Consider the following 57671-nt stretch of genomic DNA (forward strand, 5'->3'; position numbering starts at 1 on the left):
CCAACGATAAATCGTGGTGTGGTCAACATTAATGCCCCGTTCAGCCAGCATTTTCTGGAGTTCGCGGTAGCTGATACCGTATTTACAATACCAGCGAACAGCCAAGAGGATGATTTCACTCTGAAAATGCCGACCTTTAAATGGGGTCATACGCTCCCCTTCAGCCGAAATGGCGCTTTAGCTTATCATCACCAGATTTTTGCAACAGTGCCCCTTTATTTTTACTGAAGAGCAGACAAGAAACCGTAAACACCGGCGTTGACATGCCGAGGAAGCCCTATAGTACAATAATTTTCGATATCCAAAGTGGCCCCAATTAGCACAATGCCTTTGAGAAACAGACTGCCTCATCTCTGCCTATATATGGGCCATAATTCTCAATACGGACATACCCATTTTTCTCGTAAAAATTTATGGCCCGATGGTTGATATGCCGGGTTTCCAGCCTCAGCTCGAGATACCCCATTTCTTTTGCGGAGGTTTCCAGAAAAGTGAGTAAAGCGTTACCAACGCCTGTCACACTTCGGTCTGAAAACATTCTTTTAAGCTCGGCTATATTATGCGTTAATGGCCGGATAGCGCCGCATCCTATCGCATCGCCTTCGGCATTCTTTGCCAATACCCATAACGCTTTGTCACCATTCATTGCATCAACAGTGAAATTGCTTTTGCCGTTATCACCAGTAATAGCGGCAAGTTCTGCTGATAGCATTTCGATTAAGCGATGGGACTCTGAAGAAAATGGATCTGATTTATCTAAAGTTATCATGGTTATATCCTATAAAGAGATTATGACCAGCATAAAGTATCCTGCCTGGAAAAGCATCATCCCGAAACGGATGATGGGACAACTCGGATTCCTGGCTATTCCGAGGATGCTATGTCCGTTTTTCGCTATGAGTTCAACGGGTCGATTCAAAGCTATCCTTAAAGAAGGGGGACGTTGCCATGAAACGAAGAACGCGCATTTACTACACGCCAGAACAGAAAGCGATTATCTGGGACAGGTATAAGCAAGGTGATTCTTTACATGACATCGCCAGAATGTTCGACATATATCACTCTTCTGTTATGCCCACTATTCACCAAACTGCTGGGTATCGCCCTCCTGTCAGAAAGCGGCATCGGTTAGCTCTTTCACTTGATGAAAGAGAGAGAATATCCAGGGGGCTGGTAGCAAAAATTAGCATCAGGGACATCGCTGACAAATTATCAAGAGCTCCTTCAACTATTAGCCGCGAGATCAAAAGGCATGGAAGTGCAAAACATTACCGAGCTGCAAAAGCTGATAAGGACGCGTGGGACAGTGCCCTGAGGCCAAAACCTTGCAAGCTAATTGAATGCCCCGCATTGTGTAAAATCATTGCAGAGAAGAGGTATCAGGACTGGTCGCCGGTTGGCTTAAATGGATGTAGTAGACGGCGATAGCGCACACTTTTTGTCATGCCTAGTGGTAGAACTGTTTAGCGGGGAGGAAGAATAAGGAAATGAGCCCTGTCACGTTCACAGCGGAAATACGAAAAAACTGAGCTGTCTGTTTTTTAGGTGGCCAACAGATAAAATTGTTCCGCAAGTAATAAACGGGCTCCAGAGGGATGATAATATTGCCCTTTGCGTATCTGTGGACTAACTCAATGCCGGTCAATATCGTCAGCGCCAGGCAGAATGATTTGAATCCCGAAATTGTCCGTATCTGTCGTTTGATATTCTCATGGCTCTGCTCTATCAGATTGATCAGGTATTTACTCTCCCTGATGGTAATCGTTTATTCTTTGTCGGCGTTAAGTATGGTCATCACTGCCGGGTTGATACCACTGATATCCATAGTACCCCTCTCAGGTTCGCGGTGATACCGAATGGCTTTGCGAAAGAAATACAACGCGGATGCACGTCTTGATTAGCGGTCAGCAGAAAGCCGAAGGTCTGGCCTACAATATCCACAGCATGGCACAGATATTTCCATTATATTTGATTTTTATGAAGGTTGTATTCGCCATCGCCGATCCAGAGTAAGTTTATGTCGGCGAAATGTTTTATCTAGCAAAGGCACCAAGTGGATGATCTATCGGTGAAACGAGGAAAAAACCAAAAAGTTCGCCAAAAGTATTTCATCTATTGTAGTAGAGTAACCGCACTGAAACCCTGGCGATTTCAGGCTGAAATCGCCACTGAATTGATAGAATTATTGTGATAAATGTTTCTTCATTGTGTGCAAAATAAGTCGGTCAAGTTCTACCTGCAACTCTTTTGGCAAACGGCTAAACTCATAGCTAAAAGCGCGCCCCTTTATACGTTTTCGAGCGTATTTATCTTTTTCTTCAAAGTCCCATAATTTTTCAACAACAGCAGTAGCCTGTTTTCCAGGTTTAGCTAAAACCCCGTCTAAAACAAGTCGGAACGATTTTATTATTTCATTTTTCAGTTCATCAGAGACTAACTCATTGGCATTAGAAATTGTTTTTATTTGCTTCCTAACTGAATCAACAAATGTCTCTGGTTCGAGACAACGCAGCCGTAATTGTTCATCAATATCGAGCAAAAATTTATAATCTGGATAGGTTAGTTCATATTGAATAGGGAAGAGCTCTAACATCATCTCTGGTACCGATGCGGCCTGAATAGCTCTAGTCACTTTCGCGGGCGATAAGTGTTCCGATTGGGCTATATCTTTCTGGTTCATGCCTGAATCGCGGAGAAGTAAAAGCCTTAATCCAATCTCACGTAAATTATGTTCTTTTGCGGTTTGAATATCAGCGGCGAGTTTTCTCGCATCTTCTATATCAATATCGTCCTGAGTAACCAGAACATTGAGGTCGACGTGACAAATCAATGCGGCTGCCCTGCGACGCGAGCCATCGAGGATTTCAATCTTTCCGGCAATCATACGTCCAATTGCAGGGAAAAATTGCTGGAGTCGAATTGTCCTTATAATGTCCTGAAGTGATTCTTCCGTGACACCCGCTGGATCTCTACCATTTGTTGCTAGAGATACAAATGAACGTTCAGCAATATCTTTTGCAGGAATGGTTTCAAAAATGAAGACGGCTTTTCTCCCTGACGCAAGAGTAAAAATCTGACGATAATTATCAGTTGATGCATTGGACAAAGGGGAAGCACTAAATGTCCGGCCGATGGTTGGGCGTTTTTTTGTCATGGATTACCTCAGTTCACCCGAATAAATTCGATGCGATCGAATACAGCTTTAGCAAAATCTTCAGCAGCAGCACGAGCATTTTTTAATGCCTCACAGCTACCAACATAAGTAGAGGGATTAGCGGAAATAACAGTATCAAAAGACTCACCACATCGTTCAAAACCATCAAGGCGGGGTAGGGCAACATCTAACATATCGCCACCAAATATCTCCTTAGCCAGACTATGACAAAGTTTGTGATCAGGCTTGTTCTGCAATTTGGACATAAATCCTATATTGCCCTGAAGAGGATACTTAGCGCCTGATTTTTCAATCATCTCAATAAGTTCCGGAAGACGAGTAAGATACTTTAAAGTCGAGTGAAAATCGACTTGGGCAGGGGGGATTGGTGTCATAAGTAGGTTCGACGCTGCAATGGCATTACTTAGGAAGGCATCGAGATGTGGGCCGCTATCAATAAAGATAAAATCATAATCTTTGTTGAGTTTATCAATGATGTTTTCTTTAAGAACGGTATAGATATTCTGACCAGGTAGATGTTCGGTACACAGTTCTTTCCATTGAGATGCAATAAATGCATCTTCAATAGATGCAGGGATAACATCAACACCAGGCACAATAGAAGAAATCACAAATTCAGATAGAAGTTCTTCGCGAGTGGTATTTTGTAGCATTGCTTGAGCAGATGTAGTATCTACAGCGCCAATAGAACGAGAGTGATTAAGAAACATCGTGGCTGAAGACTGAGGATCAAGGTCGATAACCAGAATTCTTAAATCTTCATAAAGTAAGTGAGGGTGGGCACGTAATCCATGAGCAAGCGAAACTGAACTTACTGTTTTTGATACACCACCTTTCAGATTACCCACAAAAATAGTGAAAGCTTCATCGTGTCGATCACGATATTTAGGAACGCCACGATGATGATAAATATCTATAATATTTTGCAGTGACATCGCATACTTTATAGAGGTTCCAGCCGGCTTCTTCAAAAACATGTAGCCTTGCTCTTCCATTTCACTGACAGCATAGTCAACACTTGCACGTGTCAATTTAGGTAATTTGGCAACTGCAGCTTTAGCATAAGTCTGGAAATAAGTAGTTTCTTCAAGTTCCTCCTTTTGTTCCTTGATCTGTTTGGTCAGGAGACCAAGCATGCGTTCGGAACGCTCGGCCACTCTATATATTTGTTTAGTATTTTCCGACATAAAATGCCTCAATATGTAACATTTTAGAATTTAAACAATAATGCTACACATAGACAATAATGTAAATCATTTACCAAAAAACAAACTTAATTTTATTTTTAATTGCAGATTCACATATAAGAATGAGAATCTGTGCAGGAATATCGATCACGCTACGCGAAATTTGAGAGTTAAAAGGTCGTTACATTTTAATATAGATCTCGCCTAGAATGATTTTGATATACGTTTATGAAGCTGGCGATATGGTTTGGTTTTGGGTCATGAGTAGGTAGGGCATCGTTCAATCCTTGTATTTAGGCTGGAGTTCTATCGCCGGGGAATGTGACGACTTACGTTCTGTGATTGATTAAGCATACGAATTACAGTGATAGAAGGCTCGGATGGAACGAAAAAAATTACCTGCTTTTCAATAGGAAGTTAAAAATATTTTCACCTAACTTAATGTGCCAGTTAGTTTTTTAATTCAAATTCAAATTCAAAGTAGCAATACAAAAAAATACATGAATTTCATCCTAGCCGTGCAACGCAATCACGTATCCACTACTACCAAATTCAATGACTAGCTCTTGATATTCCAGCAGCAGGTGTTCCTGCTCAATACTCGGCAATACGGTCTGCCCATTGAAAGGAGTGAATCCCAGCATCGGGCGTATCCGACGTTTGATATTGAGGAAATCTTTCTCTACAAGGTAGTTCAGGTAGGGGTCAGTTTGGATATCGGAAATTTTTGTACGTTTAGAGCATTATTTTACCAACGTTGGTGAGTAATTTATTGATCTTGCGTCAGCGGTTATCGCATTTAAATTATCGCGCATTCTGTATCGCATTTAGGTTATCTCATTGGCTAAAAATGCTAGCCAAGCAGGCTATAGCGCAGGATTACACCCTATTGCGATAACACCACCTGTTCAAAAACAGGCCTACCGTACAATAATTCTCGATCTCCAAACTGCCCCTAGGTACTTACATCGTTTCCTCATCGGGTTTATCGGCATTGAGCGTGGCCAAAGAAGCGGTGTTAGCACCACTTTTATCTATAGTGACCCTCTCGGGTTCGCCGTGATAACGAATAGCCTTGTGAAAGAAGCGCAATGCAACTGCAGCATCCCGTTTGGCGGCCTGCAAAAAGTCGATAGTTTGCCTGCGGTATCGGCCGCGCTGTACAGATAGCGCCACTGGCCTTTGATTTTGAGGTAGGTTTCATCCATTCGCACCCGCGGACCAACTATCTCATTGCTCATCTGAACGCATTAACGCCATCGAAGCACTGACTTTATGCGCATAGCGCATGTAAAGCGGTGCTCTGGAGAAACATGTTTCATAGAAGTTAATCCGCTGAAACCCGGCGTAAGCCGGTAGAGGATCATCAAAGATCCTAATACTCCCTTTGGCCTGCTAAGCCTTGCGGACTGATTGTCAATGAAGGAGTGATATAAGCCCTTTTAACCCCGTTAGCGCGGCATAGCCGCGATGTACCGGGGCCTTAGTGCGGACAGCTTGCTGGCAGCGCTTAGGGGGCTGTAAGTCAGGATTTACAGATATCTCTTGAAGAAGGTTTTAAAGTTTAACTAGGATTTGTTTTTGGACATTATTGTTAAGGTGCATATGGTGATATTGAAGTTGTAGCGTTATATTGCCCGAAGGCGTAGCCGTAGGGAGGCAGTATAAAAGCGAAGCGAATAAGAGAGAAGCATCCGGCTTTGCCGGATAGCGACATCCTTATTGTATTTTCCTCGCCTGAGTAGCGACTTATGCACATATACACTGCTTATTTTTAATAGATCTTTTTAAGATCCTTTTTAAACCTTTTTAGAGTACTCCGGGGCTTTATATTACGGGGCTCTCAGTGGAACCTGCGTGACAAATCACCCTCATTCCGTGACAAATCACCCTCAATATAGGGTTAAACAGTGACAATTTGCCCTGAGCAGCGTGACAAATTGCCCTGACGAATAGACTTTATTCACAGGAATTGACAGAGACTCAGACCCGTGACAACATCCAGAGATGTCACAGTTATCACAGAGATAAAGATGGGTATAGTGCCTGAATTAAAAAATAAGCCCCGTAAAGTTGGCCAACGTATCGTTCAATCCAATGAATTGACAGAAGCCGCATACAGCCTGTCTCGAGACCAGAAACGTATGCTTTATCTCTTTGTTGACCAGATCCGAAAAGTGGACAGTGTCCAAGGAATTGATCAGCATAACGGCATCTGTGAAATTGCCGTGTCAAAATACGCCGAGATATTCAATTTAACATCAGCGGAAGCCAGCAAAGATATTCGTAATGCATTGAAAAACTTTGTCGGAAAAGAGGTCACGTTCTATAGACCTGAGGAGGATTTTGGGGATGAAAAAGGCTATGAGTCCTATCCATGGTTTATTAAGCGTGCGCACAGTCCGGCTCGCGGCGTTTACAGCGTACATTTAAACCCTTATCTCATTCCCTTCTTTATCGGTTTACAAAATCGATTTACGCAGTTTCGTCTCGGTGAAACGAAAGAGATCACCAGCCCCTATGCCATGCGACTCTATGAGTCATTATGCCAATACAGAAGAAGTGATGGGACCGGGGTCGCTATTCTGGGGGTGAAATGGATGATTGAACGCTATCAATTGCCACAGAGCTATACGCGAATGCCTGATTTCAGGCGCAGATTCCTCAATCCAATTGTCGAAGAGATCAATAAACGAACGCCAATAAGTCTTGATTATATTGAAAAAAAATCAGGTCGTATGACGACTCACATCGTATTTTCCTACACTGAAGTGTGACAAATAACCCTCCATGTGTACGTCGTCAGGTTTTTTTTCCCATGAAAGACCAGCACATATCGCAATTATCTAACATAGCTCCCCAGAGTGAGGGTAATATGTCACAGTCATCCAGAAATCCTGATTGCTCAAGGCAATATGTCACACACCGTTCAATATATTGAGGGTAGATTGTCACACTATTAGCCCAATTCAAGGTTCGAAAAACACTCCAAGAAAAAAAATCTTATAAACTATTAACACCCAAAATTTCATACTTCATATTTATTATTTTATCACTCCATTTTAAAATACGCGTCTATGGCTTCGCGAACCAACGCACTGACATTTTTAGGCGCGACTCCCGCACGCTTATTGGCCAGAGCCCTATCTTCAAGCTCACGCAGCAAGCCTTCAGGTAACGATATAGTGGTTCTGGTTAGCGCTTCAGGCTGTAAGGACGGTTTTTTCTCTTCACCGTAAGGTCTGTCAGCCAACCGGTTCGCCAGTGCTTCGGCGTCAGCTTCAGTCACTTCTTTACGCAACTGGGGCTTTTTAAGTGCCATCAGAAAACCTCCTGTAACAAAGCCAAAACTTCCGCTTTCGCATTCTCATTGTCGGCTTCCAGTACTGAGCGTCCATCGGACATCACATCACGATAAATTTTTCGGTAGCACCCGACACTACTCAGAGGAACCAGCCCATCGAACTCTTTCACATACTCAAGAAACTCATTGCGTTCCGTACCCCGTATCAAGGGATTAGTTGTCGCCATCGTCTGATAACACCAAGCTTTTAATTCGGGATTCAAATCTCGCATACTCTCCAGCTGCTGCTGAAGTTCCATCAACGTATCCAGATCCAACTGGGAACACTGATGAGGCGCAATGATTTGATGGGCAACGGTACCGCCGGTGATCAGTTCCCGACTGTTACGACCAGCGACATCGACAATAACCTGACCAAACCGGCTCTCCAGACTTTTTAGCGTCTGGGAGATATTGTCACGTTTCTCAATCAAGGTGATGGCCGGTATAAGTCCCGATAGCTCCCGTTCGGCATACCAGCGAGAGGCGGAGCGCTGAACATCTGCATCAACCAGACAAACGTCCTCCCCGCGCAGTGCCAGGCCAATGGCGATATTGATGGCAGTCGTGGTCTTGGCCGCGCCACCTTTGTTACATCCGACAATCGTGATCATCGTCCACCCTCAGTTTAGGTCAATTATCCGTATTACATCATAAGTATGAATTGTTATCTATAATCTATTAAGTATTAAGTATTAAGTATTAAGTATTAAGTATTAAGTATTAAGTATTAAGTATAATGCTACTATTAATCAATAAGTAACTATTTTTTATTTCACAATTTCCTTGCGAACATCGATGGGGACAGGCCTGAATTCACCATCACTGCTCATGGGAATAGCACAGATCAGCCGTCGTGCATCATCCGCATTCATACTGAACTTCACACCAAACTGCTGGCCTACCTCAAGGGTAAATACTTTGGTATACACTTCGGTACTCTTCAATTCTTTATGACCCATAAAAGCCTGGACCACTTTCAAGGGTACACTGTGCTGGATCAGGTGCATGGCATAGCTGTGCCGAAAAGTTTTGGTGGTCACCGGATTCACCCGAAACACAATCCCGCCACGTTGAGCACTGTCCACCGCGCGGGTCAGCCAGTTACGTGCCGTGTCATCGGTGATCGGCCACAACGGTTCATGCCGTTTCGGTTTGAATGTGGCCAGATATTCTCGTAAGCGCAGCGTATAGGTTTGGTCTGATAAGGGGATTGCTCTATCAAATCCCTGAATTTGCTCTACTTTCGTGGGCCGTCCCGGTTTACGCCGGCGCTGCTTGAGTGTCCGCAGCACAATAAAAGGGCGGCCTCCTTCCAGCTCAATGTCGGCTGGGGTGATAGACAGGGCTTCATTAATCCGGGCCCCGGTATTCCACAGCGTTTCCATCAGCAACCGTTGATGCAAGTCAACAAAATACCCGAGCAGCACCGCCACTTCGGGTGCCAACAGGTATGCCGGCGTGCCAAGATTGGCCCGGAGCGCCATATTGCGCAGTTCGGCCGCGCCCTGCCAGTCAAAATAGTTGCCGATCGCGCTACGCGAAAAGTTTTCCGGTTCGTGGGGGATAAGGCTCAAGTTTTCAATCTCCGCGATCGTTTGGCTAATGACCTGTCATGTGACAACGCGCCCTCGATTTTGCTAAGTGTCATCACCATTGTGCCGTAAAAGTCACGTGCAGCCGAGCGCAATAATTCCCTGATCGGATCCGGGATCATTCGGGTATTTTTCTATAATGGATTAAATACCGAGTAAAGAAAACAAAAAAAGGGTCGCGACAGACGCCCGTCATGCCGTGACCCTGTGCCTCTTGGCACCTCATAGTGTATGAATATGAGATTAAAAACACAAGATATAGTCTTACACACAGAAAAGGGGATAACTTAGGGAGGATTCGGGGCTTTAACGCAAAAACCGAAAGGATCTTAATCGGTACTCATTGAGCCAGAACGTCACCAGAAGGTGAGAGTTACCACATGGACTTCCAAAGGAAGCGAGAATAGTGGAAGAGGATTGAGAAATAGAAAATTCTTTCATTGATCAAAAAACGCATAACACGTCAACATTACAGAGCACCAAATAAATATCAGGAAAAACCCTATCAATCCATCAACCAAACAGATCCGCATGACTGCCAACACGATACAATTTCAATTCAGTTGCCGTTTGTTGGTAAACTAATAATAATTTTGGCGCACCATGACACTCTAAATACCCGATATAATTTCCCACTGGTAGACAGATCCATTCCCAAAGCCTGAGTATTGGCTTTGGCTGCAGCCTTAATATTAGCATCAACGCGGGCTCGAATAACAGAAGCGCTCATTTCATCTCCCCTTAAGGAGTTTATAACTTGACCACATTGTAGCTATAATAATGTAGCTACATATCAAGTAGGGCAATACATAATATTGGTGTTTCAGTTCGTTACCTCAAAAACCGAAAAGGATCCCAAATGAAAATAAAGGAAAAGAAAGACGGGAATTAATAAGAAGGCGTTCTTAAATCTCTAGGATCAAGAAATCAATCGCGGCAACCAGCTCGTCACGCAACCGACGTACATCCTTAACCTGATTATCTGAATTCAGGCTTTTAACATCTATTGTAGTCAGTAAACTTGTCATTATTACATAATCTATCTTATCTACTGTTAAGATAGGAGACAGCACCTTTACTTATGAGTTTACCGGTTGCTTACAGGCCAAAGGAATGACCAGTCGGGCACTAAGATGGTATATAAAATCTGTCTGAACATCAATGGAATAGAGGTATTTTTGTTTGTTCCTGACCGTGTTTTTGTAAACAAAAAATAGTACAGGGTAACTTAGGGGCTATAATCAGGCCCCAGAGAGTGGCCGAATAAAGTTTCATAAAATGGTTAATGATAATTAATTACTCCAGAAGTCAAAAAATTATTAGGGGACAAAATAACATGATTATTAATGAAAACTGTTTTTATATTTATTATTTAGATTTTCGTTACCGCTATTTTGATAATTTTCAAACTAACCACCCGCTCAATTTTATAAAATGTCGACTATTAAAGAATGTAATTTGTTATAATAAATAAGCTCACGGCGCATGGTATGCGCCATGAAATTTACAGGTAAAGTGAAAGAGAACATTATAGTGTAATGCCCTTTTCGCTGAAAGCTCATAGATCATGATATAGGTCCATTATCATATATAGATATTGGCTTATCAACATTATCGGGCGAAATATACACAGCCCTGTTTGAAAAAAGGTTATTACCTGAACCAGATGCCAGTGCCAAAAAACTTCCCGACCCAAGCCATTCATAGCTTATAGGATATCCAGCAGTACAAATGTTATTAATAAAAGCGGATCTTTCACATATATACCAAGCTGATGCAAAAGAGAATGTGAATGAATATACGTGGCCCTGAGTAATAAAAAATGGACTTAAAATACGATCAATCCCCCTCCAACCGAAAGGAATGGTAGGATAAGGGGTTATACTGCCTAAAAACAACGGGTAGTTAACAATCGAAAAGGTAATGATTGCTTCGGCATACACTGTTCGATCATCGCTGACCTCGGCTCTGGCTACGAACTCGCCTGGCGAGCTACTCTTGTAATAGATGATCGCATCACCATTATTATCGGTGCGTCTAGCGTAGGGTGCTGAGATTGGGTCGATAGGATATATTCTTAAATTCCCTTCGATAGGATTGCCGTTATATGTCAGGTGGAACAGTACGGAGTTTTCAAAATTGGGATCGGCAAAGGCATCATTAACAAATATTCGAGCCGTTAAAACATAACCCGGCGTTATTACGGGGACAAACTCCAGCAAAATAGATTCTTCAACCGTGGGATCCTCATCCAGCCGAGCAGTCAGAATCACTTGCTGCGGTTGGCGATTCGTCAAACCCACATCAACGAGGCCGTTAAAATTGGTTTTAGCGTTAGTAATGGTAAGCAATGCACTTTCGGTAACATAAAAATTGACCTTTTTATCATACACCGATTGATTGGAGAGACTGACCAGTTTGAACTGAGCAGCATTTAAATCAATTCCATCTGCGAATGAAAAATTGTCTAATACCTGAACTTGCAATTGATAGTCATTTGCTACAGCTGGGTCAGAAAAAGCGGACTGACTGAAAGCGGTATGCCGTGCAAATTGGCCAGTTATGATGATGGTTTCATTGCAGGTATCGGTAAAATATACCATGGCTTCACCGCAATTATCGGTAATAACTGACATCTGTTGGCTACCATCACTGAAACGGGCATTACCGGACAGCGTAAAACAAATGGGGCGGCCCGACAGTGGCTTGCCCTTCTTTGTCAGTGTGGCAATGCCGGTATTATGACATTGACCGTTTGCAGGGGCGCCAGACGATGAATTTATTACTAGGCAAATACCATCGGTTTTAGGATATTCAGTAATATTATTACGAAGCATAACAACCTCCTGATAACTAACGATTCCTATAAAAACCTAACCATTTAAAAAATAATATATTTTAATGACCTACGGCAGACATTCAAACCCATCAGGTAATAAATCATGGTTGTGGGCCTAGATCTGTAACTGTAACTTCTAATTGTCTCAGTACGGGGTATATATTATATACTCTTGAATACCTATTTTCACCGAGTCCAGAATAAAGAGCTTTAACTCGGTAAAGTGCTGAAATGTGTTCGTAGCTTTCAGTAAAACCAGATGTACAGCCTTGATTAGGGACCCAGACTGAATTTACAGGGCACTCCATTGGATAATAAGAACTACTTATTCCGTTACTGTAAATATGATTTTGTGTAATATAAAATCTGCCTAAAATATCGCTAATACTTAAAACCCCAGATGAAGGTAAAACTATGTTAAAAGTGCCAAGTTCCAAAGGATAAACTACCTCTGCAAAATAAATACTTTGTTCAGCGTATACCCTATTGTCTTCGGCCAGCGCTGCTCTAACCATAAAGTTCCCTGGTGCTGTACTGGTGAAATAAGCGGTATAAGTACCGTCCTCTGCTGTTGTTACAGTGATGGAGTTATTATTAATATCAGATATTCTTAAATTACCCGAAATTCCAACGCCAAGCTGCGTTAAGGTAAAACGCACATAGTTACCTCGATTAGGGTCGTTTAACGCATCCGTAGTTAACGGAGTCGCCGTTATCACATAATCTGATTCTACCGCGCGCTCAAATGTCAGATTGACATATTGATTCACCATCGGGTCTCCATCTAAAACTGCAGACAATCTCACCTCCTCCGGTTCCAAATTCGTCAAACCGACATCCACTAAACCATTGTAATTAGTACGGCCGCTAGTATTGATGAGCTGTGCGCTTTTGGTAACGGAAAAAATGACATTTTTATTATATACTGAGATATTTGAGGGGCTCACCAACCTAAACTGGGCTGCATTGGCGCTCTTTCCATCGGCAGCTGAAAAATCAACCACCACTCTAACCTGCAGCTGAAAATCAGTCGCTGACGGCAAAGCAGAGAAGTCGGCCTGACTGAAAGCCCTGTGATGTGCAAATTGGCCAGTTATGGTGATGGTTTCATTGCAGGTATCGGTAAAACATACCATGGCTTCACCGCAATTATCGGTAATAACTGACATCTGTTGGCTACCATCATTGAAACGGGCATTACCGGACAGCGTAAAACAAATGGGGCGGCCAGGCAGTGGCCTGCCCTTATCTGTCAGTGTGGCAATGGCGGAGTTAGTGTCTATACCATTTGCAATAGCGCCTGATGAGGATTTAATCGTAAGTTGAACAGCATCTGGGCAAGGATAGTTATCACTCTTGTTATTATGCATATAATCCTCCTATAGATTTCACTGTGTTTACGGCAAAAATATTTTGAAAACATGGTTTAAGTTTAAGGTCAATTTTGATAAAAAATATTATTGAATTTTACACAATACCATCTAGCCTAATATTTAACGATTAGCCAAGATTCGAAGATCATTTAATAAAATTAAAAATTAATTAACCATATCAACATCATGATATAATTGCAGTTCATACAATTATAATAATTTACTATCTCAAATTATTTTTAAATACCGTTAAAAAGGTGGAGGTATAAAATTTATATGCCTCCATATAATCATTAGACAGTTACTAAAAATCCAAATAAGTATCGTTATCAGCATTGCCATCCGTATAGTTTGCTACGATCCTAACTTGTTGTCTCACAGGGCTCGTGACGTTAATAGTAATCTGTCCCATTAGGTTGGTGTCTATGTAGCCAGGGATTATTACTGGAATGTCGGCAGGGTTTGTGCTCACTATCTCCGGACGAAAACTCATATATCTACCAGGCTGTATGGCACCAGAAGTATTACGTAAAGTATAACGCACTGTATGGGTACCGCCAGGCGCAACGATGCCAGATGTCAATACTTGTGCAGTAATGTAATGTGTTATCACAGGAAAAAAACTAATTAAGGTGTAATTATTAACTGATGTATTACCTAACAGATAAGCGGCGATTTCAATGTCTTCCACCATACTGTTTGATATGGTCAGTACAATCTGACCATTCGTATCGGTTTGAGGCGATGAAGGGCTCAAGTTAGCAGTTGAGCTATAAGTAGAGAACGTTAGCTGTCTCGACGGTACCGGTTGATTAGTTACGTCATTCCAAAGAGTATATACGATGATATTAGATTCAGAAGGGCTTGCCTGCGCATTATCGCGCTGAACAAAGGCAATGATAGAAAGTTCATTAATATCAATGACTTCATCGAAAGTTGAATAGCTCAAAGCGTTAATATTTTCGTATTGACTACTGACGCAGACCGTTTCCGCCTGACGATCTGTAAAGGTTACCGTAGCTACACCACAGGCGTCGGTTACTGCAAAAGTCCGGTTGCTCCCATCGCAGAACAATGCGCCGCCAGAGAGAGTGAAACAAATCTGATATCCGCATAAGGGTGTGCCGCTAGTCGTTAATACGGCAGTAGCGCTGTTAGTATCGTAACCATCTGCCTTAGCATTTGATGTCGAGCTTAATGTTAGGCAAACTGGTCTACAAGGTAGTGTGGGTGCCGCGTGTTGCTCTTGCATATAATACCTCCGACGAGTAAACGACTTTTAGCCTGTAACCTTTGTTTAATTTTTTTAGCTTGCATATATAGGTTTTCGATGGAATCGATTATTTACCATCGCCATAATATTCTAAAAAAATTCTACAGTTGTACTATTCGGCGTGCCTGATCCTGATGCCAGCGTGGCTATTACCCGCACTGACTGAACATATCTATTTGTCAACGTAAGGGTAAGATAACCCTCTAGGTCAGTATCTCCATAAGGTATAGATAGAACTGCATTACCATCAGCGTTAAAAACAATTCTTACATTGGCTAGGGCCAAGTTATTTTGATCTAAGGCCCGATAACGTATTACATTCTGACTAATGCCATTGGCGGTGGCTCTGCCATTAATAACTTGCACCAATAGTCGTTGTGTAGTTATTAATTCAAGAAAAGTCACTCGTATACGAATGTAAACTAAGTTGGGCGCATCATGTAGACGAGCGGTCACGGTTACAGTTCCAGGCGACGAGCTCCTTACTTGTAAAACGGTTACACCATCATTATTTGTGGTGTCACTGGTCGGTGTCAAAGTGGCAGGCACATCAGAGGAATAATCTAATCGCCTGCCGCGTACTGGGCGATTCAATTCATCTGTTAATAAGAAATTGATGATATGTGGATTGCCACTTCCCGCCACGATATCTATTGTTAATACTTCCGCACTTAATGATAGGTTATTATCTACAGTTGGTGGGCCAAAGGTCGAACTATCATTTACAAAGTCGCTGCTAAATACTGCTCTGACTTGTACAGTTTCTACTTGTTGATTGACAAAGAAAACCGTAGCTTCACCTTGGTTATTAGTATTAACAGTTATCGTGGAACTCCTATTTAGAACAAACAGTGCCGACCCATCTACGGAAAATACTATGGGCGCACCATCAACGTAATCTTCACCTGACATGAGTACTACAGTGAAGAAATTTGTTGCAATTCCGTTGGCCTCAGCACCAGAAGTTATGGTTACAAGGTTTAAGGAATAATCAATTGCCGGAAGGTCAGCTTGGTAACGGCATGAATGCATATATCCCCCGGAGAAATGTCATATTCATTAATTAAAAATTCGTCAATAACAAATGGCTTACACGAAATAACCATATTTTGATGCTGCGTCATAATACCAAAGATGGAACCACGAAATTAGTCACAATTGATTTAGTCGTACCGGTTTGTTGCGGTAGCGTGAGCACAACTGTAGTAAGTTCGCTTACAGGACTTACCAAATCAATTGTTGCCGAATTATCTGTGTTTAATGGAAACGTCATTTCTCGTAATGTGGTGCCGTTAAAACGTGCAAAAGTGGAAGTTATCTGCGCGTGGACCAAAGTAAGGGGTGTACCCGTACCACTACCGAAGGCCTGCGTTTTTAGGTATATTGAATTAACGGTCCTGTTATTAGCAGGGGCGCCTATTGAGTAATTAACCGATTTAATATCACCGCTGCCTATTCGGTAGGGGCCCGTAAACGTGAATAACGTGATGTTATTTGCATTATTAAAATAATCATAAGCGCTCACAGAAAACGGTCCCTGTTCCTCAGAAAATACGCTAAAATCGGCCTGGCCATTATCGCCAATTGACATTTCAACATAATTTCTGCCTGAATCCCCAATTGCAATCAATCCTGGAGATGTGGTGCTAATGAAAATTTTTTGGCCTGGTTGCCCTGTCACGACCCCACGATTAAATGGCTTGACATTAATGGCAGCTAAATCGTGGTTTGATGCATTTCTCGTTACGACCATCTGCAATTGATCACTTGGAATGGTCGAACCGGGAGTGATTTGAAGAGTAACAATCTCCGAAAATGAAGTGGGATTTCTAAAGTCATCAATAGTGTAATAAACTTCGTAATTACCTATTGTTACATAACGTTGATCCACAAGGAATTCAACAGGGTTAAATTCATAATCATCGCCTAAAACTTGGTAGGCAAAATTTACCCCATTCCACCAAAGATTAACTTCATCTCCTGGGCCCTCTCCTTGGCGTATCGGGATTCTGATTCTAACTCCCCCATTCACTGAGACGCTAAGTATGGGTATAATATTAGGTATTGTTCCCGCTTGTGGAAAAATAGGGGGTAAAAGCGCCATATTAGCTCCTGTAATCGACCACAATTTAAATATCATATCATCATGGTTTGAGTCATTAATGAAATATTAAGGCTTGTTCCAGTAGAATCAAGTCTAACTTTTAGCATTAAACTACTAAAAATAGTGATTTCATATTTCATTAAATATTTTTTCGCTTTGCTTAATTAAACATTTTTTTAGAGTAAAAAATAAATCAGGTGTTTGAAAATAATTATAAATAATCTTTACGCAACGATTGAATACATTAATAGGTTTTGTTGAATAATCGAACTTTTTACCGCCATTATGATCTGATCATTCTCTTTCTGACAAAACAGCTACGTACCGTGGCAAAGCAAAAGTTCAAAATCACTAACTGGAAGGCTTACAACAAGGCCCTTATCACCTAGGGATACGCACTTTTGTGTTGATGAAACAGAACTTCACGCCAGGGGCTACGAGGTAACACCTCCTATTAGTGGTCGCCAACAACATTATTCCGATATGACCATTACCACCGTATTGATGCTGAAACGTATTTTCGGTCTGATACTTCGGGCCCTCCAAGGCTTCGTCGACGCCATTTTCACCCTGATGAAAGTGCCATTGAACTGTCCTGGTTACACATTCGTCAGCAAACGGGAAAAGTCCGTGAATGTCCCGTTTAAAACGCCAACGCAAGGTGAAATAGTGCACCTCGTTATCGACTCCACGAGGCTCAAGGTCTTTAGTGAAGGGGAGTGGAAAGTGAAATAACACGGTCAGGAAAAACGGAGTATCTGGCGAAAACTGCATTTGGCGATAGACGTACAAACATATGAAGTTATCTGCGCTGACCTGTCATTGAGCAATATCACCGATACGGAAACCTTTCCATGCCTCATTTCGGCAGACGCATCGTAAAATCAAGGTCGCATCAGCGTATGGATCTTACGATACGCGTATGTGTCGCGATAAATTAATACGAAATAAAATCAATGTGTTAACGCCCCCTCCTGAAGCTGAGCTCATTATTGGCCCGCAGACTACGCAGACCGAAATAAAACAGTGGCGAACCAGCGTTTTACCGGGGACAACACACGGTGGAAAAGCATGACGGGTGAGCACAGACGTTCGGTAGCGGAAACGGCAATATGTACAGGGTAAAACAGCTGTTGGGTGGTCACCTGACCTTGCGTGATTATAATGCGCATTCAGGGGACTATTTTTCCCCAATCTGATTTATTCAACAAAGCCGGTTACACATCTCTATTTTGATGATCTATTACATATTTTATAAAAAAATCATTTCAGTCATTAAGCGAAAGAATAAATATATCAATCAGTTAAATTTTTCACTTGGTGATTTGACATGAAGTAGTTAAATAAACCCAGAAAAACAATAGGTTATTATAATTACATATTTTAAGTATGGTTTATCCAGACATGCTGTAGAAGAAATACTAAACCAGAGTGAAAAACAGTAAGTACTCAAAAAGTATCGGTAATGAAAAAAATGGGGTGAGAACTAATGCAGAACCATTATAAAAAATCCAAATAAATTAATGACTTATTTAAAACACACATATTGTAGGAAATTCCCTACTCATTTTATATTTTTCGCCTATATTAATATTTATATGTATTAAGTATAAGTATAAGTATAAGTATAAGTAGAATCAGGATCTCGAATGGTTTAAAAGCAGTGATGCCATATTCTAATTTTCCCTGTGAATATTAAACCACACCTATTTATAGGTACCATTAATTATCTGGCTTATGCAATACCATAACGTATAGGTCACTGTAACCAGGATTCGTATCATGTCGGGATTTTTTGCTTTGCTTTATAGCACTATCGTGACTCTTAGATTTCTACAGCCAACTGAGGTGATGACTGATAGAATTGAGCATAGCAATGCTGCCTCAAAACCGCTGATCCTGGTAGCATGGATAGTTGTTTTGTTGCAAATTTTATTGCCGCTAAGTCTCACCTTCACTCCGGCAATAGCTGCAACTTTAGCACAATCAAATGCAATAGTTACCGAACCCGATGTGTTAGACCCATTCGCTGAGAAAATGGCATCGAAGCCTCCCTCTCCAGATGATAAAAAAAATCAAATTGAACAATTCTGGCAGCGAAATAAAGCCCCTTCGTTAGCTGATGATATCTCAAGCTTTGGCGCCAAGGTTCGGCCTAATAACACTGAGGGAGACGCCTTAGGCATGGCGCGCTCAGCCATTAACGGAAAAGTGAACGATGCGGCCAGACAATGGCTTAACCAATTTGGCACCGCGCGCCTGCAGCTTAACATCGATAACGACTTTCATCTTGACGGCAGTTCTCTTGATATGCTGCTACCACTTTATAATCAGCCGAAAAATATGCTGTTCACCCAGCTTGGCGTGCGCAACAAGGATAGCCGCAATACCCTGAATGTCGGCTTGGGCGCCAGAATCTGGCTGGGTGAGTGGATGGTTGGCATGAATTCATTTTATGACTATGACTGGACCGGTAAAAACCGTCGTATGAGCATGGGGCTTGAGGCATGGCGTGATTATCTAAAGCTCTCAGCAAATAATTATTTTCGTCTAACCGACTGGCATGAATCGCGAGATTTCGAGGACTATAATGAACGCCCAGCCAATGGCTTTGACGTACGCGCAGAAGCCTATCTGCCCGCTTACCCGCAGTTGGGCGGCAGGCTCATTTATGAGAAGTATCGCGGTAATCAAGTGGCGTTATTTGGCAAGGATAATCTGCAAAAAAATCCCTACGCCGTTACCTTAGGCATTAATTACACCCCGATTAATTTAGTGACCATCGGTGTCGACCACCGCCAAGGGAAAGGCAGTGCTAATGACACAAATATAAGCCTGCAAGTGAATTATCGCATCGGCGAAAGCTGGCAATCTCAAATTGACCCCGACGCGGTGGCGGCAAGCCGTACTCTAGCAGGCACCCGTTACGATCTTGTCGATCGCAACAACGACATCGTGCTGGAGTACCAAAAGCAGCAGGTGATAAAACTGACTCTGCCCGAACAGCTTATCGGCCTCGCGGGAGATAAAGGCAGTATCACTGCACAGATCACATCAAAATACGCTGTCGACCATGTAGAATGGGACACCTCTGCGCTGATGGCGGCGGGAGGCGAAGTGAGTCAGGTTGAGAAAAATGCCTTGGAAATTACCTTCCCGCCTTATAAAGTCAACGGCGGTGCTGCCAATATTTACGAAATAAGCGCCATTGCTTATGATGTTAAGAATAACTCATCAAATCGCGCCACTACCCGTATAGAAGTTCAGCCGTCACTGGCTATGATTACTGCCGCTAATCTGCGCTTGGAAAATAGCCCCGCAGCAGCTAACGGCATCGCCATTATTGACGTACGGGCCCTAGTTACCGACTCTAATGGCAATCCGGTGGCGGGACAAACCGTTACTTTTAGCGCCACTAATGACGCTACCATTACTACCGTTATCGGTACTACTGGTCCAGACGGCCTGGCCACCGCTAAGCTAACCAGCTTTTCCGCCGGCATCAGCGTGGTTACCGCTTCCCTGAACGGCACTCCGCGCACGGTTAACGCCACCTTTATAGCCGACAGTGCCACGGCCCGCATTGACACTCTACGGGCTATTACTAATGATGCTATTGCCAACGGCAGCTCAACAAATACCGTGGAAGCCACGATTGTCGATGCCCACGGCAATAAGCTTGCCGGCCAGCAGGTGACATTTAGCGCCACGAATGGCGCAGTCGTTACCACAGTTATTGGCACGACGGGGGAGGATGGTATTGCACGCGCCACCCTAACTAACGAGACCGCTATCATCAGCGTAGTTACTGCGCAACTGGTTAGCAACCTGACCGAGAAAGAAGTTAACGTCAACTTTATACCAGACATCGATACCGCGCGCATAACCGCTGCTGATATGAGGATAGTACGCGATAATGCATTGGCGAATAATATTGAAACTAACGAAGTGTTGGTAAGAGTTTCAGATGCCACAAATAATGACCTTATCGGTATCCCCGTTCATTTTAGCATAACCGGGGGCGCGACGTTAGACGACACGACTGCCGTTACAGGTACTGGTGGTATAGCCAGAGTGACGCTAAGAAGTACTAAAAGCGCAATAATGAATGTGGTTGCCACGCTGGATAATCGCAGTACACAGAATGTGTCCCCAACATTCGTGCCCAATCCGGCCACCGCACGAATTTTAGCGCTGCAGGTAACCAAAACCGACTCGGCCAGCAACGGCTCTGACTTTAACACTGTAGTGGCAACCGTGGTTGATCAATATGACAATAAACTTCCAGGACTGACTGTCACATTTACGTCCTCTAATCTAACGGCGGTTCTAACACCGCTAAGCGGGGGCTTAACCGATGCAGACGGAAATGCTACCGTCAATCTGACGAATTTAAATGATGGTTTGAGTCCGGTTACCGCCACGATTAACGGCAGCAGCATGACCAGAGACACTAATTTTACGTTGGATATCACCACGGCGCGTATTGTTCGCATAGCACCTGTCATCAATAATTCACCGGCCGATGGGGCCACCGCAAATACGGTCGAAGTGGAAATTCGAAACGCGCAAAATCAGTTATTGCCTAACGTTCCGGTGCACCTAACCACCGGAAATGGCGCCAGCCCGACTGCTGTAACCCTGCCAACAAATGCAGTAGGTGTGGCGACGCTAAGTTTAACCAGCGGAAACCCTGGGCCAAGCGCTATCGTTGCCACGTTGGACAATGGGGATACGGCATCAACCAGCGTAACCTTTGCCATTAACATTTTTATTGGCTCAATTAGTGTGACGCTTGATCACGGGACCTCCGACGGCAAAGAAGCCAACCAGGCAGTGGTTCATGTACATGACGCACATAATAACGGCATATCTGGCGTTAGTGTCACCTTAACTTCCCCCGGTTCAGCCGGCACCTTCCGCGATGTAACGCCTCCCGGTGCCACAACCGATACAAATGGTAATATCACCCTTGAATACACGTATACCCGCGCAGAAGCGATTAACATAACCGCTAATGTTGCCGGTGCCGCGCCGTTAAGCAACGCCGGGGGGGATTTTACCATTCCCACTATTACCCAAAATATTACGGTGGCGAACGCACTTGTCGGGGATAATGTAGAAGGGACCGCGACCATAACCACAGCGCGAGGTTTGCCCTATGCCTCTGGAAATGTAGCCATTAATCTAGAAAGATTTAATGGCGCCACGTTCATCCCTGTTCCCGGCAGCGTTACCAACCCTTCGGCTACTCAGACTGATAGTTCGGGAGAAGTTCCACTTTCCGGCACAAGTTCCATTGCTGTCCTGAACGTTTATTTTATTGTGACCATGGTTGACGTGAACGAAGGAACAAATAACCGTAATGGCATCATTGATGGAGCCCAGCTTGCTTTCTTTTAACTGACGCTAAGAGCCACTGATATAGCGGAATATATCAGTGGCCAATACGCTGTTAAAAATCTGCAATAACATATTTTATAGCCTTTTTTGATAACTGAATTCTAAAAAAAACTATTGAATCTATATGCCCTCCGATTACCATTTCCTCACCACGAACTTATCCTGACGATTCCCATTAAGGAGTTTAAATGGCCTTAAACTTAGTTGCACAAGCAATACCTTTCGCAGCTACTCAAGCTAACGCCGTAATAGTGCGGGTTATAGTGACAAATACGTTAGATGGCACTCCGGTAGAGGGCGCCACAGTATCGTTCACCACCACATCACGCTATTTCAACATCGCATCACCTAGTATACCTACGCCCCGTGCTGGCACGGTAGAAACTAATGTTAATAATGAATATTCTGCCGCACCGCCAGGCTATAATTTTTATAGAATCGTGCGCATTAGGGTTACCGCAACTCGAGGAACAGAGACAGTATCTCAAATAGTCACGATCAATTATTTCAATCCAGAGTTACGCGCGCCAATAATATACAACTTAGCTGCAGAAGAAAATCCTGGATTAAGCGACGCCATTATAAATTCACAGTCGATTGCTAGGGGAATTCTTGTTAGAGTACCTATAATAAATGTTGAGGATTTGTTATTTGTGACTGTATTTTGGGGTAACGAATATGTTGAAATACCATACGAAAATCAGACTAATATTGCTTTTAATTTGCTTGAAAAATTTAATCCTCTGGAAACACTTGTCGTGGGTACCTATAACGTATGGTACACTTTTACCGATCAGGCAGATAACGAAGTGGGATCAGTACCCATCGTCGTGCGTGTGCAGGATACTCCTTATGCAACGGCAAGCTTAATCGCCCCAAGGCTTGAGCCGGCCAGCCTGTATAATGTAATAAACAAAGAAGCGCTGAACAACCCAATTACACTTGTTGTACCTCCCCAAAGTGGCCCAGATGGCAGTTGGCTTATCAGACCTTATCTGGATATAGTAACTCTAAACGGTACTTTAATTAACACTATCACTATCACTGTCCCCTCACCCTTCATTACATTTGCAGCAGGTAAACAGATCACATTAAGTAATACGATATTTGACAATTATAATGGGGTCAGGGGTATATTCCGTTATACATTACAAGATAGTAACACTATATATAATTCAGCAACACTCCGCACTGTCATTGATGTTGTTGCACCAAGCAATTTAACCGACACTCCCGAATAAATTAAAGATGCTAAAAAAGGACATTGCATTTTTTTTGAGAGGCTTTAATACTCAAAATATAAGTCTATTTTATTATCATTCATACTCTCTAAGGAATGATCATGTCTAACCAAATTACTTTAACCAGTACGCCACAATTTCAACCGCTAGGCGAGCAAGCTGCGGATGCCAAGATAACGGCAGTTGTCATAGACGACGAGACGGGTGAACCCTGCTCGAATGTCACTGTCAGCTTCAAAACTGCAAGCCAGCATATTCATTTCAGCAAAGACAGCCAGCGTACTGATTCGGAAGGTAGAGCCACCGTGGCAGTGCATTTTTGGCAATCTGAATCAGATTATCGTCAATCTGCAATACAATGTGTCACCATCACCGCCTCTGTTAACGGTGATTATGACTTTATAAATTTGTTTTTTTACTCTAACGAGCTGCGGCCAGCTTATATAACCAACCTTGCTGAGGGCAATGTGCTTACCGGTGAATCCATCGCTAGCGGAATACAGGTTATCATCAGTCTTTCGCCTGATTCTGATCCAGGCGATATTTATCGGTTATTCTGGGGCAAGGAAACGGTGGAGCGGGCCTATGATGGGTCAAATTTCCCCTGGATAGTTAACATATCTGAGATATTCCCTTACTCATCAATTTTTTCCGAAGGCGACTATCCGGTTTATTATAAAATCATCAATAGTGCCGAGAATTCTGTCTATTCAAAACCAGTGATAGTCAAAGTCGTTATAAATCATGCAACGATACCCTGTCTGGCGCCCCCCATACTTCCTGAGAAACTCCATGGAGTTATAGACTTTAATGCCATAAGAAATGGTATAAAAGTTATTATTCCGCGAGATGATCGCGTGGAGCATATAAATGATAAATTTGATTTATTCATGTCTATCAAAACACTTTATGGAAAACCTATAAGGAATCTTATAATCAAACAAGGATATGTTACCGGCCGCCATACTGAAGCAAAAGTTGACTATAAGGACCTTGAAGGTTTCCGTAATGCTTATTGTGATTTTTATTACGAGATCTATAGCGAAAGTGATAATAGCAAGCTAAAGTCCACGGCCGCGCAATTTATTATCGACACAGTAAAGCCCAGAGGCAGTTAATTAATCTAAAAGACTAGCTAACCGATTAATAAAAACTCCGAATATTGATAGGCATCAATATTATTTAAATTTTCAAAATAAAATAAGATTAAGCAAAAAGTATAATGCTGAATTTAGTCATTCCAGAAATCAAAAAATGAAATTGATTAACAGTGATTTTAAAACAATTATAATAAGGCAAAACAGAGAAACTCCTCCATTGACTCGTTAAGGAATTTTTTATGCCAAAACATGATCAAATTACGTTAACAGCCACCCCGAAATTCCATGAACATTGCGGTAAAGGGGATTATTCGTTGGTGACAGCTTATGTAACCGAATGCGGATGCGGCAGGCCAGTTCCCTGTGTGCCGGTTAAGTTCACCACTAATTCCAAAGAGGGTAAATACACCCACAGTACCGTCGAAACGGATGAAAACGGTGTTGCCACAGCTAAATTTAATTATCCCTATACCGATGACAAAAAAGATTGTGAAGAAGAACACCTTTCCTTTACAGCCTCAATCCCTGGCGACAGCGTAACAATTTTAGCGGCGGATCCAAACCCCGATTTTAGGCCGGTTCGTATTCTAAATGCTACTCCGGTACCAGGTACAAACAATTATACTATCAACGGTGGGCAGATAAGCAACGGGATCACCGCCATTATCTATCTGCCCGGTACGGAGGACCAGTTTATAGCTGAATTACATTGGGGCACTCAAGCAGCGGCTCTATTGATAAACCCGACAGACCTCACCAAGACATTCAACATTACCAATGCAGCAGCCTTTACGCAAGGAGTGGTCTTAAGCGATGGTCCGCATACAATTTATTATACAATCGAAGATCAATTAAATAACCCAACCCCATCTGTTTCACAAATCGTCACAGTATCAGGCAGCCCTCTGCAGGGGCCAACTTTATTGGCGCCGAGTTTGCTGCCACCCACGCTTTACAATTTGATTAACGTTGCAGCCCTTGACGAGGACATATCAGTATCCATACCTGCTGATCAAGTATTGGCCGGTGAAACTGCCACAATTTTCCTGCGTCTACTTACCTTATCGGGTATTCAAAAAGAAACAAAAAATTTAGGCACAGTCAATGGCGCTGCTGGGCCAGATCCTATTACTCTTGTTTTAGATAATGCGTCATTAACAGATATACAAGCCAGCCGCGGTGATATCTACTACCAGAAAACCGTTGGAAGCCAGACCTTCACATCAGTTAGCCGTAGAATCACTGTCGATACCGTTTCGCCCAGTACTTTTGCTAACGAATTTGACGACGACGGCTATTGTTGTCACAAGCCATCAAACCCCTGTGAACCGGATTGCGGCACGAAGCCGCCAAAACCTTACGGGTCTGGTCATGGTCACAAGTCAAGTAAAAGATATTAATAGGCGGGCACTATATAAGATAAACAACTAGATTTCTTGGCCAGCTGTTTATCGGCGCCTTCTAACCTAATTAGGGATGATTGAATTTTATCAATCATCCCTTTTTCTTGGCTGTCACATGTTTGATCTTACCCAGCAATAGTGAACACGGCACTAAGTGAGTAAACTCTCAAACAGAGGTGACTCACATGACAAAAGCCGTATCAACCAGCAAAAAACCACGTAAACAACATACGCCAAAATTCCGTGCGGAAGCCCTTAAGCTGGCAGAACGCATCGGCGTAGTAGCTGCTGCTCGCGAACTCAGCCTTTATGAATCCCAGCTTTATGCCTGGCGCAGCAAACAGCAAAATCAGCATTCCTCGTCTGAACGTGAGCAGGAAATGTCCACCGAAATTGCCCGCCTTAAACGCCAGCTGGCTGAGCGGGACGAGGAGCTGGCCATCCTCCAAAAGGCCGCGATATACTTCGCGAAGCGCCTGAAATGAAGTATGTCTTTATCAAAAAACACCAGGTAGAGTTCAGTATTAAAGCCATGTGCCGGGTGTTCTGCGTGGCCCGTAGCGGATGGTATGCCTGGCGTAACTGGCGTGATGTGATAAATGTACGGCAGCAGTTCCGGCAATGCTGCGACAGTGTGGTTCATGACGCCTTTGAGCAGGCAAAACAGCGTTATGGTGCACCGCGCCTGGCTCATGAATTACATGCTCAGGGAAGATGCTTCAATGTCAAAACTATTACAGCCAACCTCCGCCGTCAGGGCTTGCGGGCAAAGGCCTCGCGGAAGTTCAGCCCGGTGAGCTACCGTGAACACGGGCTTCCGGTATTAGATAACCTGCTGAAACAGGACTTTTACGCCAGCGGCCCGAATCAGAAATGGGCGGGTGACCTCACCTACTTACGTACAGATGAGGGCTGGCTCTACTTTGCCGTGATCAGCGACCTGTGGTCGCGGACAGTTATCGGCTGGTCAATGTCCTCACGCATGACAGCACAGTTGGCCTGCGATGCGTTGCATATGGCGCTCTGGCAGCGTAAGCGCCCAACAAATGTCATTGTTCACACCGATCGCGTAGGGCAGTACTGCTCAGCGGATTATCAGGCGCTGCTGAAACGGAATAATCTGTGCGGCAGCATGAGCGCCAGAGGGAACTGCTATGACAATGCCTGCGCAGAGAGCTTCTTCCACTCACTGAAGGTGGAATGTATCCATGGAGAGCGTTTTACCCGCCGGGAAATAATGCGAACTACAGTGTTTAATTATATTGAGTGCGACTACAATCGCTGGCGTCGCCACAGTGCATGTGGTGGCTTCAGCCCGGAACAGTTTGAAAACCAGACCCTTGCTTAGCGCTGTGTCCACATTAAGCGGGTAAGATCATATGCACTTAATAATGCATGATTATTCATATGACTTAGCTCCTTAAGATAAAATTGAATTTTCAGAGGAATCTATTAAAGGCAAAAGGTTTTTATTAATAAACTCTTGATTACTCTTCATAAAATATATATGTCTTTGTATATATAGCTCCTTTCCATTAAATAAGAAAGGTAATAATTTTATTTTATAGTTTCGTTCTGTGATTATGTTGTTAACAGAAGACGGGAAAAAACCAACTGAATCACCTTTTTCAACCATCGATAGTTGCATATAAAGCTCGGGAATTGACAGGCGCTTGATCTTGCTTTTATTTTTTTCGAAATGCGATTCAATTTCTTGGTTAACATTGTCATTTAGCTGCAGTTCATATTGGACAAGGGCTTTACCGGCAATGAGATCATTGACTGAGATATTGTTGTTATCAACCCCAGTTTGAACTGCGAGCATTATGGCATCTGCTGATAATTCTCGATGAACAATGTCTGGTGGGCAAGGTAATTTCTTATTTGTGAAAAAAATCTGGCATAAACCATTTTTTAAGACATCATCCATATTGACTGAATCAGGTGAAAAATACTCCAATGAAATATCTTTTTTGGTTTCCTTGAATAAAGGTGATGTAAATAAGTTTGTCAGATAAGAATAATCATGGTGGTCCATGCCTAATTTAAAATTAGAACTGCTGATGTTATTTTTTGTGTTTTTTTTAAGGATTTTATTTTCAAGTTCACATACTTCTTGATAAACTGGAAGCAATAGTTCATACAGTTCGCGGCCATAGCTGGTCAGTTTTAAACCATTGCTGGTACGAATAAATAATCTATGTCCCAAGCTAATTTCAAACATTTTAATCGTTCGGCAGAGCGGCGATGGCGTTATGCAAAGAATCATTGATGCTAATCTTATAGATTGTTCCTGTGCGGTAATAATAAAATATCTCAACGTTTTAGATAATAAAATCATGTTAAGCCCTCGACATTATCAATTAATATTGTATCAAACTTATTCAAGGTTTTAGATATTATGTGATTGATGAAACTCACTCGGCCTCATTTGCCAAATGGCTATCGCCGCTTCCACTACACCAGATACCCACATCGTATGCCCAAGTAAGGATCTAGGCGCATTGATAATCAGTTTTTCCGCATGCGCACCAAGCACTCTTTTATTTGATTTCAGTTCTATGATATCCCCTAATTTAGTATAATATGCTTTCTTGTTGCAATACACCTAGGTATATAGGGTTATTGGGAATAATGCCCACCAAATATTGGGGCTTTTTTTGTCAACTCTTCTTATTGCTTGTATTAACCTGAATTCAATATTGATCAGCTCTACGTTGTCGACCATTAAAAATGGTTCACGATGCGGTATCATTTTTTAATGATATCTTGCCAAAATGATGTGTTTAACTCATTAGTAACATTTTGATTAAATATCAATTTCTTTTTTAAATGATTTAACTCAGCATTTACTATATTTAAATATGGCCTATAAAAATCGTTTGGCATCTGCATTTATATCTCCCACGGAATTACTAGCCATGAATTTGAGAGGTGTTTTTTACACGTCATCCTTTACAAACCACAAACCACAAACCACAAACCACAAGCTTAAATTGAATTAATCTTTAATTGAAAATAGAAAATAGATTATCTGAAATACATGATCAAATATGGTTTTTATTCATACATCTGCTATTAATCTGATAGATTATTTTTAAGCCTCCACCTCGGGAGAACCATTTTCATTAAAGTCAGCTAAATATATCACCTACAGGCCTGCCATCAATGACCTTTCCGCCAAGTGAACTAAAATACTCTTCCCAAAATAAGACTGCTTCTTCAGCATATTCTCCGGAGGAAACATTTTCTATTTCAAATACTTCAGAAATCTGATGGTTCTGGTTAATCTGCCAAGCATGTAATATCTGGTCTGGACAAATTTCTATCTGCTGCAATAAATACATTTCATGCGCTGGGATAGACTCGGACACAGAATCAATGTACAGGCTATAATCGCGAGTCAAACAGACTCCATAGATGTTATAACAAGTAGCTCCTACCATTATAATATCGCCCCCTTTCTATCAGTCATCTGTAATCCAGACTTCAGTTAAGAGATATTGATAACTGGATTGATAGAGAGTATATATCGTGTATCCAATAATGCTAGTGCATCCATAGATACGCTAAAAAGAGGACTTTCTATTTTAATAAAATACAATCAATTGAAATAATTAGGTATTTTAGTATTTTATTTGTTTGCTCACATAAGATCCATTTATGTTTTTTTGAAAAAAAATCAATTTACCACCAATTACAATTGATTATGTCGATTAATGTTGACATTAAGAAATTTAACACTGCAATATGTTGTTTTTTCCAATAAATATATATCATGACGCTGTAACAAACTGTAATAATGAACAGCAGCCCACCTGCGGATGGAGCTAAACCACTGTTAAATAGTAACTTTATTCAACTGTCGTAGCTCGCTATACTCCCGCGTATGCACATACTTCGCCCTGCAAAACTCCTCTTCCAAATTGATGATGTCTGGGGCCAGTTACTCACTAAATACGGCAACGCCACCCCGAATGGATCAAACGGGTCATCGAGCGGATACTCGCCTGCGGCACTGGCACCATGGGCGTTCGCCGATATTGCTGTACTTCCGCCCACTCTTCTCACACCAAATACTTCTGCCAACGTTGTAAAAGCAAAGGCTGCAGCGCCTACGGCATGAAGGCCACCGAGCAACGACACTTTTTCCCCGATTGCGAATGGCAGCACATTACCTTCACTATGCACGATAAAGTCTGGCCCGCTTTTGCTAATAACTGACTCTTGCTCAATAAACTCTTCGCCTATGACACCAATATCCTGCTCAAATGAGCCAAAAACTCGGTATCGAAATAGGTCTGTTTGTGGCCCTGCATGCCTACGGTCGCCAACTCAATCAGTATCCCCATATTCATCTGTCCTTCACCTGAGGAGGACTATGCTTCAAACACGGTGTCTGACGGTCAGCTTACTTCAAAAAGAAAATCGTTGAGTGTTACTGGCGTCAGGCTGTCATTGTCCTGCTGTGGGAAAGTGACGCCCCGCTCGATTTACCTGCTGTCGGCTATCAATCAATATATAAGGTACGACTGGGAGTGGTGACAGTTTCTTGAAGTGCAGTTCCAGTGCCGCTGGAAGATCCACTTTGCCAAAAAGACCAAACACGCCCGGAAAAATGTCAATTATCTCGGCCGTTATCTTAAACGGCCGCCTATTGCTGCCTCAAAGCTACGCCATTTTAAGGTGGTCAGGTATTACGGTTTTCTGGCCAACCGTTAATGGGGTGAGTTATTGCCTAAAGCTGGGGTTGAAATGAAAGAAAAACTCCAAAAGCCAGCCTTTGCGTCGCTGATGGAGATATTTACAAATGTGGATCCGTCCCAGTGTGTGTTATGTGGTAACCGGATGGTATTTCACAGCGCAGAAGCCGGCATTCGGGCAGAAGAGTTGCTGGCCCAATATCGGCAGGCGTTTAAAACAGAGCGATGGTTACGACAGGCGGCATAGGGTAGATCTGTCTAAAACTCAGATAATTGCGTACAAAACAGACTAAGTGATGAAAATACAGGCACCGAACTATCGGAGGAACGGATTATCAGTCATCAATATGGCTCAGTAGGAGCGAAGCTGTAAAAAGCGACATTCAGAGGGGGCTGAGTAGCCCCCTCTGGTACTAAATAACTTTGCCAAATAGTAGATCACTTGAAAGGAACTCAGCCCGGTTTGTGCGATCTGATCAATCGCCAAATATCCCAAATCACCCACCGGACTGAGCGATGCCGATCATAGCAGCAATTCCTGATGAAGAACGACAACTGATGCGTAAAGAAGCCCAACAGACCCGTGATAAAAACCATGCCAGGCGGCTCATCGCCATACTGATGTTACATCAGGGAATGACCGTTTCCGAGGTGGCCAGATTGCTCTGCGCTGCGCGTTCATCCCTCGGAAGATGAATAAATTGGTTTACTTTACAGGGTATTGAAGGACTAAAAAGCCTCAAGTCCGGATGTGCTCCTCGGTGGCCGGTCGCAGATATCCTGCGCGTCCTACCGTTGTTGGTACAACGTTCTCCACAAGATTTTGGTTGGCTGCGTTCCCGTTGGAGTACCGAGTTGTTGGCGCTCATCGTCAACCAGTTTTTTAGTGTAAAACTCCATCCTGCCACCTTATACCGATGCCTGAGCCGGGCAGGTATTGTCTGGCGCAGAGCCGCGCCAACGTTGAAAATTAAAGATCCACATTATGAGGAAAAGCGACACGCTATTGAGCGGGCGCTAGCTCAGGAGCAGACAGTGCATCCCGTGTTTTATCAAGATGAAGTCGATATCGACCTGAACCCTAAAATAGGCGCAGACTGGATGCCCAAAGGGCAGCAGAAGCGCATCGCTACACCGGGACAGAACCAAAAGCATTACCTGGCTGGTGCGTTACACTCGGGTACGGGACGAGTCCACTAAGTTAGCGTCATCAGTAAGAATTCTGATATATTTATCAATCTATTAGAGACGTTACGTTGTACATATCGGCGAGCGAAAACTATCACCCTGATCGCTGATAACTACATTATCCACAAAAGCCGTAAAGTAGAACGCTGGCTGGAAAAAAACAAGAAGTTCCGGCTGTTATTCTTGCCAGCCTATTCGCCTTGGCTGAACCCAATAGAACGGCTGTGGTTATCGTTACACGAAACGATAACGCGAAACCATCAGTGTCGATACATGTGGCAGTTACTGGACCAGGTAAAACAGTTTATGAATGCAGCCTCGCCGTTCCCCGGTAACCAACACGGGTTGGCTAAAGTGGAGCGGTAATATGCAAAGTTATTTAGTACATTGAGCAATGTTTCCCATCATGATGGATTACTCATGTGTTATCACAATACAAAAATACTTAGATAGCAGTTAGTGATACTATATTGTGGCGTTATATCACCATACAAGAAATTCTGGATTAGAAATTATAAGTTAGTTTATTTATCCTGCATGCTACACTGTGAATAATATCATACCGTTTATTTTTCAATTGCATCATCTTAAAAATGTCACTCATGTGAGCCTTCCCTCTTGGAGATATGCTAATAAGATCATATTCAATCGTTGGCTTCAACCTTTCAAATATTTCGTTATATTCCAAAGAATAATTATTAATTATGCTACCAGATTGCTTAATTTCCACAGGGGCCAAAGGATAGCCTTGAAGAACATGAAATGCTTTTGTGCCTATTGAGGGCCGGTTTTCATCACTATTAAAAAACAAAGTCGCACCCGCGGGTACACAAACCATTCCAGATCCATTCCTTATAAAATCACGTTGTGGAGTATATCCCCCATGTGATAATAGTAGCGCTTTACGAGCATTGAAATTCAGCGATTTGATAACTACATTTTTAATTGACAATTCAGAATTTCTCCAATATTTATATTCTAAATAACGAGGGTAGCAGAAGCTTTACTCTCAGAATAGTCTGGCGTGTTGTGCCTCCAATTAGTTGAATCTGATGTATAATGCGGATTTTTGAGTTTTCCTTATGGCCAGTGTTAATGTTCATTGCCCCCGTTGTCAGTCTGCTCTGGTTTATCGGTATGGCCAGAACCTGAAAGGTTCTGGCAGGTTTCGCTGTCGTGATGGCCCTGTCGCATTAGCGTAGGCCAGTCAGCAAATGTTGGGCTGCCGTTTTTTTAGGCAGCCAACAGATAAAATTGTTCTGCTGATGACAATCCCTCATTTTTCGGAGGTTGATATTGTCCTTTGCGTATCATATGTATCAGTTCGATGCCAGCCAAGATCGTCTGTGCCCGTCGAAACGATTTGAATCCCAGCATCGGGCGTATGCGGCGTTTAATATTCCGGTGATCTTGTTCAACCAGATTATTCAGATACTTGTTCTGCCTGACAGTAATGGTTTCTTCTTCTGGTTTGTCGGCGTTGAATGTTGAATGTAGTCAGCGCTGCCGTGTTGGCACCACTTTTATCAATGGTCACTGTCTCAGGTTCGCCCTGATGTCTAATCGCCTTGCGAAAGAAGCGGTAATGCCGCTGCAGCATCTCCTTTGGCGGTCAGCAGGAAGTCGATGGTCTGGCCTGAAGTATCCACCGCGCGGTAGAGATATTTCCACTGGCCTCTGATTTTGATGTAGATTTCATCCATTCGCCACCGCCGACCTACTGTGCGCTTGTGTCGACCAAAAACCTTATCCAGCAGCGACACCAGGCGGATAACCCAACGATGCAGCGTTGAATGGTCAACGACAATACCGCGCTCCGCCATTATCTCTTCCAAGTTGCGTAAACTCAGTGAGTAAGCCAAATACCAGCGGACACACTGAGCAATAATATCGACGGGATAATACAGGCAGCTGAAGGCGTTTCGGATCAGAGACATAAGCAGGTAACATCTCAAAAAAACAGCATGTTACCGAACGGCGCCTTAATGCAACATAACCCTGTGAACCACCTCTGTTTGAGAGTTTATTCACTTAGGTAAGATCAACCTAATCATGAATAGTAGCAACCCACACCCTATGATGGTGCGGTTCTTCAATAAATCCCTACAACTGCGTAGTCACTTATTACCTTGTTTTAATCATTTCCTTACTTTAATTTTCAATAGTTAAGAGGTTTAATATAAAAATATTCTGGAAATTATAATATAGGGTTTGTTTGGAATGAGAGGACTTAATGAATATAATAAATGTGTCGATACGTCAGATTACTACCGTGAATACATAGATAACGGAAATCATAGAGGAAAGTGTTTTGGGGCATCATTATATTGGGCTACTGAAGTACTTAGGGAGATAGCAAATGATAAGAAAACTATCAAATTTGCCATCGAAAACACTCTTCGTTTCTTTGATTTTAGTTCGCATTTGCAAGCGGTTTTTGAATCTATATTTGATAAGCATAAGAACGATTCCTATCAACTAATAGTAAATACACTAAACCACCAAGAGGATTTTTTATCAAAAACAAAGAAGACAAACTATAAATTACAGTATAAATACATCTCTAAAGAAAATACAAAGCGTTACATAGATTTAATCCTTAAAGGAAGCCCAGTTTATAAGAATAAAGTGATACTGTTGGTAACAGCTTTAGATGAACCAGTCATCATAAAAAATGGATACAAACATGAAAATAATTACTTTTCTCATGCTACAGCAGTTTTAAACTATGAAGGCAATATTTTTTTCTTTAATATTAATAGTGGTATCTATAGAGTAGACCTCTCTCATTCACTAACATGTGAAAAATTAATTAAATCCATATATGAATCTTTCAATTTGTATGGCCAGAAGAATGGAAAATATAATATTCGATGCCATGGAAATATGCTTATTGATTTTAAAACAACGGGCCTTATTAATAAAAGCATAAAGACATCAAATTATCAAGAGTATATTGGCTAAGAAATTACGGTTCATGGTTGGGGTTCCGTGCACATAACCCAGAAAAGTGCCACATGATGTCTAAAAACCATTAATTTTCATATTGTTAATCTATAAAGTCAGGATATGTTACGAGATCTTTTCGTCTTCCAGAATTTTATAGCCCGTTAGGGTCAACGTTCCCTTAGGCTAAAAAACATTAGAGGCTGAAAACATAGTTCACCAGACGCACTTGGCCCTGAGGATGAGCATAATACCAAGGTTCAGCCTGACCTTTACGCAACGTGCGCATCACCTCTATACCCTTGATCGCGGCATAAGCCGTTTTCATGGATTTGAAGCCTAACATCGGATTGATTATCCGCTTCAGCTTACCGTGATCACATTCAATCACGTTGTTGCGGTATTTCACCTGACGGTGCACAAGGGTTTGGAATACGACCATGCGGTGATCCTGGACAGGTTACTTCACCACTCAACGACGCTGAACATAAAAGGAGAAAGTTACCGGCTGAAAGAAAAATGCAGGGCCGGGGTACTGGCAAAAAGTATCCCGCCAGAAAGTGATGATGAACTGGCGGAAAGCGGCTATGATCATTGATCAAAAGCGGACATCAAAATGGCGAAAAAAGGTCATAAACCTTAGCGTTGACAAGGTGGAATGTATTCATGGAGCGTTTTACCCGCCGGGAAATAATGCGAACTACAGTGTTTTATTATATTGAGTGTGACTACAATCGCTGGCGTCGCCACAGTGCATGTGGTGGCTTCAGCCCGGAACAGTTTGAAAACCAGACCCTCACTTAGCGCTGTGTCCACATTAAGCAGGTAAGCTCAGTGACCGGGTAGCTGCGATAACTGCCAACTTTCAGGCAAAAAAAATTAATAATGTTAAATTTTACTCCATTTTTTACTTAGCGGGAAAATCATGATTCGTACACATTTACTCACTTACGTAACATCCGCGAACATAAGAGAATCAGAATGTAGGCTAGCAACGCGAGAAATATGTTACCCGTGCCTAAGTAGTTGTATTACAATAACATTATTCAATAGCGATATTATGGTCGGAATTCATTGTACTATTGCAAATACTGCTCATGAGATCAGGGATGCAATTAATGAAATAAAGGAAAAGATAGCGATTGAGTTCAGTGACTGTTATGTCATAGGGGCACTATCAGTATTTAAATATAATGTTTTTGACCGTTCCATTAGTACTAGAAAGAAAATTTCAAATGAAATTAATTCGCATGCAATAATACACAGCAGTATAAAATTTCATGACACGACAATGCATTTAAATACTCGTAAAAATGTGCATGTATTCATAAATAACTCCCCAATCCGAGTGTCTTACTGTGCGGCTGAAAAGTGTCTAGTAGCAAGCCAAACACCACCGTTATCAGTTAGTAGAAAATATATCCCTCTATATCAATTCACTAAAATTAATAATATTGGCAATATGATTATATGTCGGTGATAGGCTCTGTCGCATTAGCGTAGGCAAGTCAGCAACAGTTGTGTTGCCGTTTTTTTAGGCAGCCAACCAATAAAATTGTTCTGTTGATGATAAATGTTCTTCGGCGGGATGCTGAAGTTGCCCTTTACATATCATCTGTAACAACTCGATGCCTGCTAGCAGTATCTGCGCACGCCGAAATGATTTAAATCCCAGCATCAGCCGTATTCGTCGTTTTATATTCCGATGGTCCGGGTCTATCAGGTTATTCAGGTTATTCAGGTTATTCAGGTATTTATTCTGCCTGATGGTCATCCTTTCTTCTTCTGGTTTATTGGCATTGAGTGTGGTCAGGGCCGCCCTGTTGGCGCCACTTTTATCAATAGTCACTATCTCGGGTTCATCGTGCTGTCGAATGGCCTTGCGAAAGAAGCGTAGTGCAGCTGCAGCATCCCGTTTGGCCGTCAGCAGGAAGTCGATGGTCAGCCCTGCAGTATCGACCGCGCGGTACAGATATTTTCACTGACCTTTGATTTTGATGTAGGTTTCATCCATGTGCCACCGACGACCCACTGAGCGTTTATGTCGGCGAAACGCCTTATCCAGCAATGGCACAAGGCGGATAACCCAGCGGTGGAATGGTCAACGGCAATACTGCGCTCTGCCATTATCTCTTCCAGGTTGCGTAAACTCAGTGAGTAAGCCAAATACCAGCGGACACACTGAGCAATAATATCGACGGGATAATGCAGGCGGCTGAAGGCATTTCGGATCAGAGACATGGGTAGGCAACATCGTTAAAAAAAACAGCATGTTGCCTGACGACGCCTTAATGCGACAGAACCATTTATTGACCGTTCATGGCTTTTTTGCCCTGACATGTGGTCAGGATGGGTATAGTTAATTTGGCTATCGTAAAAAGGATGGCTAAAAATGGCAATCTGCAATGTAAATTGGCCGGTTAATTTTTGGCTATTTAAAATAATCAATTAAATGACCAAAAGCTTGGCTGGATGTCTGAGCTGACACTGTTATCACGAAAATCTCATCAGGTTCTGTGCTGGTCCCTACATACGGTACTGAGTTTACTTTTACGAAAACGCGATGATTCCTAATGCCGATACCGAAATAACATGCCTGAAAAATTAATTTCAGGTTATGTTATATGGTGTTGGTTTATTAGCATAGACTTATGAGAATTCACAAAAAGCCAAGGGATTTATTGAAATCATTGTGGTTGAAACGATTTAATACCCCCCATTAAGACAGAACAATTAGAATTCTAAAATCCAAATACAGGACTATATTCTGGATCGTAACCTTCCCATCTTACTTTCTCATAAAAATCAAATAATTGGCCCACTGAAAAAATCTGAATAATATCTCCAGTCGGATGTACAAATATTGGTTTATCCGCAATATCGAATCCGGGACTAAAAGGATTCCCAGTTTCGTCGTTATGCCAGACTAGTTTTCCACCTCTATACCCCTCAATAACGATTTCTTTATTTAGAGCGTTGATAATTGTTTGACCAAAAAAATGCAAGTTCCCCATATTGACATCTTCGCCTTGGCCAGGCAATGCTTTAGGCTTAAGGAAGTCAAGGTTGAAATTTCCCCTTAGGAGTTTTGGTCGTAATGTTAGCGGTCTTATGTTAACCGATTGATTTACTTTAGGGATTATTGAAAATAAATCATAATCTGCAGTGATCGCCCGAGAGGAAGCATAATCACTTCCTGATTCCTTTGGGTTTGTCATAACCCTCACAGGGTTAAGCTTATCATCAAGCACCTGTCCATCATCTTTGATAATAAAACATTGTCGACCACTGGGGTAGTTAGCGGAGTAATACCCACCGCCATGACTAGTTAGATGTCCAGTCTGAATTAATTCATTTATACGGGATTTACTGATTATTAAATCAATTGCTTTTGCTCCCTTTTGGACTGCGGATGTTAAGTAGTTATTCTGTTTGCTGTAAGAGGATGTCGGGACTTTAGAATAAATTGATTTTTCTGCGATAAAACCTGCAGTAGGGCCTGTAGGGCTGGATTTTGCTTTCATATGGAAATTTTTCGATGGGTAACCTTCACGTAACAAGGTCTTACCCAACGGGTTAGGAGCCCGGATTCCGATTACTACATTATATCTCATCGACACCCGTTTAAATGCATTAACATATAATAAGTTTATATTCATCTTTCATATCTCTCACGGACAGAATATTAAGGTTCAGTGTTTTTTACCATTGGTGCGAACATGGGACATTATATTATGTCCATAATGAAAACATTACAAACGGGCGGCAGACCAACCAGTCTGGAGCAGGCTATAGCCAAAATTGGCCGTGCCGACAAAACCATCCATATGTTGACCTACCTCGACAATGAAAACAAACGAAGAAGAACGTTGCAACCGCTCAGCCGTGGAGAGGGACGACACGCAGTGACCAGAAATGTCTTCATGGTAAGCCCACGCTGAAATTTGTCCCGCCCAAAAGCCCAGAGCAGCAAGATATTCAGGCTTTACATCGTGCAAGACAACGGATCATCAATCACCGTACTGCGACAGTCTGTCAGATACGAGAGTTGTTGCTTGATCGAGGGATCCCCATTGGTATCGCTGTCACAAGGGCCCGTCGAGCTATTCCGTTGATCCTCGAAGATGCTGAAAATGGGCTCAGTGTACGTATGCGCAGAACGTTTGCGGAGCTCTATGATCTCTTTTTAGATCTCAAACGGCGTATAGGATTTTTTGATAAAGAGATCGACACTGTTTTTAAACAGTCTGAAGCCTGCCAGCGTATTGCTAAAGTGAACGGCATTGGCCCCAAAACCGCCACAGCCGTTATTGCGGCGATTGGTAAAGGGACCGAATTTAAGAATGGCCGCCATTTTGCTGCGTGGCTTGGCGTCGTGCCGCGTCAACACTCGAGTGGAGATAGACAGGTGCTCATGAACATGACGAAAAAAAGCGACAAGCATCTACTGACCCCGTTTATTCACGGTGCCCGTGCTGTCGTCAGAGTGGCTACAAACAATAACGATGGCTATTTAAACCAATGGGTTAATCAACTAAAAGAGCAGCGCGGATTTAACAAAACGACCGTTGCAGTTGCCAACAAGAATGCCCGGATTATCTGGTCAATTCTTCGTAACGAGACAGAATATCGACCAGCAGTAATATGATACTTACCTTAAAAGTTGCAGAGTATTGAAAAATGGTAACAGGTTGCAGCTGCACAATCGGAACCTGATTTTTATACAGGTCTTCGAGGCCATCAAGTTGTTGAGGCGATTGTGTGCGAATTACCCATTTGGGCACAGGTATTCCTGATGCCGGATAGATGTAAGCAACAACCTAAAACACTGATTCAGTGCTTGCAAAACGGAGGTAGTCCATAGATGTAAAACGTGGCATTGGAAATGGCGTGCTTGCGGCTGACTTCAGGCACAGATGTACAGCTCGGCCTGTTTCAGGGCAAAGACAATCTGTTCTTCGGTGAATCGTGACTTTTTCATCGGCACAACCTCCACTCAGGAGAGTGTTTATCATGCCGGAATTCTGTTTCTGAATAGAGAAGGATTTTGGGGTAGGGTCAACTTCAGTTAACAACTTATTGTGAGTAAATGCCTACAACAAGTTAGGTTCAGACTTATATTTTAAATAGATAACAATGAGTATTATAAACTTCATGAAATACTATGTAGTTATACTATGAGAATCTATATAAGATGGCGAATAAATATATTAAATCAGATAAAAAATCCTATTTATCACCGAGACAAGGAGTACTTTATGCTTCACTAAGTAAGCAGCAAGAAGATATAAGTATATTAAAATTCAAATTAACTGTCGAAAAAGCAGCGCTGTTGCATCGAGTTATCGTCAACTGACCAGATAATTTTACGGTAATGACTTCAATTAGTAGAACATATAATTTTTGATGAAGGCCCAGATAATTTTTTCGTGCAACTCAATCAATCGTGAAAAGCAAATCATTTTACGGGCCATACGCTTAATCCGAATTATTAACGTCAAGTTGTTATGCTCATACGCTGAGTGAATATTTTTCCGGTCAGATGCTTATCCTTCGGCACTTCTCTGGCATAACTGCCCCAGTCGTCGCTGGTTATACTCCCAATATTGAACGGTGTTAACAGCGCCAGCAATTCGCGGCAAGTTTCATCTGTTCGGCGACCGAACGTATAGGTCAAAACTCCGCCTGTTTTGGTGTTGCATGCATGCCAGAGCCAGTGTTGTCGGGCTTTTCTACCGACAAAAACCCATTGCTCATCAAGTTCGCAGAATAAGTAACACGTCAGCATGAGCGACCGGAGATGATGTTATTCATCATAGCGCGAGTTTTTTAAAGTGCCAATGACGGTTGTTAATGCCGATTTTGAGCGTACTTGCCGTAACCCGAATACCGGCACCGTTGCGATTATCCGCTCTTTGACACCCGGCTTACGGGCTTCATAGCTGTAACACGCGGTGACAGTCACAACAGCGAAATCTATCATGGCATGTAGGATTCTGACCATGCCGGTAAACCTGAGCATACTGGCAGCGGGAACAATGAACATTAACGCAAGCCATGGGGCAGCCTTAAAAGCGAGTATTGTACATCAAACTCAACAAATTGGAGGCGTCACCGAAAAACTGGTAGCAAAATTATTATTTAGCTAACTAATATAATGCAATTTAAATAATCCCAACACATGGAAACTCCTTGTCATATATATGAACTGATAAATATCATAATAAAAAATTTCAGCATCTGCACGAAGATACTCGTCTACAGCAGAGCATTTCACTTATTTATATAGATCTCGATATCAGAGTTTAGTTTTACCATTTCTTCCTGAAGTTCTATAGTATATTCAGATAGTAACTCTAGATTAAGCGGATCATTACATGCAAGCTCAACTCTCTCTGTTGCAGCAATAACCGCATGTGCGTCGACTAAAGCAGCTCCACCTTTAATTCGGTGGACAAGGGATCGTAAAGTATCGGTATTACTAATATTAAAGGTGTCAATCGATTTCAGTTGTAGTAAGTCTAGTTGATTACTTTCCAGTAATGATTTTAATAAATATTTAATTTTTTCCTCATCTTCTTCATTTTCATCATTAACCAACCTCTTCATTTTATCTAAATATAGAGATGATGTATTATTAAATTGTGCAAGTGCAGCTTGTAGTTCGTTCAATTTTACTGGCTTAAATATACATATATCCATACCCGAGAGGATACATTTATTATACTCATCATTCTGGTTACCTGCTGTTATCCCAATAATTAAACAAGGAGCTTTATTTTCCTTCTCCTCTTCTTTGCGTATGATCTTTGAAAGCTCATAGCCAGTCATAACTGGCATATTGCAGTCAGTTATAACTACGTCTTGATGTTCCTTCTGCCACAATGCCAATGCTTGCCCCCCATTGCTTGCTTCAATAGGTTGGTATCCTATATAATTTAATTGTTGGATAATAAGCTTACGATTAGTATCGTAGTCATCGACAACTATTATTTTGATCTTGCTTTTATTTATTACTTGATGGGATTGTAGTATTACTTTATTTGTGGCGGTTGATTCTACTTCTGACAGTAATTGAAGATTTATATTTAAATTAACTTCTGTTCCTTCTCCAACAGAACTATTTAAAATCAGGTCGCCTCCCATCATATTAGCTAACTTTTTAGAAATAAATAACCCTAGCCCAGTTCCTATACGTGCAGACTGCAAATTATTAGTTCCTTGAGAGAAAGGCATAAAAAGATTAACCATATCTTCAGGTGATATTCCAATTCCCGTATCTTTTATTTTTATGCTTACACTTACACGATCAGAATCAATATTTTTAGATATATGCAATGTAAGTCTAACCTCTCCTTTTATAGTATACTTAATAGCATTAGTTAATAAATTTGACAATATCTGTTTAAATCGCACTGTATCTATTAACACATCACAATTTGCATCTGGATCTATATCAATTATTAGACTGATATTTTTTTTCTGTGCTGCGCTAACGAATATACGAAGCATCGATTCAATTAAGTATTGAAAATTAGCTCTAGCCATAGAAAGAATAAGTTTTTCAGACTCTATTCTTGTAAAATCAAGAATATCAGCGATTACCTCTAGCATTTCATCCGCGGTTTTATATGCTATATCAATTGTATTAATGTCAGTTATATTGTTTTTTGCTTTTTGTTGAATTAGTTCAAGCATACTTGTTATAGCACTAATTGGTGTGCGAATTTCATGGCTCATTGTTGCGAGAAATGCTGTTTTAGCATTGTTGGATTTCACTGCGTCATCTCTTTCCATCATTATCTTTTTTATTTCTAACTGTTTATGAGTAATATCATACCACCCAGAAATAACAGAAAGTAAATCACCATTTACATTACAGTAAGGTTGGGACCAATGATTTATCACTAAATCATTTTCATTGAAAGAAAGAATGATTTCATTATTTTTTATTTCTTTATTATTTTTCGTTACATTATTGTAGTATTCTATGTTAACTATAGATATTGGTAGACCTAAATCATAAACAGATAAACCTAGCACGCTATTCTTATCTTTTTTCAATATATCTAAAAAAGCGGAATTGCACATAATTAAATTTAGCTTGCTATCTAATAAATAAAAAGGATGTGGAAAATAGTCAATCATACTTGTCAAAAAAACTAATTTTTTGTTTAACTCTTCGATTTTGTTTTTAGTTAACTTGAAATAGAATAATGCACAGATACTGATCATAAAAATGATAGATATTAAAATTAAATCCTTTGTATTGAACATGTTTTTACTATCAATAACTATTATCGTCTCTGCAGGAGTATTTAATTCACTTATTTTTCCAGGTGACATTGAATTTATTGATTTTCTTAAAATTGAAATTAATTCTACAGAACTACGATTTGTAGCTAGAGCGAAATATATTGGTGAGCTATTAATAATAGGAAACAACATTACATTATTATACTCTTTTAAAGTAATTAAAAATTTCACTCTTACTAAAGGTCCCGCGACTGCATCAACTTTTTTGTTTTTTAATAGATTCATCGCCTCTACAAGATTGTTAACCAAAACAATTTTTATTTCAGGATAGTGTTCATGTATAAAATCACGTTGAGGTGATTCAGATTCGATCGCTAATTTACCCCCCCCCCCCGCAGATAATTCTTTGAGTGACCGTATATTTCCATCTGTAGCTAATATAAATGGTGTTGTTAGATAAGGGTTGGTATAACTTAAATTTTGATTTTCACTATTATTTATAGTATATACTGCTAAAATTGATGAGTTATTTTCTTCAACGCTATTCATTAAACTTGAAGAAGACCGCTTCCCTTTTTTTAAATCAAACTTCAATTTTGTTAAATTACTTATCTCATCTAAAACATTTGCACTGATACCTTGGAAAATTTGGTTTTTCCCAGTATAACTGAGAGGAATATCTTCGTCATCAATAATGACCGAGACAGCAGTATTTTTTTGTAACCAGAGTTTTTCTTTTATCGTTAGGTTTAGTTCTTCACTTTTATGTTTCTGGCTAAAGTCTCCCCATCTATTTAATATTTCTTGGTGTGTAGAGATTGGTATTGATTTCAATCCAATATTTATTATTCTCAAAATGGTTTCATTAGATGCGGCAAAATAATAATTATTTGCTATATCAATATGTTTTTTTTCAATTATATTCAAATTATCTATATTACTGCTTTTTATAATATAATAAGCACTTAATACATCACCTATATAAAGATCTGTATTGCCTAGAGATACGGATGTTATAGCGGTCAATGGGCTTTTATATGGCATTAAAAAAGCATTAGGTAAAATACCCTTAATTTCATTGGCTGAAAGTGCATTTTCATTAAAAGATACTTTTTTATCAAAAAGTTCTAATGTTTCCAGCTTATCATTATTCCTAAGAATAAATCCAAAGCTACTTTTCATAAAAGGAATTGACAATTTCAGATTGTTTTCCAATGCTTCTGTATGATTGGATGTACTAATAAAATCAACTTTATTTTTCCTGAGGGCTTCAATTAAATCAGTACGATTTGGATAGCGAACTATTTCAATATTTACATTTAACAAGTCAGAAAGTAATTCTAAATAATCTGCATTTACACCCTCATAGATTTCTTGATTGTCAATTACTATTCTAAATGGCGGATGTGGTAAAAATGTTGTGCCAAATATCAAACTCCCTTTTTTTTGTAAAAAAACCGCATCTTTAATATTTAAAAAAGAAGTTTTCCCGGGAATTTTTGAATGTCCTGATAAGATCAGTCGATCTAAAGATAAATCTTCACTAGAATATGTAGATGGATGATAAAACATTAAAGTAATCAATGTGAAAATTATAGTGAAAATTCTATTGGTGCTCATGATTTCCCGCTTTTATAAATTATTACGTTTTGTAAAATCAGATAAATGAATTATTGATTTTATGTTTAATTTATTGATAATCCTTGATTTATAAGTGCTGATAGTTTTGCTGCTTAGCATTAGTTCTTCAGCAATTTCATTTATAGTTTTCCCATTTGATAATTTTATTAAAATAGATAATTCACGAGGAGATAGCTTAGAAATTAGTTCGGTTTCTGTCATATTTTCCCCCTCATTATACGTAAGAGTTGGAAGACTTAGAGCTGATTTTGGAAAAAAAGTGTATCCAGCCATAATAGCCTCTGCTGCAATCAGTAATTTTTCGATATCATTTGTTTTAGAAATATACCCCATAGCTCCGGCTCTAACGCAGCGTAATGCATAATAATCCTCTATCATGGAAGTTAAAATCAATACTTTCATCTGATCTTGCACATTTACAAGTCGATTAAGTACTTCCAATCCGTCTAGTTTTGGCATAGATATATCAAGTATAATCAAGTCGGGGTTAAGTTTTTTGGCGAGTTTAATCGCGTCGATTCCAGAGGAGGCTTCTGCAATAACTTCAAAGTTACTTTTTTCAAGTGTTGATTTAACTATAGCGCGTATAAAAGGGTGATCATCTACTACTAGGACACTGAATTTTTTCATATTATATAATATCCATTAACTTATATTAAAGCGTTAGCTAGCTGATACTTTTAAGGATAGTTGAAGCTAAATCATTTAGCTTTGTAACTTATTTTTATAACGCATGATTCTATGAGGAGATGGACTTAAAACACAGTGGTTATAAACCTATTGGAATGTAGGCAAAGCCCCACGCCACTGTCAGGTTATGATTTATCTGATAACATACTTCTCTGATTCTATTGAAATAGTCAGAAAACTGACAATATTGTCTCATTACAGGTAATAAGCCCGACGATCGTGGAAATTGAAACGTGAGCCGTTATACCCCACGAAACGGAAAACTTTTCGCGTAGAGCGTCGGCAGCTATTATGACTGGCAGGACGCGGCTGAACTGCGCAACATGGCGCTGAGGGGCAACCTCGGGACGTCAGCATATTTGTTGGCACCTGAAGTGACGGTATTGCTAGGGTATTTTACCGATCAGTATCAGCGACTGCTGATGGAAACATGATGGAATACCGCCACTCGCGTTAGTGAAGCGCAGGCCATGACACTGGCCGATATCCGGCCTTTTATGGTACTTCGCACCCTCAAACAACGTCGGCGTAAACCTGGCCGATCAACAAAGGAGGAGCAGATACAAGATTTGACCAAGCAATTCCATTATCGGATCCGATCTATGCTTTGCGACTACGAGAATACTTTGCCACCTTTATACCTAAACATCATGAAACCTTTTGGCCAATCACTGATGATACAGCGCGTAACAAGTTCAGTAGGATATTGCGCATTGTTACGGGTGAAACACCGTAACATAGCCTCGGGTTCTGCCGTGTCCACCCAGAGTCCTGCTGTATATTTGATTATTTTGTCATACTGCTGCGCAATGAGAACCCAGTCTATTCCCTTGCTTAAAATCGGTGCCAAATTAGGGTACAAGGCTGCTTCTCTTTTTCGCACAAATTCAGTTTTTGCCTAGCAATACCTTTCAGTCTAGGCAACAAGTCGAACCCCAGCACATAATTGAACGCAGAAACCACCTCACCTTGTCCATGGCTGTCGACATACTGGTGGTTGATTTCCATGTCGGTACAGTGAAGAAGAGCAACACCGCAGTTGTGAATAGAGGCATGAAGCTAAATGTAAGGTAAATCAGCACTAATTATCGGAGATTGCATACTAGCATACTAACTAACCCCTAATGCATATATTGCAGGTTTGCTTCAAAAGCGCGCTTTAAAAAACTATTTGATTAGTTGGATATAATAAATGCTTAAATTCTTTTGGGCTAAATCATTCCCCCCGTGTCGCAAGAACACAGTAACGTTATCTCACTCGAGAGCATCTAGCGTTATCGCCGGGGTGAATATCATAGTCCAGTTACTGCTTCCTTTTAATCTGCAATTGCTGCATCGCCTTCACATACTTTCGTAATGAGTACGGTCACAGAACCTTATACTCTACTAGTCAATGAAAACATTGATACTGTAGCCAAACAATATAGTATTTCTGTTGATAAACTAAAAAATAAATATATATCGTACTTTCTCAAAACTCTTTAATAGATTAACATCATGGAGATGAAATTGATGTACCCCGCCAGCATTTTCCATAGACAATAAAAAAAACAATAGCACTGATATTCTTGAAGAAAACAAACTTGCCAGCTATATCCTGTCTGGAGCTACGGCACTGACGAGTGACAATACCGTAAAAACAGGGAAATATATACTTCGCTCTGCTGCCAATAATGAATTCAGTAGTTCTGTACAACAGTGGCTAAGTCAGTTCGGTACTGCACGAGTACAAATGAATCTTGATGATGAGTTTAAACTGGATGGGAGTGCTATAGATGTACTGACCCCACTCTATGACAATCAAGAAATCAATATTTTTTACTCAACTCGATGCCCGAAATAAGGACAACCGTAACACCGTCAATATTGGTGCCGGAGTGCGTACCTTCCATAATAACTGGATGTACGGTATAAACACTTTCTTTGATAAGGATATTACCAGTAAAACCAAAGAGTTGGTGTTGGGACTGAAGCCTGGACCGACTATCTTAAATTGTCCGCTAACAGCTATATCGGTACCACCGATTGGCATCAGTCACGTGATTTTGCTGACTATAATGAACGACCTGCCAACGACTATGATCTGCGGGGCGAAGCCTATTCACTGTCTCATCCCCAACTGGGTGGCAAGGTTATGTATGAACAATATCGCGGTGATGACGTAGCTTTGTTTGGTAAAGATATCCAACAGAAAGATCCTTATGCCATTACGGCTGGGGTGAATTGCACCCCTATTCCATTAGTGACTCTCTGGGTTGAACATCGCACCGGTAAAAACAGTAAAAATGACAGTAGCATTAACTTTCAGTTGAACTATCGTCTGAGTGAGTCCTAGCAATCCCATATCAGTCCATCAGCCGTGGCAGCAACACGCACTCTGGCGGGTAGTAGCTATGATTTAGTGGAACGTAACAACAATATTGTGATGGACTATCAAAAACAAGAGCTGATACGGCTAACGCTCCCAGCCAACATCCATAATGATACTGGAATGACTGTGAACATAACCGCTGATGTCACCACTAAATATGGAGGTATCAATGCGGATAGTGGTATCTTTTGGTATCGAAGTTCAAGTAGCAGCTATCAAGGTTGGATATGTTGGGAGGCTATATAAGCTGAGAATTGTGGAATTGTTGCAAAATCAGGTGACAATAAGCTAAATCTCCATGTTGGCAGAAGAAGTAACGCATGACCCCATTCAACGGTCGGCATTTTCAAGATTGCTATAATCTCCTGGGTTATATGTTGGTACTGCAAATGCGAGTTAGCTACCGTGAACCACTCAGGGTGAAGTGGGTCTGGTGAACAATGTTTTAATCCTCTGTCATTTTCAGAAGATGACGGCACGAAATATCATTATTAATAATAAGATCACTTGAAATTGTCCGTTATATCGGACAATTTCCTTGGTTAAGGGAAATGAGGGATTGTTGGGGTTCAACTCATTTCGACGAGCACAGACGATATTGGCAGGTATAGAGTTAATCCACATAATACGCGAAGGGCAATGTCATCATCCGGCCAGCGCCGGATTGTCACTGGCAGAACAATTCCACCTGTTTGACGCCTAAAAAACAGGCAGAGTAACTTTGGCTGACTTCACGCCGTTAATGCGACACTGCCTATTATGCTTCCCTGGTGAATCGGCTTTGGCAGCCTGAGTTCCCGGACTAAAAACGCTCCAAGAACTGGGGCAGTTCATTTTTAATATCCGCTTTTATCGAGGGTTACCACGTAGTAATTTTAATATAAAAGGTAATTTTACGATTGCGTGATCAAGACTATAGGACGGATAAGTTGAAGAGATACGCTCAGGTTCATTTATTAAATCAGGTTGTGATATGGGAAAACCTAATTTATTCACAATACGTTGCTTATAGTAGCTGATGGTCTTATTACTTAAGTGCAAATTAACCGCGATATCATTATTCGACTGACCTTGCATCAACATGCCCAATACCACTTGCTCCTTCCTGGATAATAGCGATGACCGTTTCCAGTGTAGGGTCATTTGCGCAGAAAATACTTGGCTTATCACCATCACAAATTCTCTCAGAGGCACATTGTGGGCAATAACAGCACGCACTTGGCTGACTTTATAAAAATACCCTTTCAGTAGATGAACGCAAAACGCCTCTGCGACCACGATCACTCGGCAATGGGGATGATATATGCGTAACCTGCCAATAATATTACTCAAGTTGCTACCGGCGGTCGGGTCCTGACTTTGTAAATTCAGAATAGCCAGATGCATGGATGGAAATGCCCGCAAGTTGTCGTGACAATCCGCAAGAGACTTCACACTGAACGCGATATCTACGGATAAATTATTTAAAATTTGCTCAAGGCCCATCCGAGTAAAAAAACATGGGTGCTGAATAATCGCCTGCTTTTGTTCCATAACGTTGATGTCTCTCAATAAAATCACTTTTTCTGGTATGGATATGCACGTAGCGGCTGCCTTTAAGTCAGCGCACAAGGGCCACGCTGTCTAGGTTAAGCGGCTTCGCCAGCGGAGTCCCCACCTGGTAGTTCAGTAACAAGTCGGTTTTGTCTTCACGCTTGCCGCCCTGTCCCTCGTTATGACTGACCTTCAGTGTCAGCAACGGGACAGGGGTATATCCCCCCAGAGTGACCCCGCATGCGGGTCTGACGGGAGGTTTTCTTTACCGAATAAAGTTACTGTCATCGCCGTAATATTTTTCATACACTACCGGTACCCCAGTTACGGGTAGGCGGGCAGATAGCCCTGTGCGCGGACGTCAAACTCTTTTGTCGATCGTTCCAGATAGTCGTCAGAGTCTTTCCAGCCAGAGATGGGGTAGTAGTAGTTGGCCGCCAGCTTCGCGTTATCCATCCACAGCTCGCCCCTCCTCCTTGGGTGTGATTACGGCTAAGGCCATGGTCCATGAAGCTGTTGACTCCCAACATCCAGTTGCCTCGTACCCCTGAATCGACGTTACCGATGGTGCGGCTATTCTGACCGTGTATACCGACTTGAGAGAAGGCGAAAAAGTAATCGTTATACCAAGGGGGGAAGTGCGAAGCGTCGCTATTTTTCAGGCTACCTTCGTCATCAACGGCAATACCCGCCAGCACCTTACCGAACTTGCCCAGAAAATCCTGCGCCTCTAGCTGCACTGGTGCCACCACCTGTGCTTTGGCCTGATTGTTTCTCTGGTCACCGGTCACGGTGTTCCAGTCCTGGGAACCCACGCTTTTCAGGGTTCCTGCCATCTTCATGGCATTTGTTTCTGTCTGGGATACCGGGGCGTTGCCCATGTCCAATTCAAGCAGGTTGCTGGTTATCAGTTCACCTTTTTTCTGAGCTGGGAACCGTGGAGAACTCGTCGGTAACAGCAGGTTTTCACCCACTTTGACCGTGTCACGGCGGTCAAGACCGCCTTTGTTCATGATACGCAGTTGCTCCACACTAATATCGCTTTGCAAAGCCAGTTGGTACAAGTTACTTAAGAAGTACGCTATAAGCACGCACCTCAAAAGGTGTAGTGGTCTTATTCTCACGTTTGCCGCGAGTACCATGCCGCGGCCCATTAGTAATGAAGCGATAATGGAAAACCGGATAGGGTTTATCATTGAATCAATTCCTAGGATTAATTGGGTTAGCACAGCGTCTCAAGCCCAATTAGATTTGAGAGAAAATATCACCTTAGAATAATCCTTGAAAAATTTGATGTACGGAATAAGCTGGGGAATAAGGCTGCGTAGGGAAATGACTATTCTCCGGCGCGCTGTTGCAAATAACCGCCAGTACAATAGCTGATAAATAGAGATATCACTTTATAGGGTTCTGTCGCGTTAAAGTGTTGTCAGGTAACATGCCGTTTTTTTATAGTATTGCCAACCTATGTTTCTGACCCGAAATGCTTTCAGTCGCTTGTATTACCCCATCGATGTTATCACCCAATGTGTTCGCTGGTATCTGGCCCACACTAGGAGCCTGCGCAACCTAGAGAGATGATGGTTGTAGCGAGGATACCGTTCAGCGAGTGCCTGTAACTCGGCAATAATCGGTTCATCACGCATGGTATCCGAGCACCATTCTGCTCAGGTTTAGTGCCCAATAGACCTGCCGAATACTGGGTCCTAACATGGCTGCCAGATACGTAACCAACTCTCTCTTAATATCTGATTTTAAAGCTTTTTTTTCGATGGTATCTTTCAGTGCATAATTTTCAAGGCTGAGGTCAGCAAACATATGTTTCTGATGGCAATTCTTATCCTCAAGATCTTTTATCTATTTGATATCAGAAGTTTTCACACCCCTAAATTTAGATTTCCAGTTGTAATACGTTGTTTCGGATACGCCTGCTTCACGACAAACATCTTTCATGGTTCATCCTGTTTCCACCGACATAATTACGGTGATTATTTGGTGCTCGATAAAACGAGCTTTATGCATAGTGATCTCTTTTACTGGCAGAGTGAGTATGCCGGAAAATCTCTAAATGTGAATTGGCCATTTTGAGGGGATACTTACAGTAGCATGAGTCGTCGCGGTAACTGCCACAACAACGCGGTTGCAGAAAGCTTTTTCCCGCTACTGAAACACGAACGGATAAAGAAAAGGCTCTACGGAACACGGGAAGGATCCCGCAGCGATATTTTTGATTACATCGAAATGTTTTATAACTGTAAACGTCGGCATGGTTCGAGCGAACAGATGCCACCGGCTGAATATGAAAACCAATATTATCAATTTGTTGGAAGTGTCTAGATTATCTGTGACGATTCAAGTAACTGAATAGCGTGTAGAACCATAGAGCCTCCCTGAACTCTTTTGGAAGTGAGAGATTCAACTCACTGCCTATTTACTGTTGTACCACAAAAGCTCGTCATTACACATCAGCGTGCCGCTTATAGGCGGCACGCTGATGTAACCTAATATATCATAGTGTTTTTAGTGAGTACCAACTTAATACTTATTAACAATAAGCATTGTTTTTTTGTGCTTTTTCACCGTATATCAAAGTGTTGTGATCTCCAGTTACAATCATTTCCTGCAATATTCTTACGCTTGAACTCATGGATGTTTTACCAGTAAAGGTATTTACTGGCTGACGGAATTCAACGTCAGAGTTATGTTCACTATTCATCTCATCGGCAATTTTTTGATTTTCAGCATTAGATGGCCGCGATAAAGCAGAAAATTGACCAGATACCGGTCTTTTACTGCCAGGATCGGTCTGTTGTATCAATGGCGGGCGGTTACCACCAGGATTAGAACCACCAATACTAGTTACTGGGCGTTTTGGTGGCACCACTGTTGGCCACTTTACAGCCGGTTTTGGGACTATAGGCTTAACTGCATTATCAGTCTGATTAGGTTTAACTACATTATCAGTCTGTATAGGCTTAACTGCATTATCAGTCTGTATAGGTTTAACTGCATTATCAGTCTGTATAGGCTTAACTGCATTATCAGTCTGTATAGGTTTAACTGCATTATCAGTCTGTATAGGCTTAACTGCATTATCAGTCTGATTAGGTTTAACTACATTATCAGTCTGTATAGGCTTAACTGCATTATCAGTCTGATTAGGTTTAACTACATTATCAGTCTGTATAGGTTTAACTGCATTATCAGTCTGATTAGGCTTAACTGCATTATCAGTCTGTATAGGTTTAACTGCATTGTCAGTCTGTATAGGCTTAACTGCATTATCAGTCTGTATAGGTTTAACTGCATTATCAGTCTGATTAGGTTTTTTACCCGGTTTTTTCACTCCGCCAACAGTAAATGAAATACTATTTGATGCTGTAACTTTATCAACATTTACTTGAGAAAGTGTTTCACCATCGGTATTCAGTTCACCTTGTACATTTCCTTTAATATTACCAACATCGATGGTCGCTTTTTGATCTTCCTGATATTCAACTTTTTCCACAGTGTTGTAATAGCCATTGACTGTCGGTAAGCCTGTTTTAGAAATACCACCACCACCACCACCGTAAGCACCATCTTGATCAATAGTATCTGATAGCTCGACTGCGTTAATATTGCCCGCAACATCTACAGTACCGGTTTTGGAATCAGAAACAATGTGCGCGCCAGTAAGATTGAGGTCCCCTCCTGTAGAGATATTCAGCTCACCGGTGGTATTAATACCGGTCTGGGTCCCTGTAGTCTTCGAATCATAATGTTCGCCACCTTGGCCGTAGTTCCCAGCTAATGTTGGGATAAGTCCTCCATTGGTTGAAACAGCAACCCCGACTGATCCACCCCACTCATTACTATTAGTCTGGTTATTGACCGTATCTTGCACGCTCTGCACATTTAGATCGCCAGTAATATTAAGGTTTGCGGTTTCTGACTGAATATTACCGCCAGCTAAAGTCATATCTCCCCCAGTGTTAATGCTAATATCACTGCTATTAAGGTTGGAGTTAGTATATGTGTGGCTTGAGCCAGTTGAGGTTGAAGTGCTGCCATGGTAATCAACAGAAACTCCCGCGCCAGCCCCTGTAGGCGCGGCGGAAGCCCCGGCACTGACGCCCGCAGAGTGGGTGTCTTTTTGCGACCAACTCTCAGTTGAGGACTCGGCGGCTAAAATATTCAAATTACCGCCAGTAGTAATCTCTACACTGTCTGCCGATAATTCGACACCTTTTAACGTGGTATCGCCATTACTAGTAATTGATACATTGCCAGCATTTATATTAGTGATGTTTTCACTTTTAGTCGTCGATGAACTACTGGTCGTCGTGGTATCGAATCCAACTGAGACTGAGCCTCCAAGCAAATCATTAAACATAAGGTTAGAAGCACTACCTGCCACTTCTGCCGCCGTTAAACCGGCATCAATTTCTTGCCCGTCATTGCCCTTTTCAACCAAATTACCGACTTTATCAGCAGCATCAGCCACTGAACTATGAGCCTCACCCTTTACACCATAAAACGAAACGGTTTCCTCACTCGTTGTTATCACTTCATCTTCATATTTTGTAGACTTGACTTCATCGGCAACAATAGTCAACGCACCTTCAGTGTTAAAATTACCACCGCCGATATCAACCGTGTTTCCCGCTTCTAATGTCATAGAATCGGTAAAGTTAAGTGAAGCATTATTATTTGTCGTCGTTTGCTCAGTATCAACCGTCGTGACGGTTTCTAACCCGGCTTGGAAATTACCCGAGGAAGATGTTGGAGCACGACCAGGCTTGGACCCGGCATTGGTGATATCCGACCCAAGATTATTATGTTCACCGGTGCTGGTACTACTACTTTCCCCATCCAGACCGCTAATATCATAACCTGCCGATTGCCCAAAACCACTCGCGCCTGCACCAAATTTTAGATCAGTGCGTTCAACCGTGGTTTCAGAATAACTGTAATCTTGTGATGTTTGGATGTCTACATCGCCAGCAGCCTTCAATTCACCCGATTGGGCATTATATTCACCACCTTTGAGAACAATATCATTCGCGGAATTAACGGTAAACTTACCGCCGGCGTTGACCGAACTATCAACACTCGTAGCACTTGAGCTGATAGTTTCTGTCGATTCGTGACTTAGTATCCCCGTAGATTTATGGCTGTATTCATAATTCCCCTCAACCTCATACATATTATTGAAGGTGACATCACCTTCAGTTGAAGTCAGGCTGATATCTTTTTCCGCAGCAATATCAACAGCATTAACTGTGATATCTTTGGCACTCATGTCAATGCTACCACCGGCGGTGACACCATCATTATAATAATGAAGTTCTTGATTACCGGAAACATTAGCGCCTTGGCTGGCAGTAAGTTCAATTGAACCATTATCTGCCTGTAAAGTGAGATCATTACCGGCACTAAGAGCAGCGCCACTGTTGGTTATAGAACCACCACTGGAGACCAATGATAGATCTCCACCTGAAGTGATACCACCATTCATGCCCACACTACTATTATTAATATTGCCTTCTGATTGAATATTAATATTGCCACCGGCACTGATCTGGCCATTAACATTATTAAATGAGGATGCATCAACATCCATATTACCGCCAGCGTGGACTATGGCGGAACCATCATAGCGGCCACTTTCTAATTGTTCTAACGTCGTTGTTGCGAAATAAATTTTAGGTGTGAGTACATCATGACCATCGATATTTTCTGTCACAAACCAAACAATATCTTTATCCAGTACGGCAATCTGCTCATCAGTTAAAGCTTTACCGACGGTAAAGTCTTCTACTCCATTCACAGTTGCAGCATTGGACATTAATTTCTCAACCAACTCGGTGCCATCAACACCATCGCGCACACTGAAAAATGTCCCAACAGACTCGTTTAATTGGCGGCGAATAACTTCACTAATAAAATAATTATCGCCCACAACCAAAACAGGTGTTTCTGGTATATAGCCAATTTGATCAAAGAAATATTGCGAACCAAAGAAAAGGCTCTGATCAATCATCTCAGTTCGAGTTTCATAAAACGGATAAATAGGGTTACTGGCACCATCCCCGACCTTGGCAGTGAAATCAACATCTTTCCATTTCTGGTTAGAAACAAATAACCCCTGAATTTTAGCGAGTTCGGTATAAGTTTTTGTGGTACTTAATCCTTTCGTCAGTTCGGCAATTGTTTTCAACCCAATATTAATTTCATAAGGATTTTGAGTCACCACAACCTCCTTATCACCGATGGCAACTGTTATTTTTTCACCTTCAAGTTTCGCACCGAATAATCCATTGTTAAATGCTCCACCATTGTGAGTCAGATTACCGCCTGCGATAATCCCACCGTTATTATCCGACAAACCATAATCTTTTAAATCTTTCAAAGAAGCATTGGCCCAATCTTGTGATAGCTTCTCTTGGCTATCAGATAACCACGCATCGCCGAACAATCTTTTCATAACACTGTTTAAGTGTTCACTCTGTTTGGCCATTTCTTTTAAGCTATTAAAACTGTTTGACTGAGTATCATATATATATGATCCCTTCCCTGAGACAGATTCCGGACTTCCATCACCGAAATAAAAGTCCAGCAGTTGATATAGCGTATTAAACTGAGCATAACCAGAAGTGCCACTTAGCACTTTTCTATATACCTCCAGCTTAATCGGGGTACTCAGCGTCTCCGTCAAATAATAGTAAAATGACATTTCATTATATTCTGGTGCATTATTAACAGTTCCAGATATTATCATATCCTTACTTGATTGAATAATACCACCTGTATTATTTAACGTTTTAGCACTATAAATATTCTTTTGATTAATATTTAAATTACCGCCGGATGAGATTTCGGCCATTTTAGTTAATTTAAAATCACCAATCCACGTTGGAATTGAACCTGAGAGTTTTGCTTTATAATATACCTCGTTTAGAATACCTTGCTTCCATTCATGTGAACCTTCAGCATTTTGTGCAGGGCCTGTAACCCATCCAGGATTATCATACTTACTAATATTATCAATAATTTTAGCATCTAATGCCATATCGCCTTGAGAACGAATATTACCACCATCATTCTTTATATTCTCTGCAACAATATCAATTTTACCCATACTAAGAACATTAGCATTTTCTTCATTTAGAAACTTACCTTTCTCTGCATCAATAATAATATCTTGCGAGGAGAAAATCAAAGCTCCACTACTATTAGTAATATTAATTGCCTTAAGAATGATATCCTTAAGACTCAAAATAGATTGATTACTTGAAATTTTAATGTTCTCATCTGCATTAAGCAGTATGCTTGCAGCACTTTCCAGAATACGGTCAATAATGATAGAACCCGTAGTCTTAATAGAGAACTCACCTCTAGCATTAATATCACCACTATCATCATTGTAGCGATAATCTTTAGAGAGAATTAAAGAGAGGTTATTATCACTAAAAATATCACCAGATAAATTATTCAAAGATTCAGCTAGCTTAATTAATAAATTTTTAGCCGAATGAATATAACCAACACTGTTATTTAAGTTATCAGCTTGAATATCAACATTATTACCACTGATATTAGAGCCACTGTTATTTACATTTTTTGATCTAATAGAAATATCAGCATCAGAAAATAATGTCGCTCCATTCAGGTTAGAAATAGAGTCTGACTCCACTGTAAGCCCACCGACACCAATAATGATAGCGTCACCAGCAGATGACCCTTTATCACTACTGTTTACAATAGTATTAGCCTCTACGGACAATATCCCTGATGCCTGAATTATCGCATTAATATTATCTAGTTTATTGATGTTTTTGAAGGTGGCGTCACCATCAGAATTAATAATTGCCGCAATAGAATTAATAAAACTACTGACATAACTGACGTATAAATTTCTACCCGCATTAATAACACCGACATTTCCCGTCCCATCACCTATATTGGATAAAACCCCAATATTAGCTAGAGACATATCAGCACCAGAGTAAATAACACCTTTGTTATTTAGATTATCTATATTAGATATCATTAGGCCATTATCTGATGTTATAACACTACTCTTATCGTTTATAACACTATTAATAAGTTCTAGTTTTAACCATTCTCCCAATGCTGAAATATAACTTCCACCGGAATTTTCCACATTGGCAACAGAATTAATATCAATATTATTCGCGATTATCCCTGAACCAGAATATTGGGTGGTTCCAGTTCCTGTATTAAACAGATTAGTACTATTATTTATGCTTACAGTTCCATCTGCATTAATAAATCCATCTACATTATTTATCGTTTCTATAT

39 protein-coding genes and 25 pseudogenes (1 of these 64 running past the window's edge) are annotated in these 57671 nt (G+C 41.4%); 24 read left to right on the forward strand and 40 right to left on the reverse strand.

All coding sequences use genetic code 11. The annotated features are described in order from the left end of the window. Together Q2T72_RS22025 and Q2T72_RS22030 are read right to left on the reverse strand one after the other, a co-directional pair. A pseudogene (locus tag Q2T72_RS22025) lies at positions 1-150 on the reverse strand (IS6 family transposase); the annotation flags it as partial. Between the two features lie 166 nt (positions 151-316). After that, a complete protein-coding gene (locus tag Q2T72_RS22030) occupies positions 317-769 on the reverse strand; it encodes a GNAT family N-acetyltransferase (protein WP_372569926.1) in 453 nt (150 codons plus the stop codon). Between the two features lie 179 nt (positions 770-948). Here Q2T72_RS22030 and Q2T72_RS22035 point away from each other — a divergent pair. Further along, positions 949-1422, forward strand: a pseudogene (locus tag Q2T72_RS22035) (transposase); the annotation flags it as partial. Positions 1423-1541: 119 nt separating this feature from the next. Here the strand turns inward: Q2T72_RS22035 and Q2T72_RS22040 are convergent. The 5 genes and pseudogenes from Q2T72_RS22040 to Q2T72_RS22060 form a co-directional block, all read right to left on the reverse strand. Next, positions 1542-2062: pseudogene (locus Q2T72_RS22040) on the reverse strand (DDE-type integrase/transposase/recombinase); the annotation flags it as partial. Positions 2063-2182: 120 nt separating this feature from the next. Continuing rightward, positions 2183-3154, reverse strand: coding sequence for a ParB family protein (locus tag Q2T72_RS22045; protein ID WP_372569927.1), 972 nt, complete (start codon positions 3152-3154; stop codon positions 2183-2185). Positions 3155-3162: 8 nt separating this feature from the next. Beyond that, positions 3163-4362 (reverse strand): AAA family ATPase, encoded by a 1200-nt coding sequence (locus tag Q2T72_RS22050; RefSeq protein WP_372569928.1) that lies wholly within the window; start codon positions 4360-4362, stop codon positions 3163-3165. Between the two features lie 512 nt (positions 4363-4874). Next, the gene (locus Q2T72_RS22055) at positions 4875-5006 is read right to left on the reverse strand and encodes a hypothetical protein (RefSeq protein WP_372569929.1); all 132 of its coding nucleotides are present in this window, start codon (positions 5004-5006) and stop codon (positions 4875-4877) included. 322 nt (positions 5007-5328) lie between these two features. Beyond that, positions 5329-5588 (reverse strand): annotated as a pseudogene (locus Q2T72_RS22060) (DDE-type integrase/transposase/recombinase); the annotation flags it as partial. Positions 5589-6404: 816 nt separating this feature from the next. Here Q2T72_RS22060 and repE point away from each other — a divergent pair. Further along, positions 6405-7139 (forward strand): replication initiation protein RepE, encoded by a 735-nt coding sequence (gene repE / locus Q2T72_RS22065; protein WP_372569930.1) that lies wholly within the window; start codon positions 6405-6407, stop codon positions 7137-7139. 275 nt (positions 7140-7414) lie between these two features. Here the strand turns inward: repE and Q2T72_RS22070 are convergent, their stop codons facing one another. From Q2T72_RS22070 to Q2T72_RS22115, 10 genes and pseudogenes are all read right to left on the reverse strand, one after another. Then, the gene (locus Q2T72_RS22070; RefSeq protein WP_372569931.1) at positions 7415-7684 is read right to left on the reverse strand and encodes a hypothetical protein; all 270 of its coding nucleotides are present in this window, start codon (positions 7682-7684) and stop codon (positions 7415-7417) included. Further along, a complete protein-coding gene (locus tag Q2T72_RS22075) occupies positions 7684-8319 on the reverse strand; it encodes an AAA family ATPase (RefSeq protein WP_372569932.1) in 636 nt (211 codons plus the stop codon). The genes Q2T72_RS22070 and Q2T72_RS22075 overlap by 1 nt, the downstream gene beginning before the upstream one ends. Positions 8320-8475: 156 nt before the next feature. Further along, positions 8476-9282 (reverse strand): tyrosine-type recombinase/integrase, encoded by an 807-nt coding sequence (locus Q2T72_RS22080; protein ID WP_372569933.1) that lies wholly within the window; start codon positions 9280-9282, stop codon positions 8476-8478. Between the two features lie 531 nt (positions 9283-9813). Continuing rightward, positions 9814-9999: a type II toxin-antitoxin system YafQ family toxin gene (locus Q2T72_RS22085; RefSeq protein WP_372569934.1), complete on the reverse strand. Its 186-nt coding sequence runs from the start codon at positions 9997-9999 to the stop codon at positions 9814-9816. A 206-nt stretch (positions 10000-10205) separates the two neighbouring features. Beyond that, positions 10206-10502: pseudogene (locus Q2T72_RS22090) on the reverse strand (CcdB family protein); the annotation flags it as partial. 363 nt (positions 10503-10865) lie between these two features. Next, positions 10866-12137 (reverse strand): Ig-like domain-containing protein, encoded by a 1272-nt coding sequence (locus tag Q2T72_RS22095; protein ID WP_372569935.1) that lies wholly within the window; start codon positions 12135-12137, stop codon positions 10866-10868. A 103-nt stretch (positions 12138-12240) separates the two neighbouring features. Next, positions 12241-13509, reverse strand: coding sequence for an Ig-like domain-containing protein (locus Q2T72_RS22100; RefSeq protein ID WP_372569936.1), 1269 nt, complete (start codon positions 13507-13509; stop codon positions 12241-12243). 307 nt (positions 13510-13816) lie between these two features. Beyond that, entirely contained in the window at positions 13817-14764 is a 948-nt protein-coding gene (locus Q2T72_RS22105; RefSeq protein ID WP_372569937.1) for an Ig-like domain-containing protein, read from the reverse strand. Positions 14765-14875: 111 nt separating this feature from the next. Continuing rightward, positions 14876-15817 carry an Ig-like domain-containing protein gene (locus Q2T72_RS22110; protein WP_372569938.1) on the reverse strand — a complete coding sequence of 314 codons (942 nt, stop codon included), beginning with the start codon at positions 15815-15817 and terminating at the stop codon, positions 14876-14878. An 88-nt stretch (positions 15818-15905) separates the two neighbouring features. Continuing rightward, positions 15906-16889: a hypothetical protein gene (locus Q2T72_RS22115; RefSeq protein ID WP_372569939.1), complete on the reverse strand. Its 984-nt coding sequence runs from the start codon at positions 16887-16889 to the stop codon at positions 15906-15908. 326 nt (positions 16890-17215) lie between these two features. Between Q2T72_RS22115 and Q2T72_RS22120 the strand changes: the two are divergent. The 6 genes and pseudogenes from Q2T72_RS22120 to Q2T72_RS22145 all read left to right on the forward strand — a co-directional run bounded on the left by Q2T72_RS22120 (position 17216) and on the right by Q2T72_RS22145 (position 27384). Continuing rightward, a pseudogene (locus Q2T72_RS22120) lies at positions 17216-18088 on the forward strand (IS5 family transposase). A gap of 583 nt (positions 18089-18671) precedes the next feature. Next, positions 18672-22292, forward strand: a complete 3621-nt coding sequence (locus Q2T72_RS22125; RefSeq protein WP_372569940.1) for an inverse autotransporter beta domain-containing protein — start codon at positions 18672-18674, stop codon at positions 22290-22292. Positions 22293-22480: 188 nt separating this feature from the next. Next, entirely contained in the window at positions 22481-23533 is a 1053-nt protein-coding gene (locus Q2T72_RS22130; protein ID WP_372569941.1) for a hypothetical protein, read from the forward strand. Between the two features lie 101 nt (positions 23534-23634). Further along, positions 23635-24651: a hypothetical protein gene (locus Q2T72_RS22135; protein WP_372569942.1), complete on the forward strand. Its 1017-nt coding sequence runs from the start codon at positions 23635-23637 to the stop codon at positions 24649-24651. Between the two features lie 221 nt (positions 24652-24872). Then, positions 24873-26033, forward strand: coding sequence for an Ig-like domain-containing protein (locus tag Q2T72_RS22140; RefSeq protein ID WP_372569943.1), 1161 nt, complete (start codon positions 24873-24875; stop codon positions 26031-26033). 188 nt (positions 26034-26221) lie between these two features. After that, a protein-coding gene (locus Q2T72_RS22145) for an IS3 family transposase (RefSeq protein WP_372569944.1) occupies positions 26222-27384 on the forward strand; the annotation gives its coding sequence in 2 pieces (ribosomal slippage) (positions 26222-26483 and positions 26483-27384; 1164 coding nt in all). Between the two features lie 72 nt (positions 27385-27456). On the opposite strand, the gene Q2T72_RS22150 is transcribed toward Q2T72_RS22145, so the two are convergent. The 4 genes and pseudogenes from Q2T72_RS22150 to Q2T72_RS22165 all read right to left on the reverse strand — a co-directional run bounded on the left by Q2T72_RS22150 (position 27457) and on the right by Q2T72_RS22165 (position 29383). Beyond that, positions 27457-28377, reverse strand: coding sequence for a LysR family transcriptional regulator (locus Q2T72_RS22150; RefSeq protein ID WP_372569945.1), 921 nt, complete (start codon positions 28375-28377; stop codon positions 27457-27459). A 54-nt stretch (positions 28378-28431) separates the two neighbouring features. After that, positions 28432-28626: pseudogene (locus Q2T72_RS22155) on the reverse strand (beta-ketoacyl-[acyl-carrier-protein] synthase family protein); the annotation flags it as partial. Continuing rightward, positions 28622-28892 (reverse strand): annotated as a pseudogene (locus tag Q2T72_RS22160) (3-hydroxyacyl-ACP dehydratase FabZ family protein); the annotation flags it as partial. The pseudogenes Q2T72_RS22155 and Q2T72_RS22160, both read right to left, overlap by 5 nt. 278 nt (positions 28893-29170) lie before the next feature. Then, positions 29171-29383, reverse strand: coding sequence for a hypothetical protein (locus Q2T72_RS22165; RefSeq protein ID WP_372570005.1), 213 nt, complete (start codon positions 29381-29383; stop codon positions 29171-29173). Between the two features lie 679 nt (positions 29384-30062). Between Q2T72_RS22165 and Q2T72_RS22170 the strand changes: the two genes are divergently transcribed. The 5 genes and pseudogenes from Q2T72_RS22170 to Q2T72_RS22190 all read left to right on the forward strand — a co-directional run bounded on the left by Q2T72_RS22170 (position 30063) and on the right by Q2T72_RS22190 (position 32293). Next, positions 30063-30260, forward strand: coding sequence for a hypothetical protein (locus Q2T72_RS22170; protein WP_372569946.1), 198 nt, complete (start codon positions 30063-30065; stop codon positions 30258-30260). Between the two features lie 47 nt (positions 30261-30307). Continuing rightward, positions 30308-30409 carry a transposase gene (locus Q2T72_RS22175; RefSeq protein ID WP_372569947.1) on the forward strand — a complete coding sequence of 34 codons (102 nt, stop codon included), beginning with the start codon at positions 30308-30310 and terminating at the stop codon, positions 30407-30409. Between the two features lie 184 nt (positions 30410-30593). Next, the gene (locus Q2T72_RS22180) at positions 30594-30758 is read left to right on the forward strand and encodes a transposase (RefSeq protein WP_372569948.1); all 165 of its coding nucleotides are present in this window, start codon (positions 30594-30596) and stop codon (positions 30756-30758) included. Between the two features lie 33 nt (positions 30759-30791). Beyond that, positions 30792-30986 carry a hypothetical protein gene (locus tag Q2T72_RS22185; RefSeq protein WP_372569949.1) on the forward strand — a complete coding sequence of 65 codons (195 nt, stop codon included), beginning with the start codon at positions 30792-30794 and terminating at the stop codon, positions 30984-30986. A gap of 269 nt (positions 30987-31255) precedes the next feature. Then, positions 31256-32293 (forward strand): annotated as a pseudogene (locus Q2T72_RS22190) (IS630 family transposase). A 139-nt stretch (positions 32294-32432) separates the two neighbouring features. On the opposite strand, the gene Q2T72_RS22195 reads toward Q2T72_RS22190, so the two are convergent. After that, positions 32433-32879, reverse strand: coding sequence for a putative adhesin (locus tag Q2T72_RS22195; protein ID WP_372569950.1), 447 nt, complete (start codon positions 32877-32879; stop codon positions 32433-32435). 130 nt (positions 32880-33009) lie between these two features. Here Q2T72_RS22195 and Q2T72_RS22200 point away from each other — a divergent pair. After that, positions 33010-33108: pseudogene (locus tag Q2T72_RS22200) on the forward strand (IS1 family transposase); the annotation flags it as partial. 52 nt (positions 33109-33160) lie between these two features. Here the strand turns inward: Q2T72_RS22200 and Q2T72_RS22205 are convergent. Further along, positions 33161-33864, reverse strand: a pseudogene (locus tag Q2T72_RS22205) (IS6 family transposase). Positions 33865-34147: 283 nt separating this feature from the next. Between Q2T72_RS22205 and Q2T72_RS22210 the strand changes: the two are divergent. Continuing rightward, positions 34148-34891: a hypothetical protein gene (locus Q2T72_RS22210; RefSeq protein WP_372569951.1), complete on the forward strand. Its 744-nt coding sequence runs from the start codon at positions 34148-34150 to the stop codon at positions 34889-34891. Between the two features lie 178 nt (positions 34892-35069). Here Q2T72_RS22210 and Q2T72_RS22215 read toward each other — a convergent pair. Beyond that, positions 35070-35297 (reverse strand): annotated as a pseudogene (locus tag Q2T72_RS22215) (DDE-type integrase/transposase/recombinase); the annotation flags it as partial. On the opposite strand from Q2T72_RS22215, the gene Q2T72_RS22220 reads away from it, so the two are divergent. Then, positions 35250-35471 carry an ATP-binding protein gene (locus Q2T72_RS22220; RefSeq protein WP_372570006.1) on the forward strand — a complete coding sequence of 74 codons (222 nt, stop codon included), beginning with the start codon at positions 35250-35252 and terminating at the stop codon, positions 35469-35471. The pseudogene Q2T72_RS22215 and the gene Q2T72_RS22220 overlap by 48 nt on opposite strands. Positions 35472-35523: 52 nt before the next feature. Beyond that, positions 35524-35677: pseudogene (locus Q2T72_RS22225) on the forward strand (IS3 family transposase); the annotation flags it as partial. Positions 35678-36407: 730 nt separating this feature from the next. On the opposite strand, the pseudogene Q2T72_RS22230 reads toward Q2T72_RS22225, so the two are convergent. Further along, positions 36408-37114, reverse strand: a pseudogene (locus tag Q2T72_RS22230) (IS6 family transposase). 500 nt (positions 37115-37614) lie between these two features. Beyond that, positions 37615-38532: an anthrax toxin-like adenylyl cyclase domain-containing protein gene (locus tag Q2T72_RS22235; protein ID WP_372569952.1), complete on the reverse strand. Its 918-nt coding sequence runs from the start codon at positions 38530-38532 to the stop codon at positions 37615-37617. 84 nt (positions 38533-38616) lie between these two features. On the opposite strand from Q2T72_RS22235, the gene Q2T72_RS22240 reads away from it, so the two are divergent. Together Q2T72_RS22240 and Q2T72_RS22245 are read left to right on the forward strand one after the other, a co-directional pair. After that, positions 38617-38814: a Tn3 family transposase gene (locus Q2T72_RS22240; protein WP_372570007.1), complete on the forward strand. Its 198-nt coding sequence runs from the start codon at positions 38617-38619 to the stop codon at positions 38812-38814. Beyond that, a pseudogene (locus Q2T72_RS22245) lies at positions 38802-39521 on the forward strand (IS110 family transposase); the annotation flags it as partial. The gene Q2T72_RS22240 and the pseudogene Q2T72_RS22245, both read left to right, overlap by 13 nt. A 218-nt stretch (positions 39522-39739) precedes the next feature. Here Q2T72_RS22245 and Q2T72_RS22250 read toward each other — a convergent pair. The 5 genes and pseudogenes from Q2T72_RS22250 to Q2T72_RS22270 all read right to left on the reverse strand — a co-directional run. Then, a pseudogene (locus Q2T72_RS22250) lies at positions 39740-39854 on the reverse strand (transposase); the annotation flags it as partial. A gap of 403 nt (positions 39855-40257) precedes the next feature. After that, positions 40258-40661, reverse strand: a pseudogene (locus Q2T72_RS22255) (IS1 family transposase). Between the two features lie 25 nt (positions 40662-40686). Further along, positions 40687-40761 (reverse strand): hypothetical protein, encoded by a 75-nt coding sequence (locus Q2T72_RS22260; protein WP_372570008.1) that lies wholly within the window; start codon positions 40759-40761, stop codon positions 40687-40689. Beyond that, positions 40752-40856, reverse strand: a pseudogene (locus Q2T72_RS22265) (IS1-like element transposase); the annotation flags it as partial. The pseudogene Q2T72_RS22265 and the gene Q2T72_RS22260, both read right to left, overlap by 10 nt. Next, positions 40810-40932, reverse strand: a complete 123-nt coding sequence (locus Q2T72_RS22270) for an IS1 family transposase (protein WP_372569953.1) — start codon at positions 40930-40932, stop codon at positions 40810-40812. The pseudogene Q2T72_RS22265 and the gene Q2T72_RS22270, both read right to left, overlap by 47 nt. On the opposite strand from Q2T72_RS22270, the gene Q2T72_RS22275 reads away from it, so the two are divergent. Continuing rightward, complete coding sequence (locus Q2T72_RS22275; RefSeq protein ID WP_372570010.1) at positions 40876-41022, forward strand: hypothetical protein; 147 nt, start codon at positions 40876-40878, stop codon at positions 41020-41022. The genes Q2T72_RS22270 and Q2T72_RS22275 overlap by 57 nt on opposite strands. A 124-nt stretch (positions 41023-41146) precedes the next feature. On the opposite strand, the gene Q2T72_RS22280 is transcribed toward Q2T72_RS22275, so the two are convergent. From Q2T72_RS22280 to Q2T72_RS22290, 3 genes and pseudogenes are all read right to left on the reverse strand, one after another. Then, complete coding sequence (locus Q2T72_RS22280) at positions 41147-44749, reverse strand: ATP-binding protein (protein WP_372569954.1); 3603 nt, start codon at positions 44747-44749, stop codon at positions 41147-41149. A gap of 12 nt (positions 44750-44761) precedes the next feature. Continuing rightward, positions 44762-45400: a response regulator gene (locus tag Q2T72_RS22285; RefSeq protein ID WP_372569955.1), complete on the reverse strand. Its 639-nt coding sequence runs from the start codon at positions 45398-45400 to the stop codon at positions 44762-44764. A 757-nt stretch (positions 45401-46157) separates the two neighbouring features. Beyond that, positions 46158-46520: pseudogene (locus tag Q2T72_RS22290) on the reverse strand (Tn3 family transposase); the annotation flags it as partial. A 555-nt stretch (positions 46521-47075) separates the two neighbouring features. Between Q2T72_RS22290 and Q2T72_RS22295 the strand changes: the two are divergent. Both Q2T72_RS22295 and Q2T72_RS22300 read left to right on the forward strand, forming a co-directional pair. Next, a pseudogene (locus tag Q2T72_RS22295) lies at positions 47076-47795 on the forward strand (inverse autotransporter beta domain-containing protein). 595 nt (positions 47796-48390) lie between these two features. Continuing rightward, positions 48391-48534 (forward strand): annotated as a pseudogene (locus Q2T72_RS22300) (IS6 family transposase); the annotation flags it as partial. A gap of 146 nt (positions 48535-48680) precedes the next feature. Here the strand turns inward: Q2T72_RS22300 and Q2T72_RS22305 are convergent. From Q2T72_RS22305 to Q2T72_RS22320, 4 genes and pseudogenes are all read right to left on the reverse strand, one after another. After that, entirely contained in the window at positions 48681-49364 is a 684-nt protein-coding gene (locus Q2T72_RS22305) for a LuxR C-terminal-related transcriptional regulator (protein ID WP_372569956.1), read from the reverse strand. 67 nt (positions 49365-49431) lie between these two features. Further along, positions 49432-49569, reverse strand: a complete 138-nt coding sequence (locus Q2T72_RS22310; RefSeq protein ID WP_372569957.1) for a hypothetical protein — start codon at positions 49567-49569, stop codon at positions 49432-49434. Between the two features lie 119 nt (positions 49570-49688). Beyond that, positions 49689-49820, reverse strand: a complete 132-nt coding sequence (locus Q2T72_RS22315; protein ID WP_372570009.1) for an inverse autotransporter beta domain-containing protein — start codon at positions 49818-49820, stop codon at positions 49689-49691. Positions 49821-49894: 74 nt separating this feature from the next. Next, positions 49895-50560 (reverse strand): annotated as a pseudogene (locus Q2T72_RS22320) (inverse autotransporter beta domain-containing protein); the annotation flags it as partial. 271 nt (positions 50561-50831) lie between these two features. Between Q2T72_RS22320 and Q2T72_RS22325 the strand changes: the two are divergent. Beyond that, a pseudogene (locus Q2T72_RS22325) lies at positions 50832-50939 on the forward strand (IS6 family transposase); the annotation flags it as partial. 11 nt (positions 50940-50950) lie between these two features. Here Q2T72_RS22325 and Q2T72_RS22330 read toward each other — a convergent pair. After that, positions 50951-51386, reverse strand: a pseudogene (locus Q2T72_RS22330) (transposase); the annotation flags it as partial. A gap of 81 nt (positions 51387-51467) precedes the next feature. Between Q2T72_RS22330 and Q2T72_RS22335 the strand changes: the two are divergent. After that, positions 51468-51701, forward strand: a pseudogene (locus Q2T72_RS22335) (IS3 family transposase); the annotation flags it as partial. Positions 51702-51909: 208 nt separating this feature from the next. Here Q2T72_RS22335 and Q2T72_RS22340 read toward each other — a convergent pair. Beyond that, a protein-coding gene (locus tag Q2T72_RS22340; RefSeq protein WP_372569958.1) for a hemagglutinin repeat-containing protein crosses the window boundary here: on the reverse strand, positions 51910-57671 show its 3' portion. 2119 nt of this gene lie beyond the right edge of the window; only the last 5762 of its 7881 coding nucleotides appear in the window; its start codon lies off the right edge, out of view; the stop codon is at positions 51910-51912.

Source organism: Yersinia sp. 2466 StPb PI, from assembly GCF_041538325.1.
GTDB classification, from domain to species: Bacteria; Pseudomonadota; Gammaproteobacteria; order Enterobacterales; family Enterobacteriaceae; genus Yersinia; species Yersinia enterocolitica_E.

Excerpts from the sequence above, each read along its gene's own strand:
- Q2T72_RS22075 (WP_372569932.1), bottom strand. The coding sequence starts at position 8,319 with ATGATCACGATTGTCGGATGTAACAAAGGTGGCGCGGCCAAGACCACG.
- Q2T72_RS22315 (WP_372570009.1), bottom strand. The coding sequence starts at position 49,820 with ATGGATAACGCGAAGCTGGCGGCCAACTACTACTACCCCATCTCTGGC.
- Q2T72_RS22270 (WP_372569953.1), bottom strand. The coding sequence starts at position 40,932 with ATGGCTTGCGTTAATGTTCATTGTTCCCGCTGCCAGTATGCTCAGGTT.
- Q2T72_RS22125 (WP_372569940.1), top strand. The coding sequence starts at position 18,672 with ATGTCGGGATTTTTTGCTTTGCTTTATAGCACTATCGTGACTCTTAGA.
- Q2T72_RS22135 (WP_372569942.1), top strand. The coding sequence starts at position 23,635 with ATGTCTAACCAAATTACTTTAACCAGTACGCCACAATTTCAACCGCTA.
- Q2T72_RS22110 (WP_372569938.1), bottom strand. The coding sequence starts at position 15,817 with ATGCATTCATGCCGTTACCAAGCTGACCTTCCGGCAATTGATTATTCC.
- Q2T72_RS22115 (WP_372569939.1), bottom strand. The coding sequence starts at position 16,889 with ATGGCGCTTTTACCCCCTATTTTTCCACAAGCGGGAACAATACCTAAT.
- Q2T72_RS22100 (WP_372569936.1), bottom strand. The coding sequence starts at position 13,509 with ATGCATAATAACAAGAGTGATAACTATCCTTGCCCAGATGCTGTTCAA.
- Q2T72_RS22285 (WP_372569955.1), bottom strand. The coding sequence starts at position 45,400 with ATGAAAAAATTCAGTGTCCTAGTAGTAGATGATCACCCTTTTATACGC.
- Q2T72_RS22275 (WP_372570010.1), top strand. The coding sequence starts at position 40,876 with ATGCCGGTAAACCTGAGCATACTGGCAGCGGGAACAATGAACATTAAC.
- Q2T72_RS22030 (WP_372569926.1), bottom strand. The coding sequence starts at position 769 with ATGATAACTTTAGATAAATCAGATCCATTTTCTTCAGAGTCCCATCGC.
- Q2T72_RS22085 (WP_372569934.1), bottom strand. The coding sequence starts at position 9,999 with ATGCTAATATTAAGGCTGCAGCCAAAGCCAATACTCAGGCTTTGGGAA.
- Q2T72_RS22140 (WP_372569943.1), top strand. The coding sequence starts at position 24,873 with ATGCCAAAACATGATCAAATTACGTTAACAGCCACCCCGAAATTCCAT.
- Q2T72_RS22235 (WP_372569952.1), bottom strand. The coding sequence starts at position 38,532 with ATGAATATAAACTTATTATATGTTAATGCATTTAAACGGGTGTCGATG.
- Q2T72_RS22070 (WP_372569931.1), bottom strand. The coding sequence starts at position 7,684 with ATGGCACTTAAAAAGCCCCAGTTGCGTAAAGAAGTGACTGAAGCTGAC.
- Q2T72_RS22045 (WP_372569927.1), bottom strand. The coding sequence starts at position 3,154 with ATGACAAAAAAACGCCCAACCATCGGCCGGACATTTAGTGCTTCCCCT.
- Q2T72_RS22095 (WP_372569935.1), bottom strand. The coding sequence starts at position 12,137 with ATGCTTCGTAATAATATTACTGAATATCCTAAAACCGATGGTATTTGC.
- Q2T72_RS22210 (WP_372569951.1), top strand. The coding sequence starts at position 34,148 with ATGAGAGGACTTAATGAATATAATAAATGTGTCGATACGTCAGATTAC.
- Q2T72_RS22050 (WP_372569928.1), bottom strand. The coding sequence starts at position 4,362 with ATGTCGGAAAATACTAAACAAATATATAGAGTGGCCGAGCGTTCCGAA.
- Q2T72_RS22185 (WP_372569949.1), top strand. The coding sequence starts at position 30,792 with ATGAAAGAAAAACTCCAAAAGCCAGCCTTTGCGTCGCTGATGGAGATA.
- Q2T72_RS22170 (WP_372569946.1), top strand. The coding sequence starts at position 30,063 with ATGGGCGTTCGCCGATATTGCTGTACTTCCGCCCACTCTTCTCACACC.
- Q2T72_RS22105 (WP_372569937.1), bottom strand. The coding sequence starts at position 14,764 with ATGCAAGAGCAACACGCGGCACCCACACTACCTTGTAGACCAGTTTGC.
- Q2T72_RS22305 (WP_372569956.1), bottom strand. The coding sequence starts at position 49,364 with ATGGAACAAAAGCAGGCGATTATTCAGCACCCATGTTTTTTTACTCGG.
- Q2T72_RS22150 (WP_372569945.1), bottom strand. The coding sequence starts at position 28,377 with ATGATTTTATTATCTAAAACGTTGAGATATTTTATTATTACCGCACAG.
- Q2T72_RS22165 (WP_372570005.1), bottom strand. The coding sequence starts at position 29,383 with ATGTATTTATTGCAGCAGATAGAAATTTGTCCAGACCAGATATTACAT.
- Q2T72_RS22240 (WP_372570007.1), top strand. The coding sequence starts at position 38,617 with ATGAAAACATTACAAACGGGCGGCAGACCAACCAGTCTGGAGCAGGCT.
- Q2T72_RS22175 (WP_372569947.1), top strand. The coding sequence starts at position 30,308 with ATGAGCCAAAAACTCGGTATCGAAATAGGTCTGTTTGTGGCCCTGCAT.
- Q2T72_RS22055 (WP_372569929.1), bottom strand. The coding sequence starts at position 5,006 with ATGCTGGGATTCACTCCTTTCAATGGGCAGACCGTATTGCCGAGTATT.
- Q2T72_RS22280 (WP_372569954.1), bottom strand. The coding sequence starts at position 44,749 with ATGAGCACCAATAGAATTTTCACTATAATTTTCACATTGATTACTTTA.
- Q2T72_RS22130 (WP_372569941.1), top strand. The coding sequence starts at position 22,481 with ATGGCCTTAAACTTAGTTGCACAAGCAATACCTTTCGCAGCTACTCAA.